The organism is Reyranella sp. (genome assembly GCF_036558665.1).
Lineage (GTDB): Bacteria > Pseudomonadota > Alphaproteobacteria > Reyranellales > Reyranellaceae > Reyranella.
On record NZ_DATBFE010000013.1, the window covers coordinates 113399 to 166378 of the forward strand.

The 52980-nt window shown below is 63.9% G+C and carries 56 protein-coding genes and 2 tRNA genes (1 of these 58 running past the window's edge); 26 read left to right on the forward strand and 32 right to left on the reverse strand.

Annotation, left to right across the window (positions count from 1 at the left end; all coding sequences use genetic code 11):
* Nucleotides 1-1333: the 5' portion of a M81 family metallopeptidase gene (locus VH499_RS02945; protein WP_332051189.1), read on the reverse strand. 194 nt of this gene lie to the left of the window's left edge; the window shows 1333 of its 1527 coding nt (coding positions 1-1333); the start codon lies at nt 1331-1333; its stop codon lies off the left edge, out of view.
* Between the two features lie 45 nt (nt 1334-1378).
* On the opposite strand from VH499_RS02945, the gene VH499_RS02950 reads away from it, so the two are divergent.
* Nucleotides 1379-1744 carry a hypothetical protein gene (locus VH499_RS02950; protein ID WP_332051190.1) on the forward strand — a complete coding sequence of 122 codons (366 nt, stop codon included), beginning with the start codon at nt 1379-1381 and terminating at the stop codon, nt 1742-1744.
* Nucleotides 1745-1747: 3 nt separating this feature from the next.
* Here the strand turns inward: VH499_RS02950 and VH499_RS02955 are convergent, their stop codons facing one another.
* The 3 genes from VH499_RS02955 to VH499_RS02965 are packed head-to-tail and all read right to left on the reverse strand — an operon-like array spanning nt 1748 to nt 3627.
* The gene (locus VH499_RS02955) at nt 1748-2641 is read right to left on the reverse strand and encodes an NAD(P)-dependent oxidoreductase (protein WP_332051191.1); all 894 of its coding nucleotides are present in this window, start codon (nt 2639-2641) and stop codon (nt 1748-1750) included.
* A gap of 1 nt (nt 2642) precedes the next feature.
* Nucleotides 2643-2972, reverse strand: a complete 330-nt coding sequence (locus tag VH499_RS02960) for a DHCW motif cupin fold protein (protein ID WP_332051192.1) — start codon at nt 2970-2972, stop codon at nt 2643-2645.
* A gap of 37 nt (nt 2973-3009) precedes the next feature.
* Complete coding sequence (locus VH499_RS02965) at nt 3010-3627, reverse strand: HAD-IA family hydrolase (protein ID WP_332051193.1); 618 nt, start codon at nt 3625-3627, stop codon at nt 3010-3012.
* Nucleotides 3628-3651: 24 nt separating this feature from the next.
* On the opposite strand from VH499_RS02965, the gene VH499_RS02970 reads away from it, so the two are divergent.
* Nucleotides 3652-4203 carry a GNAT family N-acetyltransferase gene (locus VH499_RS02970; RefSeq protein WP_332051194.1) on the forward strand — a complete coding sequence of 184 codons (552 nt, stop codon included), beginning with the start codon at nt 3652-3654 and terminating at the stop codon, nt 4201-4203.
* Here VH499_RS02970 and VH499_RS02975 read toward each other — a convergent pair.
* The gene (locus VH499_RS02975; RefSeq protein ID WP_332051195.1) at nt 4200-4838 is read right to left on the reverse strand and encodes a TetR/AcrR family transcriptional regulator; all 639 of its coding nucleotides are present in this window, start codon (nt 4836-4838) and stop codon (nt 4200-4202) included. The two genes, VH499_RS02970 and VH499_RS02975, sit on opposite strands and share 4 nt — an antisense overlap.
* A 217-nt stretch (nt 4839-5055) precedes the next feature.
* Here VH499_RS02975 and VH499_RS02980 point away from each other — a divergent pair, with 217 nt between their 5' ends.
* A complete protein-coding gene (locus tag VH499_RS02980; protein ID WP_332051196.1) occupies nt 5056-5682 on the forward strand; it encodes a LysE family translocator in 627 nt (208 codons plus the stop codon).
* Nucleotides 5683-5728: 46 nt separating this feature from the next.
* Here the strand turns inward: VH499_RS02980 and VH499_RS02985 are convergent, their stop codons facing one another.
* From VH499_RS02985 to VH499_RS03030, 10 genes are all read right to left on the reverse strand, one after another.
* Nucleotides 5729-6145: a biopolymer transporter ExbD gene (locus tag VH499_RS02985; protein ID WP_332051197.1), complete on the reverse strand. Its 417-nt coding sequence runs from the start codon at nt 6143-6145 to the stop codon at nt 5729-5731.
* Nucleotides 6146-6160: 15 nt separating this feature from the next.
* On the reverse strand, nt 6161-6907 hold the full coding sequence (locus VH499_RS02990) for a MotA/TolQ/ExbB proton channel family protein (RefSeq protein ID WP_332051198.1): 747 nt from the start codon (nt 6905-6907) through the stop codon (nt 6161-6163).
* A 13-nt stretch (nt 6908-6920) separates the two neighbouring features.
* Nucleotides 6921-7580 carry an energy transducer TonB gene (locus tag VH499_RS02995; protein ID WP_332051199.1) on the reverse strand — a complete coding sequence of 220 codons (660 nt, stop codon included), beginning with the start codon at nt 7578-7580 and terminating at the stop codon, nt 6921-6923.
* A gap of 112 nt (nt 7581-7692) precedes the next feature.
* Nucleotides 7693-8400 carry a PepSY-associated TM helix domain-containing protein gene (locus VH499_RS03000; RefSeq protein WP_332051200.1) on the reverse strand — a complete coding sequence of 236 codons (708 nt, stop codon included), beginning with the start codon at nt 8398-8400 and terminating at the stop codon, nt 7693-7695.
* Nucleotides 8385-9071 (reverse strand): Fe2+-dependent dioxygenase, encoded by a 687-nt coding sequence (locus VH499_RS03005; protein ID WP_332051201.1) that lies wholly within the window; start codon nt 9069-9071, stop codon nt 8385-8387. The genes VH499_RS03000 and VH499_RS03005 overlap by 16 nt, the downstream gene beginning before the upstream one ends.
* Nucleotides 9072-9084: 13 nt before the next feature.
* A complete protein-coding gene (locus VH499_RS03010) occupies nt 9085-11175 on the reverse strand; it encodes a TonB-dependent siderophore receptor (protein WP_332051202.1) in 2091 nt (696 codons plus the stop codon).
* A 269-nt stretch (nt 11176-11444) separates the two neighbouring features.
* Nucleotides 11445-12491, reverse strand: coding sequence for a hypothetical protein (locus VH499_RS03015; protein WP_332051203.1), 1047 nt, complete (start codon nt 12489-12491; stop codon nt 11445-11447).
* A gap of 28 nt (nt 12492-12519) precedes the next feature.
* Nucleotides 12520-12596, reverse strand: a tRNA-Arg gene (locus tag VH499_RS03020).
* A gap of 66 nt (nt 12597-12662) precedes the next feature.
* Entirely contained in the window at nt 12663-12965 is a 303-nt protein-coding gene (locus tag VH499_RS03025; RefSeq protein ID WP_332051204.1) for an ETC complex I subunit, read from the reverse strand.
* A 39-nt stretch (nt 12966-13004) separates the two neighbouring features.
* Nucleotides 13005-13081, reverse strand: a tRNA-Pro gene (locus tag VH499_RS03030).
* 84 nt (nt 13082-13165) lie between these two features.
* On the opposite strand from VH499_RS03030, the gene VH499_RS03035 reads away from it, so the two are divergent.
* Nucleotides 13166-13573 carry a DUF2237 domain-containing protein gene (locus tag VH499_RS03035; protein WP_332051205.1) on the forward strand — a complete coding sequence of 136 codons (408 nt, stop codon included), beginning with the start codon at nt 13166-13168 and terminating at the stop codon, nt 13571-13573.
* Nucleotides 13574-13583: 10 nt separating this feature from the next.
* Here the strand turns inward: VH499_RS03035 and VH499_RS03040 are convergent, their stop codons facing one another.
* Complete coding sequence (locus VH499_RS03040) at nt 13584-15263, reverse strand: formate--tetrahydrofolate ligase (protein ID WP_332051206.1); 1680 nt, start codon at nt 15261-15263, stop codon at nt 13584-13586.
* Between the two features lie 52 nt (nt 15264-15315).
* Between VH499_RS03040 and VH499_RS03045 the strand changes: the two genes are divergently transcribed.
* On the forward strand, nt 15316-15975 hold the full coding sequence (locus tag VH499_RS03045; RefSeq protein WP_332051207.1) for an O-methyltransferase: 660 nt from the start codon (nt 15316-15318) through the stop codon (nt 15973-15975).
* A gap of 53 nt (nt 15976-16028) precedes the next feature.
* Here VH499_RS03045 and VH499_RS03050 read toward each other — a convergent pair whose 3' ends face one another.
* Both VH499_RS03050 and VH499_RS03055 read right to left on the reverse strand, forming a co-directional pair.
* Complete coding sequence (locus VH499_RS03050; RefSeq protein WP_332051208.1) at nt 16029-16517, reverse strand: DUF192 domain-containing protein; 489 nt, start codon at nt 16515-16517, stop codon at nt 16029-16031.
* A gap of 33 nt (nt 16518-16550) precedes the next feature.
* Nucleotides 16551-17069 carry a cold shock domain-containing protein gene (locus VH499_RS03055; RefSeq protein WP_332051209.1) on the reverse strand — a complete coding sequence of 173 codons (519 nt, stop codon included), beginning with the start codon at nt 17067-17069 and terminating at the stop codon, nt 16551-16553.
* A 119-nt stretch (nt 17070-17188) separates the two neighbouring features.
* Here VH499_RS03055 and VH499_RS03060 point away from each other — a divergent pair, with 119 nt between their 5' ends.
* The gene (locus VH499_RS03060) at nt 17189-18067 is read left to right on the forward strand and encodes an SDR family oxidoreductase (protein WP_332051210.1); all 879 of its coding nucleotides are present in this window, start codon (nt 17189-17191) and stop codon (nt 18065-18067) included.
* Here the strand turns inward: VH499_RS03060 and VH499_RS03065 are convergent.
* Nucleotides 18064-19182, reverse strand: coding sequence for an aromatic ring-hydroxylating oxygenase subunit alpha (locus VH499_RS03065; protein ID WP_332051211.1), 1119 nt, complete (start codon nt 19180-19182; stop codon nt 18064-18066). The two genes, VH499_RS03060 and VH499_RS03065, sit on opposite strands and share 4 nt — an antisense overlap.
* 197 nt (nt 19183-19379) lie before the next feature.
* Here VH499_RS03065 and VH499_RS03070 point away from each other — a divergent pair, with 197 nt between their 5' ends.
* Nucleotides 19380-20054 carry a hypothetical protein gene (locus tag VH499_RS03070; protein WP_332051212.1) on the forward strand — a complete coding sequence of 225 codons (675 nt, stop codon included), beginning with the start codon at nt 19380-19382 and terminating at the stop codon, nt 20052-20054.
* Between the two features lie 27 nt (nt 20055-20081).
* Here the strand turns inward: VH499_RS03070 and VH499_RS03075 are convergent, their stop codons facing one another.
* Nucleotides 20082-21878: an IlvD/Edd family dehydratase gene (locus VH499_RS03075; RefSeq protein ID WP_332051213.1), complete on the reverse strand. Its 1797-nt coding sequence runs from the start codon at nt 21876-21878 to the stop codon at nt 20082-20084.
* A 51-nt stretch (nt 21879-21929) separates the two neighbouring features.
* Nucleotides 21930-23474, reverse strand: a complete 1545-nt coding sequence (locus VH499_RS03080) for an FAD-dependent oxidoreductase (protein ID WP_332051214.1) — start codon at nt 23472-23474, stop codon at nt 21930-21932.
* An 82-nt stretch (nt 23475-23556) separates the two neighbouring features.
* Here VH499_RS03080 and VH499_RS03085 point away from each other — a divergent pair, with 82 nt between their 5' ends.
* On the forward strand, nt 23557-24498 hold the full coding sequence (locus tag VH499_RS03085) for a sugar kinase (RefSeq protein WP_332051215.1): 942 nt from the start codon (nt 23557-23559) through the stop codon (nt 24496-24498).
* On the opposite strand, the gene eda is transcribed toward VH499_RS03085, so the two are convergent.
* Nucleotides 24473-25111 (reverse strand): bifunctional 4-hydroxy-2-oxoglutarate aldolase/2-dehydro-3-deoxy-phosphogluconate aldolase, encoded by a 639-nt coding sequence (eda, locus tag VH499_RS03090; protein WP_332051216.1) that lies wholly within the window; start codon nt 25109-25111, stop codon nt 24473-24475. The two genes, VH499_RS03085 and eda, sit on opposite strands and share 26 nt — an antisense overlap.
* Before the next feature lie 62 nt (nt 25112-25173).
* Here eda and VH499_RS03095 point away from each other — a divergent pair, with 62 nt between their 5' ends.
* On the forward strand, nt 25174-25488 hold the full coding sequence (locus VH499_RS03095) for a hypothetical protein (protein WP_332051217.1): 315 nt from the start codon (nt 25174-25176) through the stop codon (nt 25486-25488).
* Between the two features lie 54 nt (nt 25489-25542).
* Here VH499_RS03095 and VH499_RS03100 read toward each other — a convergent pair whose 3' ends face one another.
* The 4 genes from VH499_RS03100 to VH499_RS03115 form a co-directional block, all read right to left on the reverse strand.
* Complete coding sequence (locus VH499_RS03100; protein ID WP_332051218.1) at nt 25543-26277, reverse strand: SDR family oxidoreductase; 735 nt, start codon at nt 26275-26277, stop codon at nt 25543-25545.
* A gap of 230 nt (nt 26278-26507) precedes the next feature.
* Nucleotides 26508-27254, reverse strand: coding sequence for a Sir2 family NAD-dependent protein deacetylase (locus VH499_RS03105; protein WP_332051219.1), 747 nt, complete (start codon nt 27252-27254; stop codon nt 26508-26510).
* Between the two features lie 175 nt (nt 27255-27429).
* Complete coding sequence (locus VH499_RS03110) at nt 27430-28224, reverse strand: enoyl-CoA hydratase (protein ID WP_332051220.1); 795 nt, start codon at nt 28222-28224, stop codon at nt 27430-27432.
* Nucleotides 28225-28233: 9 nt separating this feature from the next.
* Entirely contained in the window at nt 28234-29412 is a 1179-nt protein-coding gene (locus tag VH499_RS03115; RefSeq protein WP_332051221.1) for a CoA transferase, read from the reverse strand.
* A gap of 45 nt (nt 29413-29457) precedes the next feature.
* Between VH499_RS03115 and VH499_RS03120 the strand changes: the two genes are divergently transcribed.
* The 10 genes from VH499_RS03120 (at nt 29458) to VH499_RS03165 (ending at nt 38383) form a co-directional block, all read left to right on the forward strand.
* A complete protein-coding gene (locus tag VH499_RS03120) occupies nt 29458-30069 on the forward strand; it encodes a class I SAM-dependent methyltransferase (RefSeq protein ID WP_332051222.1) in 612 nt (203 codons plus the stop codon).
* Between the two features lie 56 nt (nt 30070-30125).
* On the forward strand, nt 30126-31502 hold the full coding sequence (locus tag VH499_RS03125) for an MmgE/PrpD family protein (RefSeq protein WP_332051223.1): 1377 nt from the start codon (nt 30126-30128) through the stop codon (nt 31500-31502).
* Between the two features lie 10 nt (nt 31503-31512).
* Entirely contained in the window at nt 31513-32001 is a 489-nt protein-coding gene (locus VH499_RS03130; RefSeq protein WP_332051224.1) for a MaoC family dehydratase, read from the forward strand.
* On the forward strand, nt 32001-33161 hold the full coding sequence (locus tag VH499_RS03135) for an acyl-CoA dehydrogenase family protein (RefSeq protein WP_332051225.1): 1161 nt from the start codon (nt 32001-32003) through the stop codon (nt 33159-33161). The genes VH499_RS03130 and VH499_RS03135 overlap by 1 nt, the downstream gene beginning before the upstream one ends.
* A complete protein-coding gene (locus VH499_RS03140) occupies nt 33161-33640 on the forward strand; it encodes a MaoC family dehydratase (RefSeq protein ID WP_332051226.1) in 480 nt (159 codons plus the stop codon). The genes VH499_RS03135 and VH499_RS03140 overlap by 1 nt, the downstream gene beginning before the upstream one ends.
* A gap of 67 nt (nt 33641-33707) precedes the next feature.
* On the forward strand, nt 33708-34928 hold the full coding sequence (locus tag VH499_RS03145; protein ID WP_332051227.1) for a CoA transferase: 1221 nt from the start codon (nt 33708-33710) through the stop codon (nt 34926-34928).
* A 10-nt stretch (nt 34929-34938) separates the two neighbouring features.
* On the forward strand, nt 34939-35856 hold the full coding sequence (locus tag VH499_RS03150; RefSeq protein WP_332051228.1) for a CoA ester lyase: 918 nt from the start codon (nt 34939-34941) through the stop codon (nt 35854-35856).
* An 18-nt stretch (nt 35857-35874) separates the two neighbouring features.
* Complete coding sequence (locus VH499_RS03155; protein ID WP_332051229.1) at nt 35875-37056, forward strand: MFS transporter; 1182 nt, start codon at nt 35875-35877, stop codon at nt 37054-37056.
* 139 nt (nt 37057-37195) lie between these two features.
* Complete coding sequence (locus VH499_RS03160) at nt 37196-37870, forward strand: glutathione S-transferase family protein (protein ID WP_332051230.1); 675 nt, start codon at nt 37196-37198, stop codon at nt 37868-37870.
* Between the two features lie 12 nt (nt 37871-37882).
* Nucleotides 37883-38383 (forward strand): VOC family protein, encoded by a 501-nt coding sequence (locus tag VH499_RS03165; RefSeq protein WP_332051231.1) that lies wholly within the window; start codon nt 37883-37885, stop codon nt 38381-38383.
* A gap of 14 nt (nt 38384-38397) precedes the next feature.
* Here the strand turns inward: VH499_RS03165 and VH499_RS03170 are convergent, their stop codons facing one another.
* Nucleotides 38398-39138 carry a dienelactone hydrolase family protein gene (locus VH499_RS03170; protein WP_332051232.1) on the reverse strand — a complete coding sequence of 247 codons (741 nt, stop codon included), beginning with the start codon at nt 39136-39138 and terminating at the stop codon, nt 38398-38400.
* A gap of 77 nt (nt 39139-39215) precedes the next feature.
* Between VH499_RS03170 and VH499_RS03175 the strand changes: the two genes are divergently transcribed.
* Together VH499_RS03175 and VH499_RS03180 are read left to right on the forward strand one after the other, a co-directional pair.
* Nucleotides 39216-40430 carry an ABC transporter substrate-binding protein gene (locus VH499_RS03175; protein ID WP_332051233.1) on the forward strand — a complete coding sequence of 405 codons (1215 nt, stop codon included), beginning with the start codon at nt 39216-39218 and terminating at the stop codon, nt 40428-40430.
* Nucleotides 40431-40447: 17 nt separating this feature from the next.
* Nucleotides 40448-41500, forward strand: coding sequence for a VPS10 domain-containing protein (locus VH499_RS03180; protein ID WP_332051234.1), 1053 nt, complete (start codon nt 40448-40450; stop codon nt 41498-41500).
* 17 nt (nt 41501-41517) lie between these two features.
* Here the strand turns inward: VH499_RS03180 and VH499_RS03185 are convergent, their stop codons facing one another.
* Nucleotides 41518-42735, reverse strand: coding sequence for an ABC transporter substrate-binding protein (locus tag VH499_RS03185; RefSeq protein ID WP_332051235.1), 1218 nt, complete (start codon nt 42733-42735; stop codon nt 41518-41520).
* A gap of 208 nt (nt 42736-42943) precedes the next feature.
* Between VH499_RS03185 and VH499_RS03190 the strand changes: the two genes are divergently transcribed.
* Nucleotides 42944-44230: an MFS transporter gene (locus tag VH499_RS03190; protein ID WP_332051236.1), complete on the forward strand. Its 1287-nt coding sequence runs from the start codon at nt 42944-42946 to the stop codon at nt 44228-44230.
* Nucleotides 44231-44251: 21 nt separating this feature from the next.
* Here the strand turns inward: VH499_RS03190 and VH499_RS03195 are convergent, their stop codons facing one another.
* On the reverse strand, nt 44252-44596 hold the full coding sequence (locus tag VH499_RS03195) for a hypothetical protein (protein WP_332051237.1): 345 nt from the start codon (nt 44594-44596) through the stop codon (nt 44252-44254).
* 65 nt (nt 44597-44661) lie between these two features.
* Here VH499_RS03195 and VH499_RS03200 point away from each other — a divergent pair, with 65 nt between their 5' ends.
* The 3 genes from VH499_RS03200 to VH499_RS03210 all read left to right on the forward strand — a co-directional run bounded on the left by VH499_RS03200 (nt 44662) and on the right by VH499_RS03210 (nt 46339).
* The gene (locus VH499_RS03200) at nt 44662-44913 is read left to right on the forward strand and encodes a hypothetical protein (protein WP_332051238.1); all 252 of its coding nucleotides are present in this window, start codon (nt 44662-44664) and stop codon (nt 44911-44913) included.
* Between the two features lie 77 nt (nt 44914-44990).
* Nucleotides 44991-45407: a hypothetical protein gene (locus VH499_RS03205; RefSeq protein ID WP_332051239.1), complete on the forward strand. Its 417-nt coding sequence runs from the start codon at nt 44991-44993 to the stop codon at nt 45405-45407.
* Between the two features lie 176 nt (nt 45408-45583).
* The gene (locus VH499_RS03210) at nt 45584-46339 is read left to right on the forward strand and encodes an FkbM family methyltransferase (RefSeq protein ID WP_332051240.1); all 756 of its coding nucleotides are present in this window, start codon (nt 45584-45586) and stop codon (nt 46337-46339) included.
* Nucleotides 46340-46351: 12 nt separating this feature from the next.
* Here VH499_RS03210 and VH499_RS03215 read toward each other — a convergent pair whose 3' ends face one another.
* Nucleotides 46352-47209, reverse strand: a complete 858-nt coding sequence (locus tag VH499_RS03215) for a hypothetical protein (protein WP_332051241.1) — start codon at nt 47207-47209, stop codon at nt 46352-46354.
* Nucleotides 47210-47425: 216 nt separating this feature from the next.
* On the opposite strand from VH499_RS03215, the gene VH499_RS03220 reads away from it, so the two are divergent.
* A complete protein-coding gene (locus VH499_RS03220; RefSeq protein WP_332051242.1) occupies nt 47426-48883 on the forward strand; it encodes an FkbM family methyltransferase in 1458 nt (485 codons plus the stop codon).
* A 1-nt stretch (nt 48884) separates the two neighbouring features.
* On the opposite strand, the gene VH499_RS03225 is transcribed toward VH499_RS03220, so the two are convergent.
* Nucleotides 48885-51944 (reverse strand): glycosyltransferase, encoded by a 3060-nt coding sequence (locus VH499_RS03225; protein WP_332051243.1) that lies wholly within the window; start codon nt 51942-51944, stop codon nt 48885-48887.
* A gap of 137 nt (nt 51945-52081) precedes the next feature.
* Complete coding sequence (locus VH499_RS03230; RefSeq protein ID WP_332051244.1) at nt 52082-52399, reverse strand: hypothetical protein; 318 nt, start codon at nt 52397-52399, stop codon at nt 52082-52084.
* Between the last annotated feature and the right edge of the window lie 581 nt (nt 52400-52980).

Genomic DNA, 52980 nt, shown 5'->3' on the forward strand with positions numbered 1-52980 from the left:
CGACACCGACATGGCGGAACATTTCCTGGTCCGCCGCCTGGACGCGCTTGCAAGCCAAGACCGCCGACACCCCGCTCGCCTCGTCGGTCACCAGCGCCATCGGCCCGATCTGAAATTTCGCGCCACCATAGAACGGGCCTGTACCGGTGAATCTGCCGTCGCCCAGCTTGACCACGCGCCAGTCGGCCTCGACAGGCTTTTCGCCGGCATAACCTACGGCGGCGCCGATACCGCGCCGCATGATCTGGCCTTCGCCGGCCTCGGCTGCGGCCTGGGCCGCCAACTCATCGACGATCATGCCGATCACGGCGCCCTTCGCCTTGTGGCGGACCAGCGCCGCCAACAGGCCGACCGTATCCGAAGTGCCACCGGCACCCGGATTGTCCTGGACGTCGGCGAGCACGATCGGCTTCGTCGCGGCCTTCGAAAGCTCGATGGCGCGCGACGCCGCCGTATCCGGATCGAGCAGCTCGCCGGCAAACGCTTTCTCCTGGGCGTTGACGGCCTGGGCCAGCCGATCGGCAGCGGCCTCGACGGCCTCCTTGTCGTGGCCGTAGACGACCATCGCCGGACCGCATTGCGCGATATCTGCCGGCGGAAAACCCGGCGTGTGCGTCACGCTCACGATCCCCTGGTTGTGGGTCCGCTCGCCACCCTCGAGTTCTCGTACGAGATCGAAGATGCCCTTCGCTGGCTCGATGGAGGTGCATTGCCAGACCAGCGGAATCAGGAAATCGAGCTGGCGATAGGCGCGATAGATCGGCCGCTTGTCCCTGAGGAGCCGGTCGACGAGCTCGGCAGCACGCCCGCCCGTCGTTGCCATGTCGATATGCGGGTACGTGCGATATCCGACCAGCGCGGTTGCCAACCGCGCCATGTCGGGCGTCAGATTGGCGTGGTAGTCGAGGCTTGCCACGATCGGCAGCTTACTGCCCACGATCCCTCTGATGCGCCGCAGCCATTCACCCTCGCCGTCCTCGGCATGCTCGGCCACCATAGCTCCGTGCAGGTCGAGATAGATCGCGTCGAGCGGACCGAGGCTGCGGAGAGCGGCATCGAACAGCGTCCACATGCGTTCATAGGCATCCTCGGTCACATAGGAGGCCGGCGGCGCCGCGGCCCAGGCGAGCGGCACGACCTCGTGGCCGAGCTCGGCCAGGCGTTTGACGGCGCCGGCGATAGGGATGTTGAAGCCTTCCACACCGGCGATAAGCTCCGCCCCCTGCAGCAGCGGCGGCCAGGCATCGGCCCGCACGAAGTCGCTCCAGGTCGCCTGCTGCGGCGCAAAGGTATTGGTCTCGTGCTGAAAGCCCCCGACGGCGACACGCGCCATAGAACTCCCCTTTCATATCGGCCGGAAGCCGACCATATCATCGATATGCGCGGAATCCTGTCTCTGCTGCTGCTCTTCGTCCTCTCGGCATGTTCCATTCCCGAGACGCGCTGGGAGAAGGCCGGCGCCGATGAAAAGGCTGCGAACAGCGACCTCCTCACCTGCCGCCAGGCGGCGCAACAGGAGACCTTCGCCACCTCTCCCTTTTACGGATTCGGATTCGGATTCGGCCCGCCGTTCGGGCGCTTTCGCCATTGGTCATTCTACGACAGCGATCGCTTCTACACCGAAGGCCGGCTGACCGACTTCTGCATGCGCAACAAGGGCTACCAACTCGTCACGATCCAGCCGCCGCAAACGAAGCCGCCGGCACAAGCGCCGGCTGCACCGGCCGCTGCGACGGACAAATGAGCATCAGCTCTTCTTCTGCCGGGTCGCATCCTCGATCGCCCTGATCAGGACCGGCCAATACTCCTTGTCGTGACCGAGCTCGCGCGCGCGTTCCATCAACTCTCGGGCAACGTCGGCGCCGAGCGCCGGCACGCCGCGTTCCTCCGCCATCTCGATCGCATAGCCGAGATCCTTCAGCGCATAGACCGTCGAGAAGGCGCGCTCGGGGAAGGCGCCCGGCAACATCGCCTTCATGCCGTGATTGCGCAGCGCGAAGGAGTCGGCGGACCCTTTCGTCAGCGTCTCGAACAGAACCTTGCCGTCGACGCCGTAGGCGCGCGCGATGCTCAGCGCCTCGGCCAGCGCAACCCCGGTCTGGAAAAGGATCATGTTGTTCAGTATCTTCACGGCCTGGCCTGCCCCGGCATCACCGCAGTGCGTGACCTCGCTGGCCATATGGCGCAGCAGCGGCTCGATCCGCCCGAAGGTATCAGCCGTCCCACCCACCATGATCGACAACGTGCCGTCAATCGCCGCCTGGCGGGTGCGCGCGACCGGAGCATCGGCAAAGGCACACGACCTGCCCTCGAACTCGGCATAGAGCCGCCGGGCAAGCGAGATCGGCGCTGTGCTGAGATCGATCACGGTCGATCCCAGCTGAACCGTCGCGATCAGCCCTCCATCGCCGAGACAGACCTGCTCGACTTCCTTGCCACCAGGCAGCGAGAGGAGGATCGTCCGGCACTCGGAAACGATTTCCTTGATCGACGCGGCTTTGACCCCGTCGACGGACAGACGTTCGAGCGGCGCCCGGTTGCGATCGGCGGCGAGTACGGGCAGCCCGCTCTTGCGGACGAGATTGCGGCACATCGGTTCACCCATGGTGCCGACGCCGATGAATCCGATGCTGTCGGTCATGTCAGTCCACGATGAAAAGCTTGGCACCGACATCGGTGCGCGAGCGATGGGCGAGGTTGCCATCGGCAACCTGGTAGCTTTGGCCGGGCCTCAGCACGATCGTCCGGCCGTCGGCTAGCTCGGTTTGCAGTTCGCCCTCCAGTACCAGCAGCACATGTCCCTTCTGGCACCAGTGGTCGGCGAGGTAGCCCGGTGTGTACTCGACCATGCGGACGCGGATATTGTTGAAATTGCAGGTGCGCCAGTAAGCCTTGCCGGTTTCCCCGGGGTGCTCCGTCCGTTCCACGTCACTCCAGTCGGTCATGCCGAAGGGTATGTCGAACATCAACATGGATCGATCCCTCTTCGGTATGCATGTAGCATGAAATTCATCCCCACCGGGCCAGCGCCTTCGCCAGGCTTTCCGGTCCGCGATAGAGCATCGCGCGCCAGCCGCACATGCGCGCCCCGTCGACATTCACCGGCGCATCGTCCACGAACAGGATCGACTGCGCCGCGGTCACGCCCATGCGTGTCTGGGCACTGGTGAAGAACACGCGGTCGGGCTTGCAGACGCCGAGCGCGGCCGAATAGACGATCTCGTCGAAGTGCCGGCCGAGCCCCACAGTGTCGCGCAAGTAGGCGATACGATGGTGTTCCTGGTTCGTCGCGGCGAAGCAGCGTCCGCCGGTACGCTTTCGCCACCCGTCGGCCAGCGCCAGCACCTCGCGGTCGATCGCGACATCTTTCTCGAACCAATAGTCGACGAACTCTTCGAGCCGGCCGGCCAGCCCCATGGGCTCGAAGTAGTTGTGCAGAGCGACATAGAGATCGAGGCGGCCGCGCAGCACATCGAGGAACTCGGCCCTGAAGAACTCGCGCGCCATCTGTTCATGGTCGAAGCCCCAGTCGGCTTGCAGGGTGGCATACCAGGGCGCGGGCGAGCCGGGATGTGCGAGCGAAACGACGCCGTCGATGTCGAGAACGAGAACGGGGCTGGCACTCATGGCATGCCATGCTACAGCATCGGGATGGAGTTGGTCGTACCCGACCTTGCCTATCTCGACGCCTACGCCGATGCCCTGCGGCGCGGCTGGTCGCCGGACAACATCAGGCTGGAGATGACGGCGCGTGAGGAGCTGGCGAAGATCGCCGCGGACCCGGTGGCCTTCGTCGCTTCGCTCGACGACCGCGAGGCGAAGGGCGGTCCAATCACCTTGCCGGATGGCTCGAAGGCCGCGCGTCTTCCCGGTTTCCGACGTTGGATATGGGACGGCACGTTCTGCGGCTCGATCGGCCTTCGCTGGCAGCCCGGCACGGCTCTCTTGCCGTCGCATGTGCTCGGCCATATCGGCTATGCGGTCGTGCCCTGGAAGCGCGGCCGAGGCTACGCCACGCAGGCCCTCGCCCTGATGCTCGAGGAGGCGCGGCGCGAAGGCTTGCCTTATGTCGAACTCACCGCCGATCCGGACAACGAAGCGTCGCAGAAGGTGATCCGGGCCAATGGCGGCGTGCTCGTGGAGCGCTTCGAGGCGCCGGCATATGGAAAGGAAGAGCTGCGCTTTCGCGTTGCGCTCGACTAGGGATCGCCGCCGGCCCGCACCACCGCCTCGACCATGGTGGCAAGCATGGCGAGGCCCCGCGCCTTCAGTGCGCGCGGCGAGTCGTCCTCGCCGATCTGGCCTTCCAGCACCAGGGTGATGAAGCCATGGATCGAGGCCCATGCGAAATCGACCATGCGTTGCTTCACCTCGGCCGGCGCCCTGGGAATGACGGCTTCGACCGCGGCTATGTGGAGGTGATGGGCGCTCCTGGCCGCTTCCGCGAGAGCGGGCGTCTCGAAGCGATTGGCCTCGCGGCTGAACATGAGCTGGAACAGCACGGGGCGGGCTGCGGCAAAGGCCATGTACCCCACGCCCTGTGCAACCAGCCGCGCCGCCGGCGCGTCCACCGCGCGCCCCGCCTCGGCTTCCATGGCGGCAATGAGTTCCTGGTAGCCACGCGTCGCGATTTCCGCCAGGAGGTCATCGATCGACGCGAAGTGGTGGGCGGGAGCCGCATGGGAAACCGACGCCCGTCGCGCGCATTCCCGCAGGGTGAAGCCGCGGATGCCTCTTTCCTCCAGAAGCTTGCGGCCCGCCGTGACGAGCGCTTCACGCAATTCGCCGTGGTGATAGGGCTTGGATGACTCGGCCCGTGCCATACGGCCATCGGCCATGCGCTTGACCGCCTGTCAAGATTCGGAAACTCAATTTGTCGCCGGCTAGATGATCAGGTTTATATCTAGACAATATCAAGATTAGGTTTGCGCTGCCGTCGGCTTTCCGGGCTCTGACCCACCCGCATGATGTCCAGGATCGCCAGGGTGACGAATTGCGGCTGACCCGCCGCCTCCTGCTGTGGCTTGATGGGCCGCGTGGCAGAGGAGGAACAGGATGGCGTTCGAGACTTGGCTTGCTTTCGCGGCGGCATCGTCGGTACTGCTATTGATCCCCGGCCCGACCGTGCTGCTGGTCGTGTCCTATGCGCTCGGACAAGGGTGGCGTATGGCAGTGCCGATGGCCTTCGGCGTTGCCTTCGGTGACTTCACGGCCATGACTTTGTCCATGCTGGGCCTCGGCGCACTGCTCGCGGCATCCGCCACACTGTTCACCGTTCTGAAGTGGGCCGGCGCCGCCTATCTGGTCTGGCTCGGGATCAAGCTCTGGCGTGCCGGGGGCGTCCTCGAGACGACGCCGAGTTCCGGCACGGCATCGGCGGCGCGCATGCTCGGCCACGCCTGGCTGGTCACCGCGCTCAACCCCAAGAGCATCACCTTTTTCGTTGCCTTCCTGCCCGCCTTTCTCGATCCCAAGGTCGATTTCCTGTCCCAAATGCTGGTCTTCGAAGCGACCTTCCTGACCCTCGCCTTCGTCAACGCCTTTTCCTACGCCGTGGTCGCCGGCAAGGCGCGCAGCTTCGTGGCCAATCCGCATGCGATCAGCGCCATAAACAAGACCGGCGGGACATTGTTGATCGGCGCCGGCGTCGCGACCGTCACCCTGGCCGGCGCGCAGAGTTGAGACGCCCTCGACGTATGGGACTGATATCCGACGCCGCCGAGCCGGACTATTTCACCGGCTCGCTGACGAACGCGACCTTGCTCAGACCAGCCTTCGAGGCGTCGGCAAGCATCTCGGCGACGTAGCGATACGGCACGCCCTGGTCGGCGCGCAGATAGATCTCGGGCTGGGGGCGCTTCTTGCCTTCCTCGCCGAAGCGCTGCGCCGCTTCCTCGCGTGTCAGCCGCTGCCCGTTCCAGAACAGCGCTCCCGTTCCGTCGATCGCGAACTCGACCTTGTCCGGCTTCTGGATGTCGGCATTGGACGTCGCCTTGGGCAGGTCGAGCTTGACGGCGTTGGTGAGAAGCGGCGCCGTGACGATGAAGATCACGAGCAGCACGAGCGCGACGTCGATCAACGGCACCATGTTGATCTCCGCCATGGGCTGCGAGGAAGACTTCCGATCGAAGCTGCCGAAAGCCATGACCCTTCTCCTCGCTTACTTGACCGCGGACAGCGACACGCCGCCGGGCTTTGGCGCGCGGCTCTGTGCCGAGGTCTGCAGCGTGCGGCCCATCGACAGGAAGGTCATCAGCTCGAAGGCAAAAGCATCGAGCTTTGCGGTCAGCACGCGATTGGAACGGGTGAGCCAGTTGTAACCCATGACCGCCGGCAACGCGACGGCAAGGCCGATACCGGTCATGATCAGGGCCTCGCCCACCGGCCCGGCCACCTTGTCGAGCATGCCCGACCCGCTCATGCCGATCGCGACCAGCGCGTGGTAGACGCCCCACACGGTCCCGAACAGCCCCACGAATGGCGCCGTCGCACCGATCGTGGCCAGTACGGTGAGCCCGTTCTCGAGCGCCGTCGTCTCCTCGTCGAGCACCTTCTTGATCGTGCGGGTCAGGAATTCCTGCTGGCTGCCCGCTTCCTCGAGCTTGGCGGCGCCGAACTTTTCGTGGTGCACCTGCGCGTGCAGCGAATGCGCGGTGAGATGACCAAACGGCTCATGCACGCCGTGCACGGTAAGCTCGTTCTGGACGGCCTCGAGCGAAGTCGCACTCCAGAAGAAACTCAGGAATTTCCTGCTCCGGCTCGTCCGTATGATCTGGCTGATGCCCTTCATGACGATCAGATACCAGGAGATCGCCGACATCGCTGCCAGGATCACGAGCAAGCTGCGGATGACCAGGTCGGACTGCGTGAGGAAGTGGGCAAAGCCCAAGGCTTGTGTGTCCCCCATAATGATCCCTCTGCTACTGCAACACGAATTTGATCGGCACGAGGACCCAGACCGGCTGCGGAATGCCGCCTTCGCTGTAGGGCCGGAACTGAGCGGCACGAACTGCACTCAACGCCGACTCATCGAGAGCTTGATGCCCCGACGAAGTCTGCAACGACACCTGGCTCGGCCGCCCCGTGACGTCGATCAGCACGCGCACCATCGTGACGCCCTGCTCGTTGTTGCGGCGCGAGTGTGCGGGGTAGACCGGATTGGGCCTGACGAGGAAGCTGACTTGCGAGGCACCGACCGTTTTTGGCGCTGTCGGTTGCGCCGGCGGCTCCGCTGCCGGCGAAGGCTGGGCGGGCGGGTGGACCGCCTGCTGCGGATGCGGTTTCGGCGGTGGCGGCTTGGCGACCGGCGGCTTGGGCTTTGGTGGCCGCGGGGGCGGCGCCTCGACCGGGAACGCGGGCGGCGGAAGATCCGGCGGTGGCGGCTGGACCATCGACTCGAGTTCGGGCTCCGGCGGCGGCGTGTCCTCCGGCAGAGGAACGTTGATCTGCGGTTCCGGGGGAGCCTCGGCCGCAACCATGCGGACTTCCATTGGCGGCGCTTCGCCTACGACGATCCTGGGCGGATCGATCTGGGTCAGCGCCCAGCCGCAGCCCACGTGGAAGAAGATGACGAACGCCAACAACCCGCCGCGCATAGCAGGCGACAGCGGCTCCGACCGATGCGGAGCGCCGATCTCGCGATCCGTCGATAACGCGAATGGCGGAGCTGATGCCGGCATCATGGGCAAGGCGTCATGGCTGTAACGGCCACAGGGCAAGACCGAGCGTGACCATCACCGATGCGCCAAAAATGGCAAAGCCAAGACCACGGCGACGGTTCGTCTCCCACCACAGAATGAGGCCGCTAAGCGACAGAAAGAGCAAGCTCCCGGCCAACGTGTCGACGAGGAGAATCCAGGGAACTGGCATTCCGACTCCCTTGTGCAGGTTGGTGAGCGTGGCGAAGAAGCCGTTCTCGACGGTTCGCACGCTCACCGATCGGTTGCCCACCCAATACTCGACCTGAATGACGCGATCGGGGCCGCCGAAGGCGAAGCTCCAGCGCTCGGGCTGCATCAGCGGGCGCTGGCCGCCGTCGTTCATAGTGCGCTTCTCCGCCCAGGCTACCGGACGCGCCCGCTCGATCCGCATGTTGTTGGCGGACCGGTCAAGCTTCAGAGCGTCGCGCAGCCAGCTCGCCATCGCCTCCGCGGTCTCTGGACGAGCATCGGGCAGCGCGAGTTGAGCATTGAGTGTCTTCTGCGCCGGGAGTTCGAGCTTGAGGACGGCCCGATGGTTGAGCCACACACCGCTTGCGCCGAAGATCAGTCCGAGCATCGCGCCCCACAGGCCCAACCAGCCGTGGGTGCGGCGCACCCAGCGCACGAAGGCCAGCCGGCGGTTGATCCGCAAGCTGGCTGCGCCGGCGATCGTGGCGTCAGTCGTCAGGTCTCGCTCCATTCGCGAACGAGATTGTGGTAGCAGCCGATCAGCGACCGCCGCGCGATCTCGTCCGCGTTCGTCTGGTTGAGGCGTTGGATGGCGCCATCCATCTCGTAGAGCATCGTCCGCTGCGCATCGTCGCGGATCAGGCTTTGCACCCAAAAAAAGCAGGATGTGCGCGTGCCGCGCGTGATCGGCGCAACTTGGTGAAGGCTAGCCGCCGTATAGACCACCATGTCGCCGGCCGGCAGCTTGACGCTGTGGCAGCCGTAAGTGTCCTCGATCTGCAGCTCGCCGCCGTCGTAGTCGGCCGGATTGGTGAGAAACAGCGTGGCCGACACGTCGGTTCTGATCTTGCGCCCGTCATGGGGATGGATGCGGACGCTGCCGTCGACATGTGCGCCGAATTTCATGCCCTCGCCATAGCGATTGAACATCGGCGGATAGACCATATTCGGCAGCACGGCGCTGATGAAGACCGGATTGCGCTCGATCGCCGAGACGACGATCCGCTGGCAGGCAAGCGCCACTTCCGAGCGCTCGTCGATCTGGCGATTGAACTTCACCGGCGCGCCCTGATAGCCGGCGGTCACCCGTCCGTCGACCCAGGCCTCTCCGGCGCGGTCGAGACGCTCGCGCAGGCTCACGAGCTGCGCGGCGTCAAGAACATCGGGTATGCAGACCAGCATCGAGAGCCTCTGCCTACATGTGATAGGTGAGCGTCAGCATCGCCGTCAGACCCGATCCTGGCACAGCGCGGCCGCCGTCCGACGGAATGAGCTGGTCGTAGTACTGGACGTTGAACAGATTGAACACGTTCAGGCGCAAATCGTATTTTTCCGCCTTGTAGGCAGCCGTCGCGTCGAATCTGACAAAGGCCGGCACGGAGGTCGTGTTCTGGGTATTCACGTACCGGGAACCGAGATAGGTAGGTCCACCTCCGATCTCGTACTTGTGGGCGAACGTATACGTCGTCCACAGGACTGCAGCGTCGCGCGGCGTGTTGGGTGGCACGGTACCCGTGAGCGCCCCTCCGTCGATGACGCGGCCGTCAAGGTAAGTGTAGCCGCCGAAGACCTGCCATTCGGGTGTAATGCGCCCGGCTACTCCGGTGCGTACGCCTTTGACACGCGTCGTGCCGTTTGCCGTAAAGGTTCCGTCGGCATTCGAGACTCGCGCATTCTGCTTGGTGATCTGGAAAATCGCGCCCGTCAGCGACAGATTATCGCCGAGCAGGTCGAACTTGACGCCGGCTTCGAAAGCCTCGTTCGTCTCGGGCGGCAGAACCTGCGAGCCCGTCGTGTTGACAAGCTGCTCGAGCGACGGATTGAACGACGTACTATAGGAGAAGTAGTAGGTCTGCTCGTGCGTCGGCTCGAACAGGATGCCGGTCCGGACACTGGTGAAAGTGTTGGTCTGATTTGTATATGGCACCGCGGTATTGCCGGGCGCGTTGGCAAGATTGATCGAGTTGCCGACCTGCGCATTATATATGTCGTATCGGACGCCGCCGACCAGCTTGAGCTGAGGAATGATCGTTAACGTATCGTTGATGTAGATGCCAAACGACTTCGCCATGGCGGTCGCCAAATTGCTCGGCAGCTCGGGCGCATTGGGTGGCGTGTTGCCCCCGCTCGGGTAGAGCAGCGAGGTACAACTCACGTAACCCGAGGTCGCGCCGTTCGTGATGAGCGGCGTGCCGTTGCAGGTGCCATTTCTGAAATAGTTCTGCTGGTAGAAGCTTTCATAGCCAAGGTCGATGCCCGCCAGCAGATCGTGCCTCAAAGGCCCCGTGTCGACCTTTGCCTGAAGTTCCGTCTGATTGTTGAGCGTGATATCAAAGATATTGCGATCGTGACTTTGCTGCCGAACCATCAGGTTCTGTGCCGGTCCTGGATAGGAAGTGATGGGCGTGAAAACGCCGGCGGCATTGACTGTGCCAATCGACTGCGGCGCTGTTTCAACGACGTTGGTGTTCACATAGTTGAACTGCGTCTGGTTGCGAATCTTTATATCCTTGTTGAATTTGTGCTCGATGGTGGCCCCCACCATCGCAATGTTCTGATCGGTATAGTCGCTCGAGAAACCGTAGGCGTTGTTGAGGTTGACGTTCGCCGGAAACCCATTCAACGGCGGCAAGCCATAGTCTGCATGGTCGTGATTGCGCTGCAACAACCCATACAAGGTGACCTCGGTCGGCGTGCCGATGCCGAACTTGTAGGAAGGCGCGAACCCGAAATCGAGCACTTCCGTCTGGTTGCGCGTCGAGACCTTGCCCGCCTGGAACATCATCGGCACGCGAATGGCCGAGCTCTCGCCGGTCGGCAGGTCGATATCCGCCGTGCCGCGCACGAGGCCGTTGGTCGTGACGGAGCCGCTGACTTCCGTGCTCTTGCGCAGCGACGGCTTCTTGAGGACCTGATTGATGACGCCGCCGGTCGATCCGCGGCCGAACAGCATCGAAGACGGTCCCATCAGGACCTCGATCTGCTCGAGATCGAAGACATCGCGATAGTACTGCGCGGGATCGCGCATGCCGTCGATGTAGAGATCGGTCCGCGCCGTAAAGCCGTTCAACGTGATATTGTTGCCGATCTGGCCGCCTTCGGCCGCGCCGATCGTGACGCCCGGCACCTTGCTGACCGCGGCGGCAAAGGAGGTGGCGCCCGTAGACTGCATGAGCGCCTTGTTCACGATGGTGATCGATTGGGGGATGTCCTGGACGTCGCCGCCCAGACGGCCGAGCGACGTTGCCGGCGGCGCGAAGTCGTCACTGGGGCGAGAGCCCGTCACTGTCGTAGTCTGCATTGTGACCGGCGCCCCGGTGTCGGCGGGTTTGGTCTCCTTCGGCGCGGGCGGCGGAGAATCACTCGGGGTCGGTGCCTGCTGCGCCGCCGCCTCCTGCGAAAGCGCAACGGGCGCGACGAGGAGACCGACGAGTGCTGTTCTTGCAGGAATACGACGCCTCAAGACTGATCTCCCCAACTCGCGCCGGCCGCCAACTTTGGCCAGCAACTGCGAATGATTAGCATCTCTTTAGCGCAGATGAGAATGCCTCGCATTCACTTTTTGGGAGTCAGCTTTGCCTTTTTTATAGAGCGGCCTGGCCGGAGATAGTTCGCAGCGGAGAGCAAGGAGCCTGCTCCGACAGCCATCAGGACAACACCAACGCCCAGCGCGATCTCGACTTGCCATGGCCGCGTCTGCTGGTCGTCCACCAGCGCTGGCCGGGCCGCGGTGGCCTGCCCGTGGTACCGGATGCGCGTGTGATGCGTCACAAGCTCCCCGTTGCGGGTGATCTTGGCCCAGAAACTATCGCTTACAGGTACCGGCCCCATATGATGGACCCCACCTTGAGGATCCTTCCACGAGAGCTGGACGACATGCGTCATTCCCCCTTTTTCTGCAGGCACGGTGGAGGCCGAGGTGATCTCGGCTGTCGTCTCGATCCCGTCCGCAGAGCCGGATGCCGCGTCCTCGACTGACCAGGCCCGGAACGTAAGAACCGCTCCCAGAAGGAGCGCTACCAAACCGAACAGAACTCGGCGTAGTGGAAAGGAGAGCGGTGCCTGGCCGGCCACGGCCACCCTCCCGGCGCCAGCGACGCCCCCGCGGGCGCGCGCCATCCAGAAGCCGAGAATGCCGAAGCCGAACCAGGCAGCGACGGCCACGAAGGTCGCGTCGCGAAGCCACTCCTGGAGGGCAGCGAAGCGCGCCACCGCGTCGGCATTGATCACCGGGACGGCGTGCGGATCGTCCATCACCTTCGCCGGCACGATCGCGAGCTTGACTTGCTCCCCCGATACGATGGTCCGGGCAAAGCCCTCGGTGACGGGGACCTTCCTGAAGGTGTGCGGCTTGCCGTCCCTGCCCTCCCATTTGAGATCGACGGAGAGGCCTTGTTCGACGAAGCGCGGCCGCCAACCGTCGAAGGCGAAGGGCGCGAAACGCTGATAATGCGCGCCCGTGATCTCGACGATGGCCGGATAGCCTTCGTCGAGGACGCGCTGCATGTTGCGCCGGCTGTCCCAGCATCCTGCGACGACGACGGTCGCGAAGACCGCCATCAGCAGGAGAAGATTGCGGACCCTCACGGCGCGCAGCGACATCGTCTTCTGTTCTCTGGCTCGCAGTAGATGGCGACCCCGGCGTGACTCGAACACGCAACATCCTGCTTAGAAGGCAGGTGCTCTATCCTGTTGAGCTACGGGGTCGTAGCGAAACAATAGCACGACAATGGATGGAGCCGCCGATACGGGCCGGGCACAGGCGCGGTCCCGTCAATGGGTCCAGCGGCCCACTCTGGTGTAGGCAAAATTGTCGGCATAGGCCTTTGGTCGAACGGCGTGGGACTGCGGCATCTCGACCGCGTACTGCCAGCCGTTGCGCTCCGCGTGCGCCTTGGCTTCTTCGAGAGTCGGAAACCAGATCTGGACCTGCTGCATGGTGTCGCGCGAGCTGGTCCAGCCCATCAATGGATCGATCTGCGTCGGCGACGGCTCGCTCTCCAGCACCCATTCCTTGCTATTCGCCTGCCCGGACTGCATGGCACTCTTGGCCGGCTTCAAGATGCGAACCTTCATGGATCCTCGTCTCCTCGCCGCTCCCATTGCGACAGCATGTGGTCGGGGCGGCCGGATTTGAACCGACGACCTTCTGCGCCCAAGGCAGACGCGCTACCAGACTGCGCTACGCCCCGCGCCACACGCACTGGCGGCGCGGCGCTTTTTATCAGCGGCTGTGACGGGTCGAAAGCGCAATTTCCGGGTGGTAGGATTGAACCATGTTCGATCAGACACCCGAGGACGGCGGTCGAGGCCGCGCCCCTTCCCTCAATGTCCTGGGCGGGCCGCTGCTGCCCTGCTCCGCGGCGCCGCTGACCGGCTTCTATCGCGATGGCTGCTGCAACACGGGCCGCGAAGATGCGGGCTTGCACACGGTTTGCGCAGTCATGACAGCGGAATTCCTGACCTTTTCCAAGGCGCACGGCAACGATCTCAGCACGCCAATGCCGGAATACGGCTTCGCCGGACTGAAGCCCGGCGACCGCTGGTGCCTTTGCGCCGCCCGTTGGAAGGAGGCGCTCGACGCCGGCAGCGCTCCCCAGGTGGTGCTTGAGGCGACGCATGCGGTGACCTTGCGCCTCGTCCCGCTGGAGGAGCTGAAGAAGTACGCCGTCAAGCTTCAGTGAAAAGACCTGCCTAGGACAGACCGTCGATCTCGCCGCTCGCCGTAAATCCGATACGCTGGGCGGCCGGTGCGCGGGGCAGGCCTGGCATGCTGAGGATCTCGCCCGCCATCGCCACCACGAAGCCCGCCCCCGCCGACAGGCGCACTTCGCGAATCGGCAGCACGTGGCCCGTCGGCGCGCCGCGCAGCATCGGATTGGCGGAAAAGCTGTACTGCGTCTTGGCGATGCAGACCGGCAGTCGGCCGTGGCCTGCCGCTTCGAGTGCAGCCAGCCGCCGCTTTGCCGGATCGGCGATGACGACCTCGCCCGCGCGGTAGATCTCCCTGGCGATCGTTTCGATTTTCGCGGCAAGCGGAAGATCGTCGGTGTAGATCGGCTTGAAACGAGCCTGCGCTTTGTCGACGGTCTCCACCACCGCCTTGGCCAAGGCCACGGCCCCCTCGCCTCCCTTGCTCCAATGCTCACAGAGATAGGCGCTGGTGCCTGCAGCGGCGCACTTGTCTTCGATCGTCGTCAGCTCGGCCGGTGTGTCGCTTAGAAAGCGGTTGATGGCGACTAGCACCGGCAGACCGTACTTGCCGAGATTCTCCACGTGACGCAGCAGGTTCGGAAGGCCTCTCCCGACCGCCCCCACATCCTCCTTGTCCAGGGTCTTCTCGTCGGCGCCTCCATGCAGCTTGAGTGCCCGCACCGTGGCGACGACGATGGCGAGGCCGGGCTGCAGCCCCGCTTGCCGGCATTTGATGTCGAGGAACTTCTCGGCCCCGAGGTCGGCGCCAAATCCCGCTTCGGTGACGACATAGTCGCCAAGTGCAAGGGCGGCCCGCGTTGCGATCACGGAATTGCAGCCGTGCGCGATGTTGGCAAACGGGCCACCGTGGATCAGCACCGGATTGTTCTCGAGCGTTTGGACGAGATTGGGCTTCATCGCCTCCTTGAGCAGCACGGCCATCGCCGCGGCGGCCTTCAGGTCACCGGCCGTCACGGCCTTGCCGTCCGACGTTTCGGCGACGACGATGCGCGCCAGCCGTTTCTCGAGATCAACGAGGTCGCGTGCAAGGCAGAGGATGGCCATCACTTCCGATGCGGTGCTTATGTCGAATCTCGTCTGGCGGGGAAAGCCGTTGGCCACGCCACCGAGGCCGACCACGGTGGTGCGCAGGGCACGGTCGTTCATGTCGATCACGCGCGGCCAGAACACGCGGCGGCTGTCGATGCCGAGATCGTTGCCCCAGTAGATGTGATTGTCGAGCATTGCGGCGAGCAGATTGTGCGCCGTCGTGACTGCGTGGAAGTCGCCGGTGAAATGCAGGTTGATGTCGTCCATCGGCACGGCTTGCGCCTGACCGCCCCCCGTCGCGCCACCCTTCTGTCCGAAGCAGGGACCGAGACTCGGTTCGCGCAAGACGATGGCCGTCTTCTTGCCCAGCAGGTTCAGCGCGTCGCCCAGCCCGATGGTCGTGGTCGTCTTGCCTTCACCTGCCTTGGTGGGATTGATGGCCGTCACCAGGATCAGCCTGCCCGGCTTGCGGCCTTCCAGCGACCTCAGGAATGCGGCATCGAGCTTGGCCTTGTCGCGCCCGTACGGCTCGAGCGCTTCCTCGGGGATGTCCAGTCGCCGGGCGACCTCCGGAATGGGCTTCTTGATTGCGCGCCGCGCGATCTCGATATCCGACATTACGCTCCTCATGTACGGGGCGCGACCGTAGCGAGACCGGTCCATCCCGCCAACAGGAGAGACGATGAAAAGCTGGGCAAATATCAGCGGCGCACTTGCCGACTATGTCGACGTCAACTGGCTGCGCGAAAGCCCGCTGAAGCGTCGGCTGCGCGAGGAAACCGCCGCGATGCCGCGTGCCGGCATGCAGATCTCCGCCCACCAGGGCCAGCAGATCGCGCTGCTGGCGCACGCCATCGGCGCACGCCGGGCAGTCGAGGTCGGCACCTTCACCGGCTACTCCTCGCTGTGCATTGCGGAGGCACTGGGCGAGGGCGGCAAGCTCTGGTGCTGTGACGTCAGCAAGGACTGGACATCCATCGCCCGGCGCTACTGGCAGGAAGCAGGTCTCGACAAGCGCATCGAGCTCACGATAGGCCCTGCGCTCAAGACGCTCGATTGGCTGCTGGCGCAAGGGCTGGCCGGTCAGATCGATCTTGCCTTCATCGATGCGAACAAGGACGACTACGACGCCTACTATGAGCGCTGTCTGATGCTGGTGCGGCGAAGCGGTCTCATCCTGATCGACAACGTGCTGTGGGGCGGTTCCGTCGCCAACCTCGCCGACACGGATGAGGACACCCGGGCCATCCGCGCGCTCAACGCCAAGCTCAAGACCGACGAACGTGTCGACCTTGCTCTCTTCGCTGTCGGCGACGGCATGACCTGCGCACTGAAACGGTAGAGAACCGGAAATCCGGCGATCCGAAAGTCGCGATCGGTTCAGCGGTCGAGGAGTCAGGCATTGCCGAAGATCGGATGCCTGACCTTGTCGCCCGGCTTGATACCGAGCAGGCCAGCTGTCCCGCCGTTGATCTCGAGGACGGCACGGACGGGATATTCGCTGGGAATGGTATCCGTCGAAAGCGGTTTGGCGTTGGCATGGATGTGTTTGATGATCCCGTTGCCCGCGATGAAGATCATGTCGAGCGGGATCAGCGTGTTCTTCATCCAGAAGCTCACCTTCTGGTCGTGGTAGAAGTCGAACAGCATTCCTTCATAGGGGCCGAGCGTCTTGCGGAACATCAGCCCGTGCTCGCGCTGCGGCTCGGTGAGCGCCATCTCGACATCGAATCTCAACTCGCGCGAGCCGGTCACGATCGTCAGCAACGAATGCTCGTACTTGATCTCGCCGTCCTGGCTGCACGCGGCGGTTGCCGCTACCATGAGGGGAATGCCGAGCACGAAGCGCCGACCAAGCCGACGCGAATTGAACCCTGACGCCATGGCGCCCTTAGTGCGCGACGATCGCGGACGCGGTCAAGCTGCCCGGATCTCGACGACCTGCAATCCTTTCTGACCTTCGGCGATCCGGACCATCACCTTCTGGCCGGGCGTCAGCGATTCCATGCCGTGACGACGCAAGACCGCAGCGTGGATGAAGATATCGCCATCCTCTGCCTCGCGCGTGACGAAGCCGTACCCGCGCTCGTTGTTGTACCACTTGACCAAGGCCGTGATGTAATCGCCCATCGCAACGCCATCCGGTATGGATGGCGGCTTCGGCGCGACGGCGACGGCCGTCGACTGATCGACGTCGAGCACCCTCATGACCTGCCAGCCTTTGGGGCCGCGCACGCCAGCGCAAGTCACTGTCGCGCCAGGCTTGAGATCCTCATGCCCGGATTGGCGCAGTGTCGTCACATGCAGGAACGCGTCGCTGTTGTCACCTTCGAGGGCCAGAAAGCCATATCCCTTGACGGCGTTGAACCATTTCACTCGACCACGCAGCTCAACCGAACCGACGTCCCCGCTTACTTCTCCCTGTTGGGTCGTCATTCAACGATCCCTGTTGTTATGCAGAAATCCTAGCAGTCCGGCGGACGGGTGCAACAGCCCTTGTGCCCGTCCGGCCTCTCACGTAACGACAGACCCACTGCAGCGAGAGGACGGGGGCGGTGTTCAGAACAGACCTGTTTCAAGGAAAGCGCCTCCTGGTGACCGGCGGCGGGACCGGCCTCGGGCGGATCATGATGGAACGCTTCGTGGAACTGGGCGCCGATTGCGTGATCTGCGGCCGACGGGGCGCCGTGCTCGAGGAGACGGCCCGAGAGGTCATGGCGAGGCACCCCGGCCGGCGGGTCGAGACCCATGTGGTCGACATACGGGTCGCCCCTGCGGTCGAGGAGATGATCGACCGGATCTGGGCCAGCGGACCGCTCGACGGCCTGGTCAACAATGCCGCCGGCAACTTCATCTCCCAGACCAAGGATCTCAGCCCCAGGGCCTTCGACGCGATTGCCAACATAGTCCTGCATGGCACGTTCTACACCACGAACGCTTGCGGCAAGCGCTGGATCGCCGAGAAGCGGAAGGCAAGCGTGATCAGCATCCTCACGACCTGGGTGTGGACGGGCAGCCCCTTCGTCGTGCCCTCGGCCATGTCGAAGGCGGGCGTGGCGGTGATGACCCAGAGCCTCGCGGTGGAATGGGGACATTACGGCATCCGCCTCAATGCCATTGCGCCCGGTCCCTTTCCCACCGAGGGCGCATGGGCGCGGCTGAACCCCATGAAGGACGACGACAACCAGCGCTACAAGGCTCGCAATCCCCTTGGCCGGGTCGGCCGGCCGAGCGAGCTCGCGAACATGGCGGCGTTCCTGATGAGCGACGAAGTCGAATACATCAACGGCGAGGTCATCGCGATCGACGGCGGCATGGGCATCATGGGCAACGGCACCTTCTCCCACATGCTCGCCCATGGCGAGGACGACTGGCGCCGCATCCGCGAGCAGATCCAGTCGACCAACGCCGTCGACAGGGCCAAGCGCAGCTAGACGAGCGCGGCGGCGAGCGTGCGATGGAAGTGGCAGATCGCACTTTCGAAGCGGCCGAAGGTAAAGACGTCGTTGGCGCCGCTGGCCAGCCCGCGCTGGATTGCCTGCACGATTGCCCGATCTTCCATTGCACCGGTCGTGCCGACAAACTCGGCGTCGCGCCTGGCTTCGGCGAGTGCTGCCGGGTCGTCTCCGCCACCGTTCGTCAGCGTGTAGGTGAATTGGCGCGTTCTATCGATCGCCAACGGCTCGAGGACAACGAGGTTGGTGTGCCGTGAAAGCACCGTGATCAGCACGTTGGGGAAGAGATGATAGACGTAGGTAAGAAGCCCTTCTACGCGCCGCTCCTGCGACGCGATCTTCGCCAGCTTGGCGATGCGCCGGAACGGATAGGTCACGCGGCTGTGCCGACCGAAGAAATCGATCACGTTCAGATTGTCGAAACCGTAAGGCAAGAAGCTCTGGGGATGCGTCGATTTGATGTGATAGCCCTCGATGAAGCCCTCGAGAAAGATCTTCCAATTGACATCGAAGTCGCGCTCGGCACTCGCGAACAACCGTTGATCCGGCCCGATCAGTCTGTTCAGCCCGTCCAGGGAATCGTCGCCGATCGCCGGCTCGTCCTGCGTGACGAATACCAGGCCGAACCTTTCGGTCGCCGTGACCGGTACCAGCGGGTGCGTTTCCTTGTCGAAGCCGGGGAACCCCTGCTCATGTGGAATATGGCGAAGCTTGCCTTCGAGACTGTAAGTCCAACCGTGGTAGCGGCAGACGAAAGCACGTGCGCAGCCACCGCCGTCGGCGACCTGCATGCCGCGGTGGCGGCAGGCATTGCGGAACGCCCGCACGTTTCCGTCCGTCCCACGCACCGCAACGATCGGTGTGCCGGCAGCCTCGCGGGCAAGGTAGGAACCTGCTTCCGGAAGAGCTGCCGATGGACAGAACGCAGTCGGTGAACGTCGCAGCACCTGTTCGATCTCGCGTTGAAGCCGTTGCGGAGAACGATAGTTCGCTACCGGCTCGCTCCACACCTCACTGCCCATGTCGGTCGTACCGTTTGCAATATGATCAAGGACCCGTTGCGCCACCGATTGGTCGTCCGTCCCCATCGTCATGCTCTTGCCTCTTGCTTGCGATCCGCCAGCCTACGCCCCGCCAGCGACGAGTGCGATGAGTCCGGATGGCCAGAGTGATCGCCACCTGGCATCCCGGATGAACGGAGCACCAGGCCGTACGATTGATACGAACCGATACTGTGGCTTTTTCGCACCACTGGACCAGAATCGACCATTGACCCCGACCGGCATCGCCGGTGACGCCTCATTTGAGCCAAACTGTCATGGTGGTTTGGGTTCGGGTTTTATCGACCAGGTTCGGACGAGCATCACTCGTGTGGTTCAGCGACAAGTCGTTCTGTGGGATACGCCGGCGCCTGGTGGCGCTGCGGTCGCTGCAGGCAGCAACATTGTTCGTGGCCATCTCTATGAGCCTGTGCGGGACTGCTGCAGCCCAGACCGTCCGGCAGTGGACTGGAACTTCGGCGCTGACCCGCCAGCCGGCGCAGGTATTTGCCAGCACGATGGCCGAGTGGCGCAGTCTCTGGAGCCGGGTCGGCAAGGCGGCGCCCGATGTCTTCGAGTCGGGACGCATGAGTGCCGTCGGGATATTCCTCGGCCAGCGTTCCGGCCCTGGCTATTCGGTGAATATCCTCTCGGCAGGCCGTCGCCGTGACCGCTTCATGCTGATTTTCGAGGAGCGCGCTCCGGACGATGTCATGATGGCTGAACGTGCCTCGCCGACGCCGCATCCGGTCGCGGCCGGTCCGGCGTTCAATGCCGGAGGAGCGGCCGCGTTCGCCCCGCACGCGGTCACCAGCCTTCCGCCGGTGCCTGTGCATCCGGCGGGATCGCCGACTTCGCCGTGGGCCATCGTTCTCATCGACCGCGTCGATCTGCCCATCACCGTGGAGCAGCGCCTGTTCCGGTAGCGAAACGGAACGTCGCGGCATTCGTGATCAGTGTGAATGGCGCGGCACTCCTCTGGTCTGCGCGATCCTCTGGAAGTCGATGGCAAAGTCGAGGCACGCACCGCTTGCGAGCTGTCCCACGAACTTGCGCTGAAGCTCCTGCCACGGAGTCTGGCTCTCCTTGATATTGGGCTTCCAGACCGCCTTGCGCTTCGCGAGCTCGGTGTCGCTGATCATGATATTGGCGGTGCGCTTGCCGATATCGATGCGCACCTTGTCGCCGGTCTCGAGCAGGGCAAGGCCGCCGCCCACCGCTGCTTCCGGCGAGGCATTCAGGATCGAAGGGCTTGCCGAGGTTCCGCTTTGCCGGCCATCACCGACGCACGGCAGCAGGAGCACGCCGCCCTTCACCAGCCGATCCGGCGGCAGCATGTTCACGACCTCGGCGGCGCCCGGGTAGCCCACCGGACCCGTGTTGCGGATGAACAGGATGCTGTTCTCGTCGATCGGCAGCTTCGGGTCGTTGATCCGGTGATGATAGTCCTCCGGCCCCTCGAAAACGATGGCCGTGCCCTCGAACGCGTCCTTGTCGCCCGCACGCTCCAGATACTTCTTGCGGAACTCCGGCGAGATCACGGATGTCTTCATGATCGCCGAATCGAACAGATTGCCGGAGAGCACGGCAAAGCCCGCCTGATTGAGCATTGGCTTGTCGTAGGACTTGACGACCTCTCCGTCCGGCGCCGGCGCGTCCTTGACATTCTCCGCCATGGTCTTGCCGGTGACCGTCATGGCATCGCCGTGGATCTTCTTCTTGCGCAGCAACTCGTGCATCACGGACGGCACCCCGCCGGCGCGATGAAACGCCTCGCCGAGGTACTTGCCCGCTGGCATGCAGTTCACCAGCAGCGGGATCTCGTAGCCAATGCGATCCCAATCCTCGTTCGAAAGCGTCACTCCGACATGGCGGGCGATGCCATTCACATGCGGCGGACAATTCGTCGACGCGCCGAGCGCGCTTGCCGCGACAATGGCGTTCTCGAACGCCTTGCGCGTCAGGATGTCCGACGGCTTCAGGTCTTCCCACACCATGCCGACAATGCGCTTGCCGGTCTCGTAGGCGATCTGGCCGCGCTCACGATAGGGCCCGGGAATGGCCGCGCAGCCCGGCAAGGACATGCCGAGCGCCTCCGCCATGCTGTTCATGGAAAGTGCGGTTCCCATGGTGTTGCAGTGGCCCACGCTCGGCGCGCTGCCGGCCACCCATTCGAGAAATTTTTTCAGATCGATTCGGCCCGCCGCGAGCTCCTGGCGAGCGTACCAGACGATAGTGCCCGAACCAGCGAGTCCGCCGGCAAAATGGCCATCGAGCATCGGCCCGCCGGAGAGCACGATGGCAGGGATGTTGACGGTCGCCGCCCCCATGATCATGGCGGGCGTTGTCTTGTCGCAACCCGTCGTGAGGACCACGCCGTCGAAGAAGTAGCCGTAGAGGCACTCGACCAGACTGAGATAGGCAAGGTTGCGGTCAAGCGCGGCCGTCGGCCGCTTGCCGGTCTCCTGGATGGGATGGACGGGAAACTCGATCGGGATGCCGCCCGCATCGCGGATGCCGTCGCGTACGCGGTGTGCCAGTTCAATATGATGACGATTGCACGGCGAGAGGTCGCTGCCGGTCTGGGCGATACCGACGATCGGCCGTCCGCTATGCAACTCGGCGAGGGTCAGGCCGAAGTTCATGTATCGCTCGAGATAGAGCGCCGCCATCGTCGGATCGCCCGGCGCGTCGAACCATTCGCGACTGCGCAGGCGGCGCTTGCCGTTGCTCTTCTTGCTGGCGGCCATCCTGTTCCTCCGATCTTGATCGCCCAAGCGTGCGAGATCGGGCGCGAGAGATCAAGCGGGCGACGACGCCCGATCGCGTTCCAGCGCCACCTCTTCCTGCAGACTGGCAACGTCCCGGAAGATCGAGGCGACGGCGAGCGTGCGGCCCTTCACCTTGTAGCGCAGCAGGCAATCCTTCGCCGCGATGTCGCCGTCCACCGTCAGCTCGTCCCATCGTTCGGCATGGCCGACATAGTTGATGGGAATGTCGTAGTGCTGGCTCCAGAAGAACGGGACGGCGGTGAATGCCTCGCGATGCCCCAGCATGTTCAGCGCCGCCGCCTGGCCCTGGCGTTCGGCGACGACCCAGTGCTCGACGCGGATCGGCTGCCCGCTGTGTGGATCGGGCCAACGCGCAATGTCGCCGGCGACATAGATCCCGGGAGCGCTCGTCTCCAGAAAGGCGTTCGCGACGATCCCGCGGTCGACGGCAAGGCCCGCCTTCTCTGCGAGTTCGATTCTCGGCCGAACGCCCACGCCCATCACTACGAAATCTGCTTCCAGCGCACTGCCGCTTCTCAATCTCACAAGCTTGCCGTCGATTGCAGCCGGCGCATTGTCGAGATGGAAGACCACGCCGTGCTCCTCATGAAGGGCGCGCACGAAATCGCCCATGCCCGGTCCCAGAATGCGCTCCATCGGCCGCTTCTCCGGCGCCACGACATGGACCTCGATCTTGCGTGCCCGCAGTGATGCGGCGACTTCGAGACCGATGAAGCTCGCGCCAATCACGACAGCGCGGCGCGCCACCTTGGCCTGCTCGATGATCGCCCGGCTGTCCGATACCGAGCGCAGGATATGGACCGCCGGCCCGTCCGCGCCTGGTATGGTCAAGCGCACAGGCTCGGCCCCGGTCGCCAGAAGCAGGCGGTCATAGGAGACGCTACCGCCATCAGATAGCCGCACCTGGCGTGCCCCGGGATCGATATTCGCGACGCTCGTACGCAGCCGAAGGTCGATGCCCTTTTCGGCGTAGAAATCATCCGGGCGCAACGGCAGCCATTCTTCCGGCGCACTGCCGGCAAGATAGTCCTTGGACAGGTTGGGCCTGTCGACGGGAGCCGCATCGTCGTTGCTCAGCATGACGATGCTGCCTTGATACTGCTCCCGCCTCAGCATCTCGGCGGCCGCAAAACCGGCTGCGCCGCCGCCGACAATCACGATCCGGCCTGGAGCCGCAGTCGCAGGCTTTGCCCGAACCACCGCTCTGGTCGCGGACCGCTTGCCTGTCACGAAGATCTTGCCGTCGCGCCGCTCCACGGACCAGCAGTCGAGCGGACTCAAGGCCGGCGGACGCAATGCCTCGCCATCGCGAAGGCTGAAGCAGGCATGATGCCAGGGACACCGTACCGTGCCGTCGACCATGAGCCCTTCGGCCAAGGGACCGTGATAGTGCGTACAATGCGCTCCCACCGCAAAGACGTCCTCGCCCTGTCGCGCGAGCAAGACATCGTCGTCGCCGACATGCCCGACGAGCATGGTCCCGTCGGCGAGATCGGCGAAAGGAATGCCCTGGGTGAGGTCGGGGCCGGTCGGCTTGGCCTGGTCGTCAGCCATCTTGCAAACTCCCTTTCGATCGTGATTGTCCCGAGTCAACGTCCTTGAGTGCGGTTCGGCGCCATGGGAAATCTCCGGCACCATGTCTGCGTCTCCGTCCATTGTCTGCCTCGGCGAACCCCTGATCGAGTTCAATCGACCGCGCGAAGGCGACGGCCGTACCTGGCTGCAGGGTTTCGGCGGCGATTCGCAGAACGTGGCGATCGCGGCGGCGCGACAGGGCGCCTCGGCGGGCTATCTGACCGGCCTGGGACAGGACTGGATGGGCGACGCCTTTCTCGAGCTCTGGAAAGCCGAAGGCGTCGATGCTTCCAGAGTGAGCCGACACCCCACAGCGCCGACCGGCGTCAGCTTCGTCACTCACACGGAAGCGGGCCACAAGTTCGACTATCTGCGCAAGAACTCCGCGGCGTCGCTGATGCAGCCCGAGCACTTGCCAGCCGACTACATTGCCGGCGCCCGCTTCTTCCACCTGTCGGCGATCGGCCAGGCGATCAGCGAAAGCGCGCGCGCCACCTGCGATGCTGCCATTGCGGCGGCGCGGGCTGCAGGGGTCAAGGTCTCCTACGACACCAACCTGCGCCTGCGGTTGTGGGACATCGACACCGCGCGCCACACGATCGACGCCACGATTGCCCGATGTGACATCGCCCTGCCCAGCCTGGACGATTCCCAGCAGCTCACCGGCCTGAAATCACCCGAAGCCATCATCGACTTCTATCTCGGCTTGGGGGCGCCGCTGGTAGCCTTGAAGATGGCCGGCGAGGGCTGCCTGATCGCCACGCGCGGCGAACGAATCCGCTTGCCAGGCCATCCTGTGAGGCCGGTGGACGCCACCGGCGCCGGCGACACCTTCGACGGTTCTTTTCTCGCGCGCCTGCTCGCCGGCGACGACCTCGAGGCCGCCGGTCGCTACGCCAACGTCGCCGCCGCGCTCTCTACGGAGGGTTATGGCGCCGTCACGCCCATTCCGCGCCGTGACGCGGTCCTGGCGGCCCTCAAGGATGCGCCGACCCGCGTTTGAGGGTGGCGGCCGCCCGGGCCAGCTGTTCGATTTCCAGCCACCGGCCGGCGGCCACCATGGCACCCGGGGCGACCCACGATCCACCCACGCATGTCACGTTCGGCAGGGCGAGATAAGCTGCCGCATTTTCTTGGCTGATCCCACCCGTCGGGCAAAATTTCACGCCGGCCAACGGCGGTCCGACGGCCTTCAGCCAGCCCAGACCGCCGGCAGAACCGGCAGGAAAGAACTTCAGGAGCCGAAAGCCCTGTTCGCCGAGCGTCAGGGCCTCCGACACCGTCTGCACGCCCGGCAGAAAAGGCATTCCTGCCGTCTTGATCGCTGCCGCCAGAGCATCCGTGCAGCCTGGACTGACGCCAAAGCGTGCTCCCGCCTCCCGGGCCTCACCGAGTTGCCTTTCGTTCAGGATCGTACCCGCGCCAACGATGGCATCCGGAACCGCAGCGACGATCGACTTCACCGCCTCGACCGCGGCCGGCGTCCGCAGGGCTATCTCCAGCACAGGCAATCCGCCTTTGACGAGGGCGCGCGCGAGCGGAACGGCGTCGGCAACGCGATCGATCGTGAGGACGGGAATAGCCGGCGCCAGGCCGGTGATGGCCGCAATATCCATCGTCAAGTGCTCCGTCGTGAAAGGGTGCTACCCTCCCGGCTTCCACAAGGCCGGAGGATGTCATGCCAGACCACATCAGGCACCCTGGTATCCAGAAGGAGCTGAACAACGTCGAAGAATGCCTGGACGAATTCGACGAGAAATTCGACGTAGCGACGCGCTCGGATCAGGCAATGACGGCGATCGTCCGTCTTGGGGAAGCGCCCGGCGGCCAATTGGCCCAGCAGCAGGTGAACCAGGTTCTGGGCGGGCTGATAGAGCGGATGGGCGACATGACGGTGAAGTTGTCCGAGGCCGTCCGGCACTTGAAGTCGGCTGTCGACCTGATGTCGAAAGAGATGCCAAAGCCGGAGCCTCACCGTCCGTTCTTGCGTTGACTCCACAGGCCGCGGATGGAGAAGTGCAGATGTCCCTGCACGACGGTCCAGCGGTCAGACGCTCCAGCCGCCGTCGATCAAGCTGATCGTGCCCGTCGTGAAAGCCGACTCGTCGCTTGCCAGGTAGACTGCCAACGCGGCGACTTCCTCGGCTGAACCAAAGCGGCCAGTCGGCTGGCGCTGCATGAAGAAATGGCGGGCGTCCGTGCCGCCGCCCAGGCCCGCAATGCGCTCGTCGAGCGACGGCGTTTGCACAGTGCCCGGGCAGATCGCATTGCAGCGAATGCCCGTGCCCACATAGTCGACGGCGACCGATTTTGTAAGCCCGATCACTGCGGCTTTGGTTGTGCCATAGACGAAGCGCAGGGCCGCCCCCTTCACCGAGGAGGCCGCCGAGGACATGTTCACGATCGAGCCGCCGCCCTTGCCGAGCATGGCTGGCAAAAATGCTTGGATCGTCCAGAACATGCTACGGACATTGAGGTCGAACGCGAACTGCCATTGCTCGTCGGTGGCGTCGAGCACCGATCCGTGGTGGACGAAGCCCGCGCAGTTGAAAAGCACATCGGCCGCGCCGACCTCCCTTGCCAGTGCATCGATCGCGCGCTTGTCCAGGACATCGAGCCGCCGTGTCTGGACGCCAGCGATGCCCGATAGCGCCTGCAGTTTCGTCGCATCGATATCGGTCGCCCACACCGAGCCACCTTCACGTGCGAAAGCGCGGACGGTCGCGAGGCCGATCCCCTGCCCCGCCGCCGTCACCACGCAAACCTTGCCTTCCAGCCGCATGCCCGCCTCGCTATTGGTTGATCAAGCCTCCCTCCTTGTAGGACCTTTTGGCGCCAACATGCAGCATGGTGCCGATGCCAGTGAGCGCGGTGCTGAGCCGGGGTCACGCCCTCTTGGCGAACCCGAATTGAGCAGCTTGCGCTGCCAGGTTTCAGAGCGTGGCCGCAATCTTGCAGATCCGGCCATCCGCTGTGCATGCACGCCGATGGTTTTCGCCGCTCCAGTCCATCTCAGTTGACACCCACGACCCGGCTCATCGTGGGGCCGATCTCGGCATGGACGACAAGGTCGGCATCGTCGTCCTGGTCGGTGGGATCGCGATTGACGATCACGAGCTTCGCGCCGTTGCGCTTGGCGACCTGCGGAAATCCCGCCGCGGGATAGACCACGAGCGAACTGCCGAGCACGATGAAAAGGTCGCACGACTGGGCCTCGTGCTGAGCCCGCGCCATGGGAATCTCGGGCATCGCCTGACCGAAGGAGATTGTGGCCGTCTTCACCATTCCGTCGCACTTGTTGCAGATCGGCAGCTTGCCCTTGTCCAGAAACGCCCGCTTGATCGGCTCCAGCTCGTGGCGCTGGCCACAATCGAGGCACGTTGCGTAGGTAGTGTTGCCGTGGAGCTCGATGACCTTCGAGTCCGGCACGCCCGATCGCTGGTGCAGGCCATCGACATTCTGGGTGATGACCGCGCTCATACGTCCCTGCTCGACGAGCTTGGCGAGCGCGCGATGCCCGGCATTGGGTTCCGCCTTCAACACCGTCTCGTCCGTTGCGAATTTCCGGCGCCACGCCTCCCGCCGCATCTCCTCGGAGGAAACGAAATCGTCGAAGTAAATCGGCTGGTACTTGGTCCAGATACCGCCCGGGGAGCGAAAGTCAGGGATGCCCGATTCGGTCGAAATCCCCGCACCGGTGAAGGCAACGATGCGGTTGGCCGAAGCGATCATGTCGTGCAGCCGCCGGATATCATCCATGCTTCCTCCCTTCATCCGATCAAGGCGAAGGCACGGTTCCATTGTGCATGGAAACGACTCCGGTGGCGACGCGGATCGCCCGGCAGGCGGTGACCATCTTGCTGGTCACCGCCGCCATGAAGGCCGGCGCGTTGGAGTGATCATGGCCCGCCAACACGGCTTCCACCTGCCTGGTTCAGCGGCCCCTGAAGAGGGGTTTGCGCTTTTCCATGAACGCGCGGCGTCCTTCGACATAATCCTCGGAGGCGAAACAGTCGCCGACCAATTGCGCCACCCGATGGAAATCGGGCTTGCCGTCGAGCCGCGTCAACTCCTCGACCGTGCGTTTGACTGCATGCATGGTGAGCGGCGCGTTCTCGCCGATGCGCCGGCAATAGTCGCCGACATAGGCGTCGAGCTCGCCATCGGGCACGACGCGGTTGACGAGCCCCATGGCCAATGCTTCCTGGGCGCTGAACAGGCGGCCGGTATAAAAAATCTCCTTGGCGAAAGACGGTCCGACCACGTTCATCAAAGCGTGGATGCCGGCAGCGCGATAGCCCAGGCCGAGCTTGGCGGCGGGGACGCCGAACTTTGCATTGTCCGACGCGATCCGGATGTCGCAGGTAAGCGCGATCGCCACGCCGCCGCCCACGCAATAGCCGCGGATGCGGGCGATCGTCGGCTTCGCGCACTTGACGAGACGGGAGTTGGCCACCTCGCCAATCTTGTCGTAGTGCGCGACCTGCTCGGGCGTGGCCCGCGCCTTTTCGAACTCCGAGATATCGGCACCGGATACGAACGCCTTGTCGCCGGCGCCTGTGACGACGATGACGCGGATTGCCGGATCCTGTTCGAACTCTTCGAGGATCACGGGGATGGCTTCCCACATGTCCGACGATGTGGCGTTGTGACGTTCCGGCTTGTTGAAGATCAGACGGCCGACCGGACCGTCCTTTTCCGCGATCATCCGTGATGTGGGACTGATCATAGTTCCTCCTCAGATCACGCCGCGCTTGCGAAAATCCGCGATCGCGCCCGTGTCGTAGCCGAACTCCTTCAGCACCTCCTCCGTATGCGCGCCCTGCTCCGGCGTAGCCGAGCGCATCTCGAATGGCGTACGGTTCATGTTGATCGCCTGGCCGATGAGCTCGATGGCCCCCAGCTTGGGCGAGTTCACCGGATGCGCCATCCTGAGGTGCTTTACCTGCGGGTCGGCGAACATCTCGTCCATCTTGTAGATGGGGCCGGCGGGCACGCCGGCATCGTTGAGGAGCTTGACCAGTTCGGCGCTGCCGTATCTGGCGACGCGCTTGTTGATCTCCTCGTTCAGCGCGTCGCGGTTGCTGGCGCGCGCTTTGTCGGTGGCGAAACGTTCTTCGCTCTCCAGCTCGGGCGCCTCGATCGCCTTGCAGAAGCGCTTGTAGATATGGCCGCCCGACGCCGCGATGTTGACGTAGCCGTCCTTCGTCTTGAAGACGCCGGTCGGGATCGAAGTGGGGTGATTGTTCCCGGCCTGGCCCGGCACGTCCCTGGCGATGCTCCAGCGCGCGGCCTGAAAGTCGCACATCGAGATCATGGCCTGCAGGAGCGATGTCGAGATCCACTGGCCCTGGCCCGAACTCTCGCGCTCCAACAGCGCAATCAGGATGCCGATGGCGCAATGCAATCCAGCCCCCACATCGGCGACGGCGATTCCGGCGCGCACCGGCCCCTGCCCAGGCATGCCCGTCACCCACATCAGGCCGCCCATGCCCTGGGCGATCTGGTCGAACCCCGCACGTTCGGCGTAAGGCCCGTCCTGGCCGAAACCCGATATAGAGCCCAGGACGATCCGCGGATTGACCTCCTTCAGGCTCTCATAGTCGATGCCCAGTCGGAACTTGACGTCGGCGCGGTAGTTCTCGACCACCACGTCCGCCTTCTCGACGAGCTTCATGAAGACGGCGCGTCCATCCGGCTCCTTGAGGTTCAGCGTGATCGAGCGCTTGTTGCGGTGAAGGTTCTGGAAGTCGGGACCATGGCGCGGCCCCCCCATGTCCATGTCTCCGGCTCCGGGCGGCATCTCGATCTTGATGACGTTGGCGCCCCAGTCGGCGAAATAGCGCACCGCCGTCGGCCCGGCGCGCACCCGGGTCAGGTCGAGCACGGTAAAGCGGGCAAGCGGTCCTGCGGTCATTGGCCTACTCTTGTTGCGAAGAAACAGGCGCGTACCATGCCGAACATGTCACCTGACGACAAGGCGGCGGGCTGGGCTGCCTACTACAAGCAACTGCGTGATCGACCGCCCCGCCGCACCCTGCTCGCCGCACTCGATCGCTTCGGCACACCGCAATCGGACGGCGCGCTGGCCATCGATCTCGGTTGCGGTGACGGCCGCGATGTCGTCGAAATTCTGCGGCGCGGTTGGAAGGTCGTCGCCGTCGATGCCGAGCCCGAAGCGCTACGCCAGCTCTCCGCGCGCGATCTGGCCGGCGCCGAACGCCTGACGCCGGTGCTGGCCCGACTCGAAGACGTGCCGCTGCCGCCCGGTGTGCTGCTCGTGAACACAAGCTTCGCCATGCCGCTTTGCGAACCCGACCGATTTCGCGATCTCTGGGCGCGGATTCGCGGCGCGCTTCCTGCCGGCGGCCGCTTCAGCGGACAATGGTACGGGGTGCGCGATTCCTGGCACGGCCGATCCGGGATGACCTTCCTCGAGCGCGCCGAAGCGATGACGATGCTCGACGGCCTCGATGTCGAGCTGTTCGAGGAAGAGGAGGCCGATGGCGTCACGCCTCGGGGCAACGCAAAGCACTGGCATATCTTCCATGTCGTCGCGCGCAAGCCCGGCTAGTGGACAAGGCACCCCGGGTTTCCGACACTCGGGCCATCGGCATCACCGGAGGCAACATGGCCGCTTCGCAATCTTCTGTCGCGTCGCGTGACGTCCCCGTCACGGCTGAAATCGCCAAGCGGGCGACCCATCTCTCATGGCGTGACTTGCCGGACGACCTGATCGAACGCACCAAGCAGTGCCTGATCGACTGGTTCGCCGTCACGGTCGCCGGCGCACAGGAAGAGTTGGCGGACATCCTCGTCAGCGAGGCGCTCGACGACGGTACCACTGGCAAGGCAAGTCTCGTCGGTCGGCGCGAGAAGACGTCACCTGCGGCTGCGGTGCTGATCAACGGCGCGGCCAGCCACGCCCTCGACTACGACGACGTCAACTTCGCGATGGGCGGTCATCCGACGGTGACCGTGGTGCCCGCCTTGCTGGCACTGGGCGAGCAGGTGAAGTCGCCGGGGCGTCTCTTCATCGAGAGCTTCGTCGCCGGCTACGAGACCTCGGGGCGCGTGGGACGGCTGGTGGCGCCCAGCCACTACCAAAAGGGCTTCCATGTCACCGGCACCGTCGGCTCCTTCGCCGCGACAGCCGCCGCCGGCCGCATGCTGGGGCTGGACGAACGGCAGCTCGCCGTCGCCTTCGGCATTGCCGCCACACAAGCTGCCGGGCTGAAGTCGAATTTCGGCACGATGTGCAAGGCGCTCCATGCCGGTACGGCGTCCGAGCATGGCTTGCGCGCCGCGCGCCTCGCCGCCAAGGGTTTCACGGCGCGGGCCGATTCGCTCGAATGCGACCAGGGCTTCGCCTCGTCGCAGAGCGATCATCTCGAGGTCGATGGAGCGCTCGGCGAGCCGCCGTCCGGCTGGCATTTGCGCAATAATCTCTTCAAATACCACGCGGCCTGCTACCTCACGCATGCGCCGATCGAATGCGCGAAGGAGATTCGCCTGAGAAGCAATTTCCCGCCGCAGAGGGTGCGCCAGATCCTGCTCAGGATCGACGCCGGTGCCGACAAGGTCTGCAACATCCCTCATCCCACGACTGGCCTCGAGGCGAAGTTCTCGCTCCGCCAGACGGTAGCCATGGCATTGTCGGGCGTCGACACCGCCAATCTCGCTTCCTATACCGAGGCCGTCACCCGGGAGCCCCGCATCAGGACGCTGCGCGACAAGATGGCCATCGAATTCAAGCCGAATTGGACACATTCGCTGGCCGAAATGGCGGTCGAGCTCGACGACGGCACGACGATCGAAGCCAAGCACGACTCGGGCATCCCCTGGACCGACATCGGCAAGCAGCGCAGCGCGCTGGAGGCAAAGTTCGACAGTCTGGTCACGCCCGTGCTCGGGTCTGGCGGCGCCGAGCGCTTGCGCGACGCGATCGACCGGATCGAGAGCCTGGACGACGTAGGCGAACTCGCGCGCGCCTCCGTGAAGAATTGATGGGGAACGGATGTCGGAGGATTTCAGAACGCGCGCCCGGCTGGTCCCCAAGGGAAATCGCTATGAGGATTTCGAGATCGGCCGGGTCTTCAGGCATCACTGGGGACGCACGATCACCGAAGCGGAAAGCACTCTCTTCTCCACCCTGACTCTCCATTTCAATCCGCACTACTTCAACGCGGCCTACGCCCGGGCGCACGGCCATCCCGGGCTGGTGGCAAATCCGCTGCTCGTCTTCACGACGGTGTTCGGCATGACCGTCGAGGATTTGAGCGAAGGCGGCGGGCCGTTCCTCGGCGTCAACGAGCTCGCCTACCGTCAGCCCGTCTATCCCGGCGACACTCTCCGCGCCGAATCCGTCGTACTCGACCGCCGCGTCTCGGACTCCCACAAGGGGTTCGGCATCGTCACCTGGCACACCAAGGGCTTCAATCAGCGCGAGGAACTCGCTATCGACTTCAAGCGCACCAATCTCGTTCGCCAGAGGAATTCACAGTAATGCCGTACATCACCGAAGAGCGCCGCATGATCCAGGAGCAGGCGCGCGAGTTCACGTTGAACGAAGTGCTGCCGGTGGCCAACAAGCTCGATCCCGAGCGCGGCGATATTCCCATGAGCCTGCGCGACAAGATGGCCGAGCTCGGCTATTTCGGCATCCTGGTTCCCGAGCAGTACGGTGGGCTGGGGCTGGGATGCTTCGAGTACTGCCTCGTCACCGAGGAGTTGTCGCGCGGATGGATGAGCGTCGCATCGCTGATCGCCCGTGGCAATCTGTTGATCGGCTCGCACATGATGAGCGAGGAGCAGCGCGGCCGTTACCTGCCGCGCATGGCCAAAGGCGAGTTCTTGGGGGCTTTCTCGATGTCGGAGCCGAACGCCGGCTCGGACATCTCGAATATCAGTTGCCGCGCGAAGAAGGATGGTGAGAGCTATCTGATCAGCGGTAACAAGTACTGGTGCACCTTCGCCGACGGCGCGGATTTCCTGATCATCATCGCAAGAACCTCCGACGCGCCGCCCGGCAAGCGGCACATGGGCCTTTCCATGTTCTTCGTCGAGAAGAAGCGCGGTGAGCTGCCGTCGGGCTGCAGCGGCGCGCCGATTCCCAAGATCGGCTATTTCGGCTGGAAGACCTGGGAACTCGCCTTCGACAATTTCCGCGTCGACGCTTCCAGCATGATCGGCGAGGAAGGCCATGCCTTCTACTACGCGACGTCGGGGCTCGAGACGGCGCGCGCCCATACCGCCGCCCGCGCCATCGGCCTGGCACAAGGCGCACTCGACGACTCGATCCAATACGCCAACGATCGCAAGCAGTTCGGGCGGTCGATCTCCGACTTCCAGGCCATCCGCTTCAAGATTGCGGACATGGCGACCCAGATCGAGGCGGCGCGTCAGCTCAACTACTTCGTCTGCGAGCAGATCGACACCGGCCAGCGTTGCGACAAGGAAGCCTCCATGGCCAAGCTCTTCGCCTCGGAGATGGCCGAGCATGTGTGCAGCGAAGGTCTGCAGGTCCATGGCGGCGCCGGCTATACCACCCTGCACGCGGTCGAGCGTCACTGGCGCGACGCACGCCTCACCAAGATCTTCGAGGGCACATCGGAGATCCAGAAGCGGATCATCTCCGACCGCCTGCTGGGCCGAGGGAAGAACTGATGAAGGTCTCCGCCCTCACCGGCCGGCACAACTACTTCGAGGACTTCAAGGTCGGCGATGTGATGAAGCACGCCCGCGGCAAGACGATCGAGCCGCTGGAGCAGGTCTGGATCACCAACATCACCATGAATACCGCCGAAGGCCACTTCAACGATCATCTGATGAAGTCGAGCAACTGGGGCCAGAGACTGGGCTTCGGCGGCGTCACCATCTCGATGTGCGTCGGCCTTGCCGCCGAGGATACCGCCGAGAATGCCTTGATGGAGCTCGGCATGGACAGGATCCGGCTGAAGGGGCCCGTCCATCACGGCGACACGCTCTATTGCTATACCGAGGTCCTCGAGAAGAAGGAGGCCGGCCAGCCCGACGCCGGCATCGTGCGCTTCAGGCACTACGGCGTGAACCAGGACGACAAGCACGTCTTCGAGGGCGAGCGCACGGTGCTGATCAAGCGGCGCAGCCATTGGGGCGACCAGTGACCTTCCTCAGGGAAGCGCGCGCCTCGAGTGCCGCTCACATGATGAGCCACCGCAGCGGCGCACTCCGGTGACAGAGGTCCTCGGTGCCCTCGATGGCGTAAAGATCATAGATCTCACGCAGATGCTGGCCGGGCCTTACTGCACCATGCTGCTGGCGGACCAGGGCGCGGAAATCGTCAAGGTCGAGCCGCTCGACGGCGACCACACCCGCATCGTCGGTCCCTACCATGCCGACGATCGGCTCAAGGCGTTCGGCGGTTATTTCGCCTCGGTCAACCGCAACAAGAAGTCGATCGCGATCGACCTCAAGCGTCCAGAGGGTCGCGATCTCGTGAAGCGCCTGTGCAAGGATGCCGACGCCGTGGTCGAGAACTATCGCGGCGGCGTGATGGAGCGGCTCGGCATCAGCTACGAAACGCTGCAAGGAGAGAACCCTCGACTGGTCTATGCCACCATTCGCGGCTTCGGTGATCGTCGCACCGGTGCCAGTCCCTACACCGACTGGCCCGCATACGATGTCGTGGCGCAGGCGTTCGGCGGGGTGATGGCGATCACAGGCCCGGACAAGGACACGCCGTTGAAGGTCGGCCCCGGCATCGGCGATCTGATGCCTGCCACGATGTGCGCGGTCGGCCTCGTGAGCGCCATCTTCCGCGCCCACAAGACCGGCAAGGGACAGTTCGTCGATGTCGGCATGGTCGATGCCATCCTGTCGATGTGCGAACGCATCGTGCACCAGCATGCCTACACGGGCGGCGTGCCAGCGCCGGAGGGCAATCATCATCCCCTGCTCTGTCCGTTCGGCATGTTTCCCGCCGGGGACGGCTTCATCACCATCGCCGCCCATGCCGACACGCACTGGCCCATCCTGTGCCGCCTGATCGGCCGGCCGGAATTGGGCGCCGACCCGCGGTTCGCGACGGTCCAGGACCGCCGCGCCCATCAGGACGAGATCATCGCCGCCATCTCGGACTTCACCCGACGCCACACCAAGCGGGAACTACTGAAGCATTTCGGCGGCCAAGTGCCGTTCGCCCCGGTCAATGATGTAAGCGACATCTTCGCCGATCCACACTTTGCTGTGCGCGACATGGTCGTGCGGGTGCCCCATCCAGGTGTCGCGCAGCAAACGGCCGTCGCAGGTGTCGCCATCAAGATGACGGAGACGCCGGGTCGCGTGCGCCACCGGGCCCCCTTGCTCGGCGAGCATACGGACGAGTATCTGAAATCGATCGGCTGCAGCGCGGCGGAGATTGCCCGCCTGCGCGCCGCCAAGATCGTTGCCTGAGGAGAGGACCATGACCGACCGACCGCCGCGCCGTGCCCGCCGCGTCCAGCTTTCGACGCCCGGCTCCAGCGAGAAGATGATCCAGAAGGCGGCCGAGTCGAAAGCCGATCATGTCTTTCTCGACCTCGAGGATGCGGTCGCCCCCAGCCAGAAGCGCGATGCGCGCAAGAAGATCGTCGAGGGACTGAAGTCTCTGAACTGGGGCAAGAAGACCCGCTGCGTCCGCATTAATGACCTTACGACCGAGTATGCCTTCGAGGACATCATCGAGGTGGTCGAGGGCGCAGGCGAGCATCTCGACACGATCATGATGACCAAGGTCATGACGACGGACGACGTTCTGTTCGCCGACAAGCTCCTGCATCAGCTCGAGAGGAAACTGAAGTTGAAGCGCCGCATTGGCCTCGAAGCGCTGATCGAGGAGGTCGAGGGCATGCAGAATGTCGACGCCATCGCCAGGTGCACGCCGCGGCTCGAATGCCTGGTGTTCGGCATGGGCGACTTCTCCGCCTCGATGGGTGTCACCAACAAGAATGTCGGCGAGACCGGCGGCTATCCCGGCGACATCTGGCACTATGCCCGCTTCCGTCTGGTGATGGCCTGCCGTGCCGCCGGCATTGATCCCGTCGATGGACCTTTCGCCGACTTCCGCAATCCCGACGCCTATCGCGAAGAATGCCAGCGGTCGATGATCCTGGGCTGCGTCGGCAAGTGGGCCATCCACCCCTCCCAGATCGAGGTCGCGCTCGACGTCTATTCACCCAAGGCGGACGACGTCGCGCGAGCTAGAAAGCTCGAGAAGGCCTACGCCGAAGCCGAGGCCAAGGGACTTGGGGCGATCAATGTCGACGGGGTGATGGTCGACGTGGCCTCGATCCGGATCCTGCGCAACACCGTCCTCAACAAGGCCGATCTTTACGGCATGTAGGCCTGCGGGCCGCGGGCGATGAAGCGCATGTTGATTCCCGTCGCCTCGATGCTGGCGATCCAGGTGATGATCTCGATCAGCGTGTTGTCGCTCAGCGTCATGATGCCGGCCGTGGCGAAGGATCTCGCGATCGATCCCAAGCTGGTCGGCATCTTCACCGCCATCATCTACGCTGTTGCGACGGTCATGGCGTTGGCAGCGGCCACACCCATTCTTCGCCTGGGCGCGGTGCGCGTCTGCCAGGCCGCGCTTCTGATGGCCGCGATCGGGCTCGCACTCAATGCGATGGCGGCGGTGGGCGCGACCGTCGCGGCCGTCATCTTCATCGGCGCCGCGCAGGGCCCGCTCAATCCTGCTTCCGCGCATATCCTCACGCAGCGGGTGCCACGGGAATATTTCGGCACGGTGTTCTCGCTGAAGCAGACCGGCGTGCCGATCGGCTTTGCCCTGGCAGGCGTGATCTTCCCGTTTCTGCTGGGATGGGTCGGCTGGCGCGGCGCCAGTCTCGTCGCCGCCGCAGCGGCGCTCGCGGCGGCGCTGCTGGTCGAGCCGCTGCGGCCGCGTCTCGATGTGATTGCCGTCGGCAGCGGGCCGCGTTCCACCATCTGGCGCTCGATCCGCTTCGTGATGGGACACGGACAATTGCGGGTGCTGGGCATCTCGGCCTTCGTCTACGTGATCGCACAGCATACCTTCACGTTCTATCTGGTGACTTACCTTTACGAGAACTGCGGCCTCTCGATCGCGCGCGCCGGAGCTCTCCTTTCGGTCTCGCAGCTCTTCGGCACCGCGGTCCGGCTGGTGAGCGGCGGCGTGGGCGACCGCCTTCCGCGCATGCAGCTCCTGGGATGGACCGGAGTCGGCATGACGGCGGGCAGCATCGCCGTCGGCCTGCTGACGTCGCACACGCCTTTCTGGCTGACGGCTCTGGCGGTGGTCGGATACGGCGCGGTCGTCATCAGTTGGAACGGCACCTCGCAGGCCGAATTCGCGCATCTTTCGCCACCCGGCGAGGCCGCGGCCGTCGCGGCCGTGCAGACCGCCCTTGCCTTCTCCGGCGCCATCTTCGGGCCGCCACTGTTCGCCCTCATCGCGTCCCAGGCGAGCTACCGCGCCGCATTCTTCGCGGTGTCGGCATGCGTGCTGATCGCGGCCGTCTGGCAAATCGCCGTGGCGCGGCGCGGCGTGCTCCCGGCCTGACGGGAACGGCTTTCGGCGCCGCAACACGATTTTTTGTAGTTCGCTCTCTGGCGGCGCGGGATCGAAAGGATCACCCTTGCCCCCAAAAGCAGTGGCCGGCGCGGTTGGGCGTCGGTATTCAGCCAAGGGAGGGTCCGCCATGAAGCTCTACATGCATCCGATATCCACGACGTGCCGTCCGGTGATGCAGTTCATCGCCGACAACGACATCAAGGTCGACATGGAAGTGGTCGACATCCTGAAGGGCCAGCACTACGAACCGACGTACAGCAAGCTCAACCCCAATCACTTGATCCCGCTGCTCGATGACGACGGCTTCCGGCTGACCGAAAGCGCCGCCATCCTGCGCTATCTCGCCGACAAGATCGGCTCGCCGGCCTATCCGAAGGATCTCAAGCAGAGAGCCAAGGTCAACGAGGTGATGGACTGGTTCAATTCCAACTTCTATCGCGACTGGGGGTATGGCCTCATCTATCCGCAGCTCTTCCCGAATCTGAAGCGCGAGGACGCCAAGGTGCAGGAGGCGGTGGTCGCCTGGGGCAAGGAGAAGTCCAAGGCTTGGCTGCAGGTGCTGAACGACCACTGGCTTGGCGCCGGCAAGAAGTATCTATGCGGTGACCAGATCACCATCGCCGACTATTTCGGCGCCGCGATCACCACCGCAGGCGAACTGATCCATTGCGATTTCTCCGCCTATCCCAATATCAAGCGCTGGCTCGACACCTTCAAAGCCGGGCCGAACTATCCGAAGATCTACGAGACCTTCACCGGTTTCTGCGCCTCGACCAAGGGACAGCCCTGGCAGGCCATCTGAAAGGAGCGTCCCATGATCAAGGGCCTGCATCACAACGCCTATCGCTGCCGCGATTCGGAGGAGACCCGCAAGTTCTACGAGGATTTCCTCGGCCTGCCGCTGGTCAATGCCTTCAAGATCGAAACGACGATGACCGGTCGCGGTACCGGCGCCGGCGTGCTGCATTCCTTCTACCGGCTCGACGACGGTTCCTGTCTCGCCTTCTTCGAAGCACCCGACATGCCGTTCGAGTTCAAGGAACAGCACGACTTCGACCTGCACATCGCACTCGAGGTCGAGCCCGCCGCCATCGACAAGATGCTGGCGAAGGGGCGTGCCGCGGGGCATGAGGTGCGCGGCCCCTCGGATCACAAGTTCATCCGTTCGATCTACTTTCGCGACCCCAACGGCTATGTCATCGAGCTTGCCGCCAAGGTGCCCGGCAAGGAGAGCGCCATGGATCCGAGCAAGAACCGGTCGCGCGAGATCCTGAACGACTGGCAGGCGAGCAAGGGCAGCAAGAAGGCCGCGTGACGCTCGGCGACCGCTCAGCCGAGCCGGCGGCGGTAGAGTGCGATCAGCCGCTCCCAGTGCCGCTCCGCCGCGGCCTTGTCGTAGCACCAGCGTTGCGGGAAGGCGAAACCATGATGGACTCCGGCGCAGATCTCGAGCTCGCCGGAGTTGCCTGATTTGTCGAACAGCCCCTTGAGCTCGTGGACCATCGCCGGCGGCGCGAGATCGTCGTGCTCGGCGCAGGAGATGTAGAGCTCGCCCTTCGCCTTCGCGAGATTGAGATGCGGGCTCTCGACCGCATCGCTCACGATCCACGTGCCGTAGAACGAAGCTGCTGCGGCGATGCGGTCGGGATAGCGCGCCGCAGCAGCCAGCGCATAGGGTCCGCTCATGCAGTAGCCATGGACGCCGACGCGCCCGTTCGTCGCCGCCGTCTGTCCGTCGGCGAAGGCGATCAGCGCGGCGACGTCATCCATGACCGGAGGAATCGTCATCTTGGTCCGTACCGCCCGCATGCGCTGATGCTCGGCACTGCCGTTCTGCAAAACATCCGGTCCGTATTTGGTGTCCCTGCCGGCGCGATAGTAAAGGTTGGGCAGCAGAACGTAGTAGCCGACGGTCGCAAGGCGGCGCGCCATGTCATGGAGCTCTTCGCGGATTCCGGGTGCGTCCATGAGGAACAACACCGGCGGATGGGGTCCTCCGCGTTCCGGATGGCAGACGAAGGTTTCAATCCTGCCATCCTTCGTGGCGACGTCCGTGACCGTCTCGATCATCGCTTTCCCCTCACCTGCGTCTATGGCAGCATCCGCGCGGCTTCAAAAGTACAACAGAGCCGTTGGGAGTGAAACGAATGAGACGTGTTCTGCTTTGGTCGGCGGCGTGCGTGCTGGCCGGCTGGGCGGCGCCCGCCATGGCGCAGCTCAGCAACGATATGGTGAAGATCGGCGTCGGCACCGACATGGCAAGCCTGTATTCCGACATCAACGGCCAGGGCGCAGTGGTCGCCACGCAGATGGCCATCGACGACTTCGGCGGCAAAGTGCTCGGCAAGAAGATCGAGCTGATCTCCGGCGATATCCAGAACAAGGCCGACGTCGCCGCCACCATGGCGGGGCGGTGGTATGGCGACGAGAATGTCGACGTGATCCTCGGGTCCGGCGCCTCATCGTCATCCATCGCCACCATGAACGTGGCGAACGAGAAGAAGCGGGTGTATCTCGCGCCCGACCCCGCCTCCTCCGATATCACCGGCAAGCTGTGCAACCCCTATACGGTGCATTGGGTGTACGACACCGCGGCGCTTGCCAACGGCACGGGCTCGGCCATCGTCAAGGCCGGCGGCAAGACCTGGTTCTTCATCACCGCCGACTATGCCTTCGGCCACGCGCTCGAGCGCGACGTGAGCGACGTCGTCAAGAAGGCGGGTGGCACAGTTCTGGGCGGCGTGAAGGCGCCGATCAACACCAGCGACTTCTCCTCCTACCTGCTGCAAGCCCAGGGGTCGAAGGCGCAGATCATCGGGCTGGCCAATGCCGGCGGCGACACCATCAACGCCATCAAGCAGGCGGCCGAGTTCGGCATCGTCAAGGGCGGCCAGAAGCTCGCCGGCCTTCTCGTGTTCATATCCGACGTCCATTCGCTGGGGCTCGACCGTGCCCAGGGCCTGCGGCTGACCGGCGCCTACTACTGGGACCTCAACGACAAGACACGCGCCTTCGCCAAGCGCTTTGCCGAGAAGTACAAGGGCCGCATGCCGACCATGGTGCAGGCCGGCTTCTACTCCGCGGCGCTGCGCTACCTGCAGGTCGTCAAGGAAACCGGGACGGACAAGGCGGAAACGGTGATGGCCAGGTTCAAGTCCGAGAAATGGGACGATCCGGTCTTCGGCCCCAGCTACATCCGCGCCGACGGCCGCAACATGCACGACATGTACCTCTTCGAGGTGAAGGCGCCGTCCGAATCGAAAGGCCCGTGGGACTATTACAAGCTGCTGGCCAAGATTCCGGCCGAGGAAGCGTTCCGGCCGCTCGGTCAGGGCGGCTGCCCGTTGGTCAAGACGAACTAGGCAAAGGAGGGTTTGCCATGGCCGAAGCGTCGAACGTCTATGCCGGCGTCGCCGGCTATTTCGGCAAACCCGATCACACCGGCAAGGTCGGCGTGTTCCGGCGCGCCGCCAAAGGCGGCGACTGGAAGCACGTGCTCGGCGACGTCGAGGCGTTCACCATCTTCGTGCACCCGGACAATCCCGAGACCGTGTTCGCCGGCACCAGCGACGGCGTGTGGCGCAGCACCGATCGCGGCGCCACCTTCACGCGCACCGGCTTCCCCGACGCCGGAAAGCAGGTCTGGAGCTTCATGGTCGACTGCCGCGATCCGCGAAGAATGCTGGCGGGCGCCTCGCCGATCGACGTCTATCGCAGCGACGACGGCGGCGCGGGCTGGCGCAAGCTCGCGACGCCGCAGATCGCCGCGCATTGCAAGGGCCCTTTCGCCTCGCGGGTGATGCGTCTGGCCCAGAACCCGAAGAAGCCCGACGAGATCTATGCCGCGCTCGAGATCAACGGCGTGATGCGCAGCGAAGACGGCGGCAAGACCTGGGCCGACTGCAGCGCGGGCCTGATCAAGCTCGCGGAGCTGCCGCACCTCAAAAGCAAGATCGTGAGCGACACGACCGCCGAGGGCATGCTCGACGGGCATGCGGTGGCGATCAATCCGGCCGCCCCGGACACCGCCATCGTGGCGCTGCGCATGGGCCTGTTCCGCACCGCCGACAAGGGCCGGACCTGGCAGGACATGGAGATGAAGCGCTTCTCGCCCGTCACCTATGGACGTGACGTGAAGGCCTCGCCCGCCGAGCCGAACACGCTTTATGCCGCCCTCTCGGTCGCCGCCTCCAGTCACGACGGCGGGCTCTACCGCAGCCAGGACGGCGGGCAGAGCTGGCAGCGCTTCGACAAGGTGCAGGTGCACGGCACGATCATGTCGATCGGCCTGCACCAGACCGACCCGAACCAGGTCTATATCGGGGCGCGCTACGACGGCGAGGTGTTCGGCACGCAGGACGGCGGCAGGAGCTGGCAGTCGATGCCCCTGCCCGGCGAGGTCCAGCACATCTACTCGATCGCCTGCGGCTGAAGCCGCGCGCGCGACGACTACGCGCTCTCCGCCTCCAGGATCTCGCCGAACAGGTCCCAGGTCTGGCCCTTGAAGCGGGCGAGCTGCACGGCCTGGATCGGATAGTAGTCGGTCGCGCTGGTCGAGACGGTGATGCCGGGAAGCAGCATGGGCACGCGGAACTTTTGGAAGCTCGTGGCCTGCTTCATGACGTTGGCGCGCGTCAGCTCGTCGCCACAGCGCCGCAACGTCTCGGCCATGAGGAAGGAGACGGTGTAGCCGCTGACATTGCCGAGATCGGCAAGATGCGCGGTCGGATGGTACTTCGCCATCCATGCCTTGAAGGCCGCGAGGTCGGGATGGTCCGCCCATCTCGGATCGGTCGGGTCCATCAGGTACATCGCCGTCATGATGCCCTGGACGTTGTCGAACCCGGCGGGCTTCATGACCGAACCGACGCTTGCCGAGACGTTGTTCACGTACTGGATCGGCTTCCAGCCGAGGTCCACCACCTTGCGCATCGCCTGGGCGGCGAATTTCGGCGTGGCGATATTGAAGAAGACGTTGGCGTCCGCGCCCTTGAGCTGGATCACCTGTGAATCGACCGTCGGTTCGTTGATCTCGTAGGTCACATGCTTGACGACGCGGCCGATCTCCTTGCCCAGCCCGGCCTTGAACCCCTCCCAGTAGTCCTTGCCATAGTCGTCGTTCTGCATCAGGACACCGATGCGGGCATCCTTGACCGTGCTCAGGATATGCTTGGCGTAGATCTCGCCTTCGGTGTGATAGTCGGGCGTGAAGCCCATGGTCCACGGGAAGTGCTTGGGGTCGCCCCACTTCGACGCGCCGGTGGCCACGAAGAGGTGCGGCACCTTCCTCTGGTTCATGTACTTGTGGATCGCGGTATTGCAGGCGGTGCCGAGCGTGTTCTCGGTGCACAGGACCTTGTCCTGTTCGACGAGCTGGCGGATGCACTCGACGGTCTTGGGCGGGGAATAGCCGTCGTCGAGAGTGATGAACTTGATCTTGCGGCCGTTGATGCCGCCCTGGTCGTTGATCATGTCCCAGTAGGCCGCGACCGCCTTGCCGTTCACGCCATAGGCGGAAGCCGGACCGCTGTACGGACAAGTGTGCCCGATCTTGATCTCGCTGTCGGAGGCCCCGTCATCGTACTTCTTCTGCGCACGCGAGGGCGTCGCGGTAGCAGCCAGGGCGGCCGATGCGCCGCCGACAAATCTGCGTCGATTGATGCTCATGAATTGACTCCCTAACGGAAACTCTGGCGGTTCCCATGGCGGCGAGCTTACACAGCCGCCTCGGGGTGTGAACAGCGGGTAGAAATTCAGCTCGCCTGAGCCAACAAGCCATTGCCAGCGCCGCCCCGCCACCGGACAATCGCCGCCCATCAGCCCAGCGTCCGGAGTCGTTTCGCGTAAACCTGCTGCAACCGGGGAGGTTTAGCCGATGTCCGCGTCTGTCGCTTCACCCTCGTCAGTGCCGTGGTGGAAGGAACCCACCAAAGACCAGTGGTACGCCTACGTTGCCGCCTGGCTCGGTTGGACGCTGGACGCGTTCGACTTCACGATCTTCCTGCTGATCATGCTGCCGATCAGCAAGGAATTCGGCGTGCCCCTCACCGAGGTCACGTTCGTCTTCACGATCACGCTGTGGTTGCGCCTCCTCGGCGCCACGGGATCGGGCTGGCTGGCCGACCGCATGGGGCGCAAGAAGCCCCTGATGATCTCCATCCTGTGGTACTCGATCTGCAACTTCATCGCCGGCTTCTCGCCCACCTTCGCCTTCCTCTTCATCTTCCGTGCCCTGCTCGGTATCGGCATGGGAGCGGAATGGCCGGCCGGTGCCGCGCTCGCCATGGAGTCCTGGCCGGCGCGCTCGCGCGGCTTCATGAGCGGCTTCCTGCAGGGCTCGTGGGGCATCGGCTTCGCGCTCTCCTCGCTGGCCTACGGCTTCCTCTACGACAGCATCGGCTGGCGTGGCCTCCTGTGGATCGGCATCCTGCCGGCGCTCACCGTCGTGTGGATCCGCTTCTACGTCAAGGAACCGCCGGTGTGGGCCGAGAACAAGCAAAAGCAGACGGCGGAACAGCAGGAAGTGAAGCTGCCGCTATTCACCATCTTCAAGCCGAAATACCTGTTCAACACGCTGACCGGCATCGTCTGGATGGCCGCCTCGTTCTGCGTCTACTACTCGATCTATGCGCTGTTCTCGACCTACCTGCAGAAGGAGATGCAGTGGACGCCGCTCATGGTGGCGACGCCGCTGTTCTGGGCCAATATCGTGGTTCTGCTCGGCAGCGTCATCTGGGGCGCGGTGTCCGACAGGTACGGACGGCGGGCGGCGATCGCGACACCGGCGATCATCGCCATCTTCGTGACGCCGCTCTACCTCTACACCCAGAACCCGACGATCGTGATCCTGGCCTTCATCCTCCAGGGCATGTTGGGCGGCTCGATCTACGGCCAGAACCCGAGCTACCTCACCGAGCGCTTCCCGACCGAGGTGCGGGCGACGGCGGCCGGCTTCGTCTATCACCAGGGCGCGATCTGGGGCGGCCTGATCGCGCCGCTGATCAGCTACTTCGCGGTCGAGCGCGGCATGGGCTTCGCCATGCCGATGATGATCAGCACCATCGCCTCGCTCGTGGTCGTCGTGATCTCGATCGCGCTCAGCCCCGAGACCCGGGGCAAGCAGTTCACCGCCGACATCGAGGTCTTCAAGGCCGCCGATTGAGCTGGCGATCCGGTGCGGCGTTCAACCGCCGCACCGGAACCGCGTGTAGAGGTTGACGCGGTCGACGAGGCGATCCTCCAGGACCTTGTAGGGCCGCCCCTTGCAGGTCCGCTCCATGAACGGCCGGGCGACGTTCCAGGCACGCTCGCGTTCGCGCGCGGGATCGGGCTCGATGACCAGCGTCGCCCGCACGATCATCATGCTGTATTCGTCGTCGGCCTCGGTCGGCGCGATTCGCACCTCGAACAGTCGCCCCTCGACGCGCACCGTCTCGACGCTCGACCTGTCGAGCGTGCCCTTGCTGGCGCAGGCAGAGAGAGCAAGAAACACGACCGCGACCCCGCAAGACATTCTCCGACGTTTCATCGACTGTTCCTCTCTGCCGCGCCAGTATACATGCAAATTGCAGATCACCGCTTAGAGAACCGCAGATGACTGAGCTACTGATTGCTTTGGGGCTCATCGGCGGAGTTGTGGCCGCCCACGAGCTCGGTTTCTGGCTGGGTTCATTGGCCCGCTCGCCTGATGAGCCGTTCGACCGACAAGTAGGCCTGGTCCGGACATCGACCGGCGCTTTGGTTGCTTTCTTGGTCGGCTTCGCATTTTCAGGAGCCGCATCGCGCTTCATCGACCGCCTCGACATTATCGTGAAGGAGGCGATGCACTCGGGACTGCCTATCTGAGAGCCGATACCATTGCCGAACCCCAACGCAGCGAACTGAAGGCCGCGCTGAGAGAGTATGCTGGCGACAGAGTTCAATTGCTGAGTGGGGAAAGGCGCGATCAGATCGAGCCGCTGCTCGCCAAGGTAAATGGCTTGCACGAGCGAATGTGGGAAGCCGCGATCAAGGGCACTCGGGACCGCGCTCCGGTGATGGTGGTCGTTTTGCCGTCGATCAACGAGATCATTGATCTGCATTCGACGCATCTTGCGCTGGCGAGAAGACATCTGCCTCTTCCGATCATGGCAGTGCTCCTGGGAACGGCGGCGATCGGCATTGCCCTCTTGGGCTTCGGCAACGGCCGCGTCGGCCGCCGGTTCTCCCTGCTCGATTGTGTTTACGGCACCGTCCTTGCGATCGCTCTTTGGATGACCATCGATCTGGACTACCCGGGTATTGGTGCAATTGGCGTAAGCAATCGCCCCATCGTGGAAGCCTTGGCGGCAATGAAGTGAGCGATCACTGATCCGCCTGCACGCGGCGCGATGACGAGTTTTTCGCGCCAGTGTACATGCAAATTCCGGATCACCGTATGATCACATGACGAGGGGTGACGCCGCGCGCGACGCCGGCTTATCTCCGGTCACCGGACAGGCTCAGGCGCCCCCAACCGAAGGCCAACGGAGAAGGAATGATCGGTGCGATAAAGGAAGAGGTCGCGAAGACCAGAGTCGGTTCGCGGCTCAAGAATCTCCTGCGACCCTACCTCTGTTACATTCCCGGGCGCACGGCCGCCCCTTCGTGGCAGCGCTCGTTTCGCGTCCTCGAGCAGTACGGCTTCCACCCCAGCACGGTGTTCGACATCGGCGTCGCCTACGGCACCTACGAGCTCTACCGGGCCTTCCCCGACGCGCACTATCACCTGATCGATCCGACGAGAGAATCGCTGCACTACATGCGGCAGCTCCGGCGGCGACTCCGCTGCGACGTCCATCCCGTCGCCCTCGGCCATCGCGACGGCGACGCCGAGATCGAGATCCGCCAGGACATCCAGGGCGCGACCCTGCTGGAAGACGTGGGCGAGCGCGAGATCGTGCGCCACGACCGCGTGCCGATGCGGCGGTTCGACTCCCTGATCGGCGAGATCGCGCGGCCGTCGCTGTGCAAGATCGACGTGCAGGGCGCCGAGCTGATGGTGCTCGAGGGCATGACCGGCCGGCTCGCGAGCCTCGACGCCGTGATCGTCGAGACCAGCACCATAGCGAGCCTCAAGGACGGCCCCGAGGTGCACGACGTGGTGCGCTTCATGCACGACCACGGCTTCGTGGTGGCCGACATCGTCGGCATCACGCGCCGCCCGCTCGACGGCGCCACGGCCCAACTCGACGTGCTATTCGTTCCGCAGGATTCGCCGCTGCGCCGCGACCGGCGGTGGGACGGCGCGTGACCCTCCCGCGGCTCAGGCGAGGCCCAGCCGCTCGCGCAGGCGCGCGGGCAATTTGCCGGAAGCGCCTATCTCGGCGCAGCTCTTCTGCCACTTCGTGAGATAATCCTCGGCTCCCACGTGTGTCCGCTCCGGCCAGCGATTGACGGCGCCCAGGTCCTCGACACAGCCCGGCTCGCCTTCGAGCACCGGCAGGATGTTGAGGACCGCGACGCCTTCGGTGCCCCGCTGGCCTGTTTCGAGGGCGGCGCGGTTGGCGCGAAACCATGCGGCCATGTCGCGATCGGGCGAGGTGTATTTGGTGACGAGATCCTGTCGATATTGCCGGATGGAGACGGCGAAGGCGTTGTCGCCGGCAAACGGCGGCGCCTTCTCCCAGCTTGCCGCGAGAAGGCCGAGGCCGCGGATCGAGAAGGCCTCCACCATGGCCTCCTCCAGCCATTGCGACGGCGGGCTGGGGCTCGCCGAGCGCATCCAACTGTTGCACAGCACGTGGCCGAGCTCGTGCCCGAACTGGTAGGCGAGCTTGCACCAGTCCCGCTCGCCGATATCGACCACGATCCAGGCGGTGGTGGGTTGGTCATCATGCAGCCAGATGTGAGGCAGGCCAGAGGTATGATTGTCGACACGCAACCGCCCGGGCTGCCGGTCAGACAGGAGCCGGACGCCATAAAGGCAGACCGCGCGCATCCTCAGGATGACAAGACGCGCCGAGCCCGGCAGCGATCGGCCCCAGTCGCCGCCAAGTTCCAGAGGTACATCGGCCAGCGACTCCGCCGCGAGGGCTGGCCGGGCATAGGCGCGACGGGTCGGACGGAAGGCACACAGGCCGAGAACGCTCGCTATTGCCAGAAGGCTCCGTCTATCGACCACTGATGGCATCCGGTCGACGGATTCGGGTTCCACTGCCGCACTCCGCTTGTCCAGCAAAAGTCACCGCCCTCAAGCCATTTTGGTCATTCTTGGGCTCTCCGCAGCCGTGTATAGGTGAAACTGGCATCAACCGGAACAAGGGAGCGGGCCGACGCCTGGTGGGGGGACGGCCGCACAACCGACCGATGCCCAGGGGAGATTCGGAAGGGCCGGCAGATGACAAGCATCGACGGAAGCGTCTCGTCCGGGATCGTGGCCGGCAAGAAGATCTACTTCTTTGTGAACAACAAGAACGACGAGATCCAGCGCCATCACGCGGAAGGGAAGTTCTACGAAGACGAGGAACTTGCCGTCATCAAGGAGTTCTTCCCGCGCGGCGGCGTCTTCGTCGACATCGGAGCAAATGTCGGCAATCACACGATCTACGCTTGCAAGTTCCTTCCCCTGACGCAGGCCATTGTCATCGAACCCAATCCGCCGGCCATTGAAATCCTGAGAACCAACGTGGCCCTGAACGGCCTGGACCGGCTGGTCGACCTGTCGCATCTCGGCAAGGGTCTTTACGACAAGCGCGCACATGCGCAAGGGCTCGTGCCGGGAGATGAGATCCTGTTGGATCGCCGGGTCGACTTCATCAAGCTCGATGTTGATGGACTGGAGATGGAGGTTCTGCGCGGCCTCGCCGGAACCATCGCAAAGTGGCGTCCTCGTCTCTTCATCGAGGTGAGCGACCAGCATGCTCAGGCTTTCGAGACCTGGGTCAATCAACACGGCTATCTCACGGTCCGCAGACAGCGGCGCTCGCTGTACGAGAATTGGATGATCGTGCCCATCGAGGCTCTGGAAAGCCACGATGCCCGCCCTGCTTTGAACTGCCCCAAAGCCGAGAACACTGGCCGGATCTCGCCCGCTTCCGCCGCGCCCGGATGTCTGGGTGACATCCATCTGATCAATCTGGACGGCAGCACGGATCGATTGGAAAGGTTCTCCAGGCACAACCCGCATCTCCGAAGCGTGGTGCGCGTATCGGCTGTCGACGGCTCGTCCGTAAATCGGCTGGCATTGGTCGAAGAAGGTATCATCAGCGATGATCTTCCTTATGGACCCGGTTCTTTGGGAACCGCGCTGTCGCACATCGCTTTGTGGAGGAAGGCCGTCTCCGAAAGCCGACCGGTGACCGTCTTCGAAGACGACGTGGTCTGCTCGTTTGATTTCCACGCCGAGGCTGGTCGCATTCAGGAGGAGCTGCCGTCCGATTGGGATATTGTTCAATGGGGTTTTACCTTTAGCCCCCTCTTCGCCTGGCTGGATCTTGGAGTCGCCCATGCCAAATTGGAGTTCTACAATCGGCGATTTGAAGGAAACAACGTCCTCGGCTTTCAATCGCACAGATTTGCGCGATCGCCTCACCGCCTCGCCCACATGTTCGGCGCTTTTGCCTATTCCATTTCAGCGAAAGGCGCCGCGTTGTTGCTGCGGCACTGTTTGCCTTTGAAGAAACGTCTCATCGAATTTCCCGGTGCGGGGGTCGTGATAGATGATGTTGGAATCGACTGCACGATGTGCTCGGTCTATGGGTCCACGCAGGCCTTCGTCTGCATCCCGCCGCTAGTCATTCACGACCATACGCAAAGCTCCAATCGGATCGAATTGGATGGCCTCAACCCGACGTAGGTCATGTTGGTGTTTTCTCAGCAGGGGCCGCACTCTGAAGTTCTTTCAAGACATAAGTGTCGCCCCTCCGCACATACTCCTCGGAAGGATATCGGTACCAATCGACCGTCAAGACTCCGTTCGTCGAGTTGAACCTGCCATAGCCTTTGGTTCCCTTGTGGCGGACAACATTTCCATTTTTGGAGAGTTGCAAGATTCCATTCCAATGAGGATGTCGTGCCTTCAGCTCAACGACTTCGTTTTCGTCAACTTCCGATTGTTCTATCTTTTCGAGCAGCTTGTTCTCGGCATATCGCGCCAGTCCCGGCATCCAATCCGCCGTGGCCTGGTTGATGTCGGATGCCGAGGTTCCCTGCCTAGCGATGTGCGGATAAGTACATATTGACCTGATCACGTGGTCTGATGTCGTGGCCGCATTTCGATAAAAAGTATCGATCTCCCGGCAGGACTCGGGGTCCCATTTCAAGATCGAATCGTACGCTCCTTCATGTATCAGGTCGAAATGACACGCGAATCCCCGATGATAGAAAAGGTGATAATCCTGGTCATAGAGTTCGAGCTCCAGATCCTGGGCCGCAGTCCCAAAGTGCGGTCCTCCGCTGAATCTTTCCCATTTGGAACGTGTTGCCCATAGATGCGGCAACAGCTCCTTGAGACGTTCGATACCGGCGGCTGTAAACTCACAGTCGTCTTCCATGATGATTATCCAGGGAAGCCGCTTCTCCTTCGCCAGGGAAATGCATTTCATGTGGGATCTGCCGCAGCCGATCCAGCCGGACTCGTCCTTGATCGCCGATATCCTCGTATAGGGTAGATGCAAGCGATCGCACGCCTCCGAAATGCGCTCCCACCGATCCTTCCTGGAGTCCAGATTGATGATGAAGACCTCGGGAAACTTCACCGGATCGTGGGCTGGTTGCACTCGCGAAAGTTCAGCGCCAAGCAGCTTCCGGGCCTCTTCTATGCCTTCTGGCACATGTAGATCGGCACCCTTGTCGAAGGTGACGTAGCCATAGACCTGACGGTTGTCGAGGTATTGTGGAATCGCTCTTTTGCGAGCGACATCCGACAGGATGACGTATTCGTACCGGTGGCTGTCATCTTCGTAGGTCAATTCGCCAAGGACGTCGGCACGCATCAGATAGGTCGTATGAACGACCGGAACCTCCACGATGCCACGTACCCAGCGATGGACGATCCAGTCATACTGGTCGCAATGCTGGTAGTAGCCATTGGCGTCGATTTCCGCGTGATAGTTGGAATAACGCGCATTGGGGCTGATTGACCTCAGGAACGGCGCGACGATCGGCAGGTTGAGCGCGACCAGTTCGCGAAGCGTGCAGGGTCGTATGAAGTTGTCGACATCGGCGACGAAATAGAAGTCGCACGCTCTGTCCAAGGCCTTCCGCAGGCTGATATTGCGGATCTGCGCCAGGACGCGAAAGCGTGTCGGGTTCCATTCGTGGACCCCGAACTGCTCCACCTTGTCGGCGACATTCGTCGTGTCGAACTCCACACCGGCATAGAGATGGCCGACCCTGTCGATCCAGTCGCGCAGGATATGCTCGGTCGAGTCGGTGTTGTTGTTCGTCCGGACGTACAGGAAGATCGACGATTTCGGATAGTCGAGCGCCTCGACGCACTCGAGGTAGAGAGGCAAGGAAGGTTCCTTCTGCTTGGCCAGGATGGCCAGGAGAACGCGGGGCGGCTTGTCGAGGCGGGTGCGCAGGGATCGAACCTCGCCAATCGGATGCTGTGCCGTGAAACCTTGCTCACCCAACTTGCCCAATCGCGGCACACCGGGAAGCCTTTCGCTGGCAAAACGGGCGTTCTCGACGATTCGCTTCATGGTCTCGCCAGAGACCTTGCCCTCCGTCAGAATCCTGAGGCTTGCGTCCAGGGATTCCTTGTAGTGCCCGGCCCAATAGCCATTGACGGCGAACTCGTCCAGCAGGCCGTATTCATAGATCCACGGCTCGACGAACAATCCGCCCGGCTGCGGAATGTCGATCCCGCGCCTGGCGATCTCGTATCCTTCCTGGTTGCGACCCTTGTATCGGCAGAACCGACTCGCGCCATGCAGCGCCTCGGTCCGGCACGGTTGCGCGGCCGCCGCCCGCAGGTAGGCATCGATGACCTCCTGTTCGGGACGTTCCAGCGCCTCCATGAGCTTCGCGGCTTCGTAGAGGGCGACGAAGACCTCCTCCTGCCAGAAGCCCAGCCTGGCGCGCGCCAGGTACATCTCCAGCGCCCTTTCCTTCTCGCCGCAATCCCGATAGCTCTGTGCCAGATAGAAGGAGTAGCGTGAGATCAGGAAGGGATCGGTCTCGGTGAGCAGGGCGGACTTGAGCAGCGCTCCGTCCTTCACATAGGTCTCGGGATCACGGCGCCGCGCTCCATCGTGATTGCAGCGCATCAGGATCGGGAGATGTCCGGAATCGCGCGCCTCCTTGCATTCCAGAAACTCGTGCAGCACGCCGCGCCAATACCAGGCCAGGCTGTTGCGGACGAGCTGCGTCCGATGATACCGGATGTTCGCGAAATCGATGTCCAGGCTGTAGGAATCGGCGGTGAGCTCGGGCAGCCGGTAGCCCTCCGGCAGTTCCATCGCATCGTCGGCGTCGATGATGAAGGTGTAGTCGGCGTGCGGCCGCGCCAGGGCCAGCGCTTCCGAGCGGTTGTGGGCGAAATCCTTCCACGGCTTCTCGTACAGTTGTCCCGGCACCCCCTTGTCGCGGAAGAACTCGCGGATGATCTCCTGCGTGCCGTCGCTCGAGCCGGTATCGACGATCACCCAATAGTCGATGATCGGCAGCACCGAGGCGAGGCAGCGGCGAATGACCGGCGCCTCGTTCTTCACGATCATGTTCAGGCAGAGCTTGTTCGTCATCGGCATCCCTGCATTGGCCGCCGCGCGGCCGGACGGCAAGAGGATGGCCCAGCCAGCCGGGCGGGGTGTTGTGACATCTTGGGGTGCCCTTCCGACAGCCGGACCACCTTCACGACAGGCTGAAGACATACACCCGCCGACGCCGATGCGCCTCGACCGGCGGGAGAGCAAGCGCGGCCCTGACGCGACGATCCCGCGGGCGTGACCGCCGCGGGATCCGGGATCGATAGTCCTGCAGCAGCGTCCCGCCGGATGCCGCCGGGGAGCGCGACTTCCTGCGAAATCGCGCTCCCGGTGGCTCGGGTCGGCTAGCCGTGCGGCTTGAAGATCTTGTCGATCGTCTGCGGGCCGTGCGGATCGTCGAACGCCAGGCCGCCTTCGACCTTCGAGCCGTGCGGGTCGGGCAGACCGCCCACCCCGTCCTTCTTCGGCATGTTCGGGTTGCCGCCGAAGGGGAAGTCCTTCGGCTGCAGGCCCGACCACGCGCCGAGGTCGGCCAGGAGCTGCCTCGGATCGGGCGCGTTGACGTTGTCCGTGCCCGCCGTGTGGCCGTTGCCGCCCTGCGCTCCCTGGAGGAAGGACAGCGGGCCGTTGCCGTGGCGGACATCGTCCTCGTGGATCCCCACCTTGTCCCACTTGTCGTGGTGGTGATGGTGGCGATCGTGGTGGTGATGATGGCGATGGCGGTCGTCGCAATCATCCGGGTCGCCGGTGGCGCCGGTGGCTCCCGTTGAGCCGGTCGAGCCCGTGGCTCCGGTTGCACCCGTCGCTCCGGTCGCACCAGTCGCCCCGGTGGCTCCGGTCGAGCCGGTGGCTCCCGTTGCACCAGTGCTGCCAGTGGCACCTGTTGCCCCAGTTGCCCCAGTTGCCCCAGTTGCTCCAGTCGCGCCGGTTGCACCCGTAGCGCCAGTGGCTCCAGTAGCGCCGGTCGCGCCAGTGGCTCCGGTCGCACCTGTTGCTCCAGTAACCCCGGTCGAGCCGGTAGCACCCGTGGCTCCGGTTGCACCTGTCGAGCCAGTCGCACCCGTGGCCCCAGTTGCACCGGTCGCTCCAGTGGCGCCGGTAGCTCCTGTCGCTCCAGTCCGGCCAGTTGCACCTGGTGCCCCGGTGGCACCTGTTGCTCCAGTGGCACCGGTCGCTCCAGTCCGACCGGTTGCGCCTGTTGCTCCCGTGGCGCCAGTGGCCCCAGTGCTACCGGTAGCTCCGG

Excerpts from the sequence above, each read along its gene's own strand:
- VH499_RS02950 (WP_332051190.1), top strand. The coding sequence starts at position 1,379 with ATGCGCGGAATCCTGTCTCTGCTGCTGCTCTTCGTCCTCTCGGCATGT.
- VH499_RS02955 (WP_332051191.1), bottom strand. The coding sequence starts at position 2,641 with ATGACCGACAGCATCGGATTCATCGGCGTCGGCACCATGGGTGAACCG.
- VH499_RS02960 (WP_332051192.1), bottom strand. The coding sequence starts at position 2,972 with ATGTTGATGTTCGACATACCCTTCGGCATGACCGACTGGAGTGACGTG.
- VH499_RS02965 (WP_332051193.1), bottom strand. The coding sequence starts at position 3,627 with ATGAGTGCCAGCCCCGTTCTCGTTCTCGACATCGACGGCGTCGTTTCG.
- VH499_RS02970 (WP_332051194.1), top strand. The coding sequence starts at position 3,652 with ATGGAGTTGGTCGTACCCGACCTTGCCTATCTCGACGCCTACGCCGAT.
- VH499_RS02975 (WP_332051195.1), bottom strand. The coding sequence starts at position 4,838 with ATGGCCGATGGCCGTATGGCACGGGCCGAGTCATCCAAGCCCTATCAC.
- VH499_RS02980 (WP_332051196.1), top strand. The coding sequence starts at position 5,056 with ATGGCGTTCGAGACTTGGCTTGCTTTCGCGGCGGCATCGTCGGTACTG.
- VH499_RS02985 (WP_332051197.1), bottom strand. The coding sequence starts at position 6,145 with ATGGCTTTCGGCAGCTTCGATCGGAAGTCTTCCTCGCAGCCCATGGCG.
- VH499_RS02990 (WP_332051198.1), bottom strand. The coding sequence starts at position 6,907 with ATGGGGGACACACAAGCCTTGGGCTTTGCCCACTTCCTCACGCAGTCC.
- VH499_RS03000 (WP_332051200.1), bottom strand. The coding sequence starts at position 8,400 with ATGGAGCGAGACCTGACGACTGACGCCACGATCGCCGGCGCAGCCAGC.
- VH499_RS03005 (WP_332051201.1), bottom strand. The coding sequence starts at position 9,071 with ATGCTGGTCTGCATACCCGATGTTCTTGACGCCGCGCAGCTCGTGAGC.
- VH499_RS03015 (WP_332051203.1), bottom strand. The coding sequence starts at position 12,491 with ATGTCGCTGCGCGCCGTGAGGGTCCGCAATCTTCTCCTGCTGATGGCG.
- VH499_RS03025 (WP_332051204.1), bottom strand. The coding sequence starts at position 12,965 with ATGAAGGTTCGCATCTTGAAGCCGGCCAAGAGTGCCATGCAGTCCGGG.
- VH499_RS03035 (WP_332051205.1), top strand. The coding sequence starts at position 13,166 with ATGTTCGATCAGACACCCGAGGACGGCGGTCGAGGCCGCGCCCCTTCC.
- VH499_RS03040 (WP_332051206.1), bottom strand. The coding sequence starts at position 15,263 with ATGAGGAGCGTAATGTCGGATATCGAGATCGCGCGGCGCGCAATCAAG.
- VH499_RS03045 (WP_332051207.1), top strand. The coding sequence starts at position 15,316 with ATGAAAAGCTGGGCAAATATCAGCGGCGCACTTGCCGACTATGTCGAC.
- VH499_RS03050 (WP_332051208.1), bottom strand. The coding sequence starts at position 16,517 with ATGGCGTCAGGGTTCAATTCGCGTCGGCTTGGTCGGCGCTTCGTGCTC.
- VH499_RS03055 (WP_332051209.1), bottom strand. The coding sequence starts at position 17,069 with ATGACGACCCAACAGGGAGAAGTAAGCGGGGACGTCGGTTCGGTTGAG.
- VH499_RS03065 (WP_332051211.1), bottom strand. The coding sequence starts at position 19,182 with ATGACGATGGGGACGGACGACCAATCGGTGGCGCAACGGGTCCTTGAT.
- VH499_RS03075 (WP_332051213.1), bottom strand. The coding sequence starts at position 21,878 with ATGGCCGCCAGCAAGAAGAGCAACGGCAAGCGCCGCCTGCGCAGTCGC.
- VH499_RS03080 (WP_332051214.1), bottom strand. The coding sequence starts at position 23,474 with ATGGCTGACGACCAGGCCAAGCCGACCGGCCCCGACCTCACCCAGGGC.
- VH499_RS03085 (WP_332051215.1), top strand. The coding sequence starts at position 23,557 with ATGTCTGCGTCTCCGTCCATTGTCTGCCTCGGCGAACCCCTGATCGAG.
- eda (WP_332051216.1), bottom strand. The coding sequence starts at position 25,111 with ATGGATATTGCGGCCATCACCGGCCTGGCGCCGGCTATTCCCGTCCTC.
- VH499_RS03095 (WP_332051217.1), top strand. The coding sequence starts at position 25,174 with ATGCCAGACCACATCAGGCACCCTGGTATCCAGAAGGAGCTGAACAAC.
- VH499_RS03100 (WP_332051218.1), bottom strand. The coding sequence starts at position 26,277 with ATGCGGCTGGAAGGCAAGGTTTGCGTGGTGACGGCGGCGGGGCAGGGG.
- VH499_RS03105 (WP_332051219.1), bottom strand. The coding sequence starts at position 27,254 with ATGGATGATATCCGGCGGCTGCACGACATGATCGCTTCGGCCAACCGC.
- VH499_RS03110 (WP_332051220.1), bottom strand. The coding sequence starts at position 28,224 with ATGATCAGTCCCACATCACGGATGATCGCGGAAAAGGACGGTCCGGTC.
- VH499_RS03115 (WP_332051221.1), bottom strand. The coding sequence starts at position 29,412 with ATGACCGCAGGACCGCTTGCCCGCTTTACCGTGCTCGACCTGACCCGG.
- VH499_RS03120 (WP_332051222.1), top strand. The coding sequence starts at position 29,458 with ATGTCACCTGACGACAAGGCGGCGGGCTGGGCTGCCTACTACAAGCAA.
- VH499_RS03125 (WP_332051223.1), top strand. The coding sequence starts at position 30,126 with ATGGCCGCTTCGCAATCTTCTGTCGCGTCGCGTGACGTCCCCGTCACG.
- VH499_RS03130 (WP_332051224.1), top strand. The coding sequence starts at position 31,513 with ATGTCGGAGGATTTCAGAACGCGCGCCCGGCTGGTCCCCAAGGGAAAT.
- VH499_RS03135 (WP_332051225.1), top strand. The coding sequence starts at position 32,001 with ATGCCGTACATCACCGAAGAGCGCCGCATGATCCAGGAGCAGGCGCGC.
- VH499_RS03140 (WP_332051226.1), top strand. The coding sequence starts at position 33,161 with ATGAAGGTCTCCGCCCTCACCGGCCGGCACAACTACTTCGAGGACTTC.
- VH499_RS03150 (WP_332051228.1), top strand. The coding sequence starts at position 34,939 with ATGACCGACCGACCGCCGCGCCGTGCCCGCCGCGTCCAGCTTTCGACG.
- VH499_RS03155 (WP_332051229.1), top strand. The coding sequence starts at position 35,875 with ATGAAGCGCATGTTGATTCCCGTCGCCTCGATGCTGGCGATCCAGGTG.
- VH499_RS03160 (WP_332051230.1), top strand. The coding sequence starts at position 37,196 with ATGAAGCTCTACATGCATCCGATATCCACGACGTGCCGTCCGGTGATG.
- VH499_RS03165 (WP_332051231.1), top strand. The coding sequence starts at position 37,883 with ATGATCAAGGGCCTGCATCACAACGCCTATCGCTGCCGCGATTCGGAG.
- VH499_RS03170 (WP_332051232.1), bottom strand. The coding sequence starts at position 39,138 with ATGATCGAGACGGTCACGGACGTCGCCACGAAGGATGGCAGGATTGAA.
- VH499_RS03175 (WP_332051233.1), top strand. The coding sequence starts at position 39,216 with ATGAGACGTGTTCTGCTTTGGTCGGCGGCGTGCGTGCTGGCCGGCTGG.
- VH499_RS03180 (WP_332051234.1), top strand. The coding sequence starts at position 40,448 with ATGGCCGAAGCGTCGAACGTCTATGCCGGCGTCGCCGGCTATTTCGGC.
- VH499_RS03185 (WP_332051235.1), bottom strand. The coding sequence starts at position 42,735 with ATGAGCATCAATCGACGCAGATTTGTCGGCGGCGCATCGGCCGCCCTG.
- VH499_RS03190 (WP_332051236.1), top strand. The coding sequence starts at position 42,944 with ATGTCCGCGTCTGTCGCTTCACCCTCGTCAGTGCCGTGGTGGAAGGAA.
- VH499_RS03195 (WP_332051237.1), bottom strand. The coding sequence starts at position 44,596 with ATGAAACGTCGGAGAATGTCTTGCGGGGTCGCGGTCGTGTTTCTTGCT.
- VH499_RS03200 (WP_332051238.1), top strand. The coding sequence starts at position 44,662 with ATGACTGAGCTACTGATTGCTTTGGGGCTCATCGGCGGAGTTGTGGCC.
- VH499_RS03210 (WP_332051240.1), top strand. The coding sequence starts at position 45,584 with ATGATCGGTGCGATAAAGGAAGAGGTCGCGAAGACCAGAGTCGGTTCG.
- VH499_RS03220 (WP_332051242.1), top strand. The coding sequence starts at position 47,426 with ATGACAAGCATCGACGGAAGCGTCTCGTCCGGGATCGTGGCCGGCAAG.